We start from the raw sequence: 57,417 nt of genomic DNA, 5'->3' as shown, positions 1-57,417 counted from the left end.
CGGTCGTGGTGGGGCCGGGGCGCGACGTGGCGCCCCGGCCCCACTACCCCCACCGCCTCACAGCGTCACTGCGCGAGGTAGCCGCCGTCGACCGGCAGGATCGCGCCCGTGATGAAGGAGGCCTCCGGGGAGGCGAGGAAGGCGATCGCCGCCGCGACCTCCTCGGGCTCGCCGAGACGGCCCATCGGGTGCATCCGCTCGATCGCGGCCAGATACTCCGTGCCGCCCGGTTCGTCCGGGAGGCGTCGCACCCGTTCGGTCCGGATCGTGCCCGGAGCGACGGCGTTCACCCGGATCCCGCTGTCGGCCCACTCGACGGCCAGATGCATCGTCAGACCCGTCGCGACGAACTTCGCGGGCCCGTACGTCGCCTGGCTCTTCTGCCCGGCCATCCCGGAGATCGACGAGAGGCAGACGATCGCGCCGCCGCCGTCCCCGGCCATCTGCTCGATCGCGTACTTGCAGGTGAGGAACATCCCGCGGCCGTCCACGGCCATGACCTCGTCCCAGTCCTCCGGTTTGGCCTCGGCGATGTCCAGCAGCGGGATCATGCCCGCGTTCGCCACGAGGACGTCGAGGCCGCCGAACGTGTCGACCGCCGACTCGACCATCCGCCGGGCGTCCTCGGCCTGGGACACGTCGCCGACGACGATGTTCGCGACGCCGCCCGCCTCGGTCAGCTCCGCGTGCAACCGCGTCAGCCCGGCCTCGTCGATGTCGGCGAGGGTCACCTTCGCGCCCACCCGGCAGAACAGCGTGGCGGTGGCCCGGCCGATGCCGTTGGCCGCCCCCGTCACCAGGCAGGACAGTCCGGCGAGAGAGTTCACGACCGGCTCCCTTCATCGGGCGGGGTGGTGACGGCGCCGAGCGCCGCCGATCCCACGAGCCCCGCGTACTTGCCCATCACTCCGCCCGTGTAGCGGACCGGCGGTTCCTTCCACGCGGATCGCCGCGCGTCGAGCGTCGCGCGGTCGACCGCCAGGTCCACGCGGCGGGCCGCGACGTCGATCGTGATCACGTCGCCGTCCTCCACGAGCGCGATCGGGCCGCCGAGCGCCGCCTCCGGCGCCACGTGCCCCGCCATCAGGCCGCGAGTCGCCCCGGAGAACCGGCCGTCGGTGAGCAGGGCGACGTCGCCGCCGAGCCCGCGCCCGACCAGCGCCGCGGTGACCCCGAGCATCTCCCGCATCCCGGGGCCGCCTCGTGGTCCCTCGTACCGGATCACCACGACGTCACCGGCCTTGATGTCGCCGGCCTGCGCCGCGGCCATCGCGGACTCCTCGTTGTCGAACACGCGGGCCGGGCCGCGGTGGAACAGGTGCTCGCAGCCGGCCGTCTTCACGACGCAGCCCTCCGGAGCCAGCTCGCCGTGCAGTATGGCCAGGCCACCCGTCGCGGACAGCGGCTCGGCGGCCGTCACGACGACCTCCTGCCCGGGAGTCTCGGCGGCCTCCGCCGCCTCCTCGCCGATGGACCGGCCCGTCACGGTGAGCGCCGCGCCGTCGAGCAGGCCCGCCTCGAGCAGTCGCCGCGCCACCAGCCTGCTCCCGCCCGCCCGGTCGAGGTCGACGGCGGTGAACCGCCCGTGCGGCATCATGTCCGCGACGATCGGCGTCCGCTCGCTGATGGTGTGGAACGCCTCCAGGTCCAGCGGGACACCCGCCTCACGCGCGATCGCCAGCAGGTGCAGCACCAGGTTGGTCGAGCCGCCCGTCGCGACGCCGGCCGCGATGGAGTTCTCGAAGGACGCGCGGCTGAGGAGCCCGCTGGGCGAAAGGCCGGCCTCCAGCAGCCGCATCGCCTGGCGGCCCGCCTCGACCGCGGTCTCCTCACGGGCCCCGCTCACCGCCGGAGGGCCGGCGGAACCCAGCGGCGACAGGCCCAGGAACTCCAGTGCCATCGCCATCGTGTTCGCGGTGTACTGCCCGCCGCACGCGCCCGCCCCGGGGCACGCGCTGCGCTCCAGCTCCAGCAGTTCGTCGTCGCTCATCCGCCCGGCGGCGTTCGCGCCGACCGCCTCGAAGACACTGGCGATCGTGACGCTCCGCCCCTGGAAGGAGCCCGGCATGATCGACCCGGAGTAGAGCACCAGGCCGGGGATGTCGAGCCGTGCGTGCGCCATGGCCGCGGCGGGGATCGTCTTGTCGCATCCGACGATCGTGACCAGCGCGTCGAACATGTGACCGCGCGCCACCAGCTCGATCGAGTCGGCGATCACCTCCCGGCTGACCAGCGACGTCTTCATCCCCTCCGTGCCCATCGTGACAACGTCGGAGATCGCGATCGTGTTGAGCTCCATCGGGGTTCCGCCGGCCTCGCGGACGCCCTGCTTGACCAGTTCGGCGATACGGCGATGCGTGTAGTTGCACGGCATCGTCTCGACCCAGGAATGGGCTACTCCGACCACCGGCTTGCGCAGATCGTCGGTGGAATAACCGATCCCCCGCAGAAACGCTCTCGTCGGGGCTCGATCACGGCCTTCGAACAGCCTCCGACTCCGTAGACCAGACATCCTCGCCTTCCATTTCGTTGCGATCGTCCGTGCGCCGGACGAGTTTCCGGTCAAGCCAGATTCCGGCGGCCTGGGACGTAAGAATCGATAGGAGTACCAAAACCGTGAAGAATTCCTCGTTGATGATTCCGGCGGTGAACGTGACGGTGGCCAGGACGATTCCCGGGCCTCCCCTGGCGTTCATCGCGACCGCCAGGTTCGTCGCCGACCGGTTGTCCTCTCCCGCCAGCCGCGCCCCCACCCACACGCCCGCCAGTTTCACCGCACACGCCACCACGATGAACCACACGAAGAAGAGAACCGGGAAGTGGTGCAGAAGGTCGAGTTGCAGGCCCACGATCGCGAAATAGACGGGCACGAACAGGGCGAGAGAGAAATGTTTTACGGTCTGCGAGACATCGCCGGACGCCGCACCGGCGCCGGGTGCCGGATCCGCGCCGTCGGCCGCCCCGGTGACGCTCACCCCCGCCATGAGCGCGCCGAACACCGCGTTGATACCCAGCGCGATGCAGCACAACACCGCGACGAACAGGAACACGATCCGCAGCGCCGTCGGGTTCCGGCGCTCCAGCGCGCCCAGCCGGCGCGTCGTCAGCAGGCGGAAGAGACGCCTGCCGAAGATCAGGAAGAGCAGCAGGAACAGCAGCGAGACGGCGACGTAGTAGACCGAGGTCAGCGGCACCGACTTGACGCCCGTGAGGTCCCACAGCCCGAAGGCGTCACCCGAGTGCGCCTGGACCAGGCCGAGGACGACGGCCAGCATGACGTACAGCGCCAGGTCCTCCAGCACCGCGACGGACAGCACGATCCGGGCGAACGGCGTACCGAGGATCCCCAGGTCGAGCATGATCCGAGAGATCACCGGAATGCTCGTCACGGCGATCCCGATGCCGAAGACCAGCGCGAACGAGGTGGCCGACCCCTTGGGGCCGGACAGGCTCGCGGGATCCACGAGCTGCTGGAGGAGCAGCCCGGCCCCGAACGGAAGGACCAGCCCGAACACCGTGATGCCGACGACGGTCCGGTTCTCCGCCGCCGACCCGGCCGACTGCAACTCGGTTCCGGCGAGGAACATCAAGAAGATGAGGCCGAGCTGGTAGAACCCGCCCAGCACCGACGCGGTCGGCCCGGACGCCGGGAACAGCGAGTCCTTGACTCCGGGCGCGAACGCACCCAGGACGGTCGGCCCGAGCAGCAGCCCTCCGAGGATCTCACCGATCACGGGCGGCTGCCGCAGGGCGCCGAAGAGGTGGCCGAAGAGATGCGCCATCAGGATGAGAAGCGTTAACGCGATCAGGATGTGCGCGACATCCGCCAGATGGAGGGACATGGTGCCTTCCGATCAGGAGCCCGGCCCGCGGCGCCGATGGTGCCGCGAGCCGGGACCGGGACCGTCGGTCAGGCCTTGACGACGCGGACCGACATGCCTTCCTTGAGGTTGTACGGGTAGGCCAGGCTCGCGGCGTTCCGGGCGACCGCCAGGAAGCCACGGCTGTTGAGGTAGGCCACCGGCTCGCCGATCTCGCCGGCGTCGGCGAAGGTGGGCGACAGCGGCAGCTCGAACGGCAGCACGCCGTCCAGCGTGATCTTCAGCGGGGTGCCGTACGAGACGCCCAGCTTCTCCAGGTCACGACGGTGCACGTTGGTCCACACGTTGCCGAACGGGTGGTCGATCGCGGAGACGACACCGTTGAGGGCGCCCTCGCCGGCGGGCACCGCGACCTTGGTCTCGAACCGCACGATCTCGTCGTCGGAGAGCTTGCGGCCGACCTTCTCCAGCGGGTAGCCGGCGGCCAGGTGCGCGGACGGGACGGCCACCATCTCACGGCTGTAGAACGTCGGCTCGGGGTTCTCGGGGATCACGTCGGTCGAGCTGACCTCGTACGCCTCCAGGTAGCCGTGCTCCTCGATCACCCGGGTGAGCAGGCCGTTGTTGGGCGCGATGTAGATGTAGGAGCCGTCCGCCCGCTCGAAGCCCTTGCCGGAGCCGGCCAGCTGCCCGCGCGCACCGCCCGGCGAGGCGTGCTTGAGCCGGATCGCGACCGACCTGGTCGTGGTGCCCGTCGCCGGGTACGTCGTGGTGGCGAACACGGTGCCCTCGGGGAAGAAGCGGGGCAGGTCGACGATGTACCGCGCGCCCTCGACCACGTCCCACGGCGTCATCGAGTGGCACACGTCCACGATGGTCACGTCGGGGCAGATGCTCAGCATGAGGCCCTTGCACTGCGCGACCGAGTCATCGGTCGTCCCGAGGTCGCTCATGAACGCGATGATCGGCCGTCGGGAATTGTTCTCTGGCATGCGTTCCTCCACTTTTCCGTGCGGACTTGATTCGCATCATAAGTACCGCGCTAAGGCGGGTTGAAGTGCCAATTCATAAGGCCGCATGATGTAGTCGGCATGCGCCGAAGGTCGTAGCCGCACTCATCGCTTGGGGCGATGCTCCCCCTGAACAGGCGCGCAAGGATTGCGGTCGCCACAAGTCGAGAGTGAATGCGAGGCCGGCCGTGAACATTCTGTTCTTCGGTGACGTCGTCGGAGACGTGGCAACAAATCAGATAATTGAAAATCTAGCTAAAATGCGCGAGCAGCACCAGGCGGACCTCGTCATTGTGAATGCCGAGAACTGCGCACCGTCCGGACTCGGGCAGACGACGAAACAGGTCGAGGCGCTGCTCGACGCCGGAGTGGACCTGATCACCGGCGGAAACCACTCGTGGGACAGCCCCGACTCGGTCGACGCGCTCGCGAATCCGAAGGTGATCCGCCCGCTCAACCTCTGCGAGGGCGTCCCCGGGCGCGGCATCGCCTGGCTGGAGCACGCGGGGCAGACCGTGACGGTGCTGAACCTCGCCGACGCGTGCGCGATGAAGAGCGTACGAGCGACCGCCGGCAAGTTCCGGCCGGCCTACACCGCCTGGCACGAGGCCGACCGGCGCGGCACGGTGATCGTCGACTACCACGGCGACCACGTGCTCGAGAAGCAGATCTTCGCCCGGGCGGTCGACGGTCAGGCCGCCGCGGTGCTGGGCACCCACACCCACGAGGCGACCAGTGCGCTGCACATCCTTCCCGGCGGCACCGCGCTGGTGTCCGACGTGGGGATGAACGGCCCGGACGGCGGCGTCCAGGGGTTCGCCTACGACGGCTTCGTCACGGGGCTCACGACGGTGGGCGATCCGTTCGCGCCGCCGCTGCCCGCCCCGCTCGACGGCCCGATCGTCATCGGCGCGGTGCTGCTGGAGATCGAGGGCGGCCGGACGACGCGCATCCGGCGCATCACGGAGTGGCCGTCGGCCTGACGGCTCTACCTCTCACCGTCCATGTGGCCGAGGTAGGAGTCCCAGAGCCACCGTGCAGGCCGGTGGCCGGGTCGGCCGCGCCGATCAGGAGGTCACCGAGGTGGTCGAGGCCGACATCGGCGCCGGCGGGCTGGGGCCGCGGGCACTGCGGTCATTCCATCTTCGGCAGCCGGACACCAACCGCGTCGGGCTGAGCCACCTCGGTCACTCGTACTGGCCGAGAAGTCGATGCAACCCCGCTGCGGCGCGGTTGAGCGCCACGATGTCCTCGAAGATCGACCCGCCCGGCTCCCAGGAGCCGATGATCGCCAGGACCGCCTCACGCCGCACCATCGCGGCGTCGTGATCGGCGAGCGCGAGCGCCTTCCGCAGCTGTTCGGCGTTCAGCTCGGTGCAGTAGGCCGGTGTCGACGCCTGCATGCGCCAGGTGTCCTCGACGGTACCCGCGTCGACCGGATCGAACCCGGTGTCGTCGACCAGGCCCATCACGAGCTGCTTGGCGGCAGGATCGGTTCCGGCGACGGGTACGGCGAGTCGGTCGGCGGCCCCCTTCGGCCTGCCCTTGGCCGCGAGTGTCGTCTGGACGAGCGAGTTCCACGCTCGGACGACCGGGCGACCGAGCTGCTGCTCGATCCAGACGCCTTCGGGCTTGCCGTCGTCGATCTCCTCGATGCGGCCGTCCCGGTGCGGGTAGTAGTTCGACGTGTCGGCGACGGGCACGTCGCCGGGCAGGCGGTCGATGATCGGCTTGAGGTCCGGCATGCGGCCGAACGGGATGGACGTGATGAGCACTTCGACGTCGCGGCCGACCTCGTCGAGGGTGGTCGCGACAGCTCCCGACTCCTCGGCCAGCTTGGTCATGCTTCCCGGCTCGCGCGTGTTCGCGACCTGCACGGCATGTCCAGCCGCGCTGAGCTTGAGCGTGAGACCGGCCCCGATGCTGCCGGTGCCGATGATGCCGATTCTCAAAGCACTGTCCCTTCTGTTCTATGGCAAGGGTGGCAACGGCGGGCAGCCGGGCGCGATGACGAAGAAGACACCGAGCATTACCCTGTGGGTCATGAAACGGATCGAGGTCCGTGAGCTCGAGTACTTCTTGGCCGTGGCCGACACGCTGCACTTCGCCCGCGCGGCCGAACGGCTCGGCATCGCTCCGCCTCCGCTGTCCCGGGCGATCGCACAGCTCGAACGGCGGCTGGGCACCACTCTGTTCGAGCGGACGAGCCGTCGCGTGGAACTGACAGCAGCCGGCCGCGTGTTCAGGACCGAGGCGCGCAACACCCTGCGCTCCCTCGACCGCGCGGTCCGCCGGACGCAGCAGGTCGGCCATGACGCGCTGCGCATCGCGACCGCGCCGGGAACGGGCTCGGGCCTGCTGCGCGAGATACTCCGCGACTACCTCGCCCGCTTCGGCCGCGACACCGTCGAACTCGTTTTCACCAGGGATCAGGCCTCCGCGGTCCGTGACGGCCGGGCCGACGTCGCGCTGGTCTGCTCCGCTGAGGACCTGACCGGGATGGACGTCCAAGACGTCACCACCGAACACCCGGTGGCGCTCGTTCCGATCGACCACCCCTTCGCGGCCCGGCGGACGCTGACCCCGGCCTGCCTGCTCCACGACCGGACCTACGCCGCCGAGCTCCCGCCCGTCGGCCTGGACGCCCTGATCGACCTGGTGGCCACCGGGCAACTGGTCGCGGTCGTCGGCGACAGCGTCATCGACCGGCTCGGACGGCATGTCGCCGCCGTACCGGTGACCGGACTTCCCCCAAGGAATGTCCTGCTGGCCTGGCCGGCCGACTCCCACGACCCTCGAGTCGCAAACCTGCTCGACCTGATCGGGCAGTTCCATGACCACAACAGGGCGGTTGGCTGATCGATGGACCGGCGACTTCCAGCACGGGCCGCCCTGGCGACGCCTGGTCGTGGCCACCGCGACCGAACTCCAGCGCTGGACCGGTGACCACCTGATCGCTGGACGCTCTAGAGCTCCAGCCGCCAGGTCTGCTCGACGAGGTCGTGCCCGAAGCTGTGGTGCGGCCCCTCCTTCACCAGCTCGAAGCCGGCCCGTTCGTAGATCCGGCGGGCCGCGGTGAGCACGTCGTTGGTCCACAGCGTCAGCTCGCGGTAGCCGGCCCGGCGGGCGAAGTCGACGCACTCCCCGACCAGGGCGGCGCCGATCCCCAGGCCACGCGCGGCGGGCTCGACCAGCAGCAGGCGCAGCCGGGCCTCCTGATCGGTCTCGCGCACGCAGAACACGCAGCCGACCGGCTCGCCGTCCAGCTCGGCGATCCACGCGCCGTCACCGGGCCCGCGCTCGTCGACGTAGTCGGCCACGATCCGGGCGACCAGGGCCTCGAAGGTCGCGTCCCACCCGTACTCGGCGGCGTACAGGGCTCCGTGTCGCTGGATCACCCAGCCGAAGTCGCCGGACGCCGGCGCGCGCAGCACGACGTGTCCGGCCGCCGGTGCGGTCTTCATGGGACGCCCCCCGATCATCTGACTACTCTGAGTGATCGACGATAGCCTAGGACGTCTGTCTCAGCTCAGCAGGATGCCCGCGAGGGCCCCGGCGAGCATGAACGGCCCGAACGGGATCTCGGTCTTCCGCGAACCCCGGCGCGTGATCAGCAGCGCCGCCGCGTACAGGCCGCCGAGCACGAATCCGGCGAGCACGCCAAGCCACCACGCCGCCAGGCCGAGCCAGCCGAGGTAGAGGCCGAGCACGCCGGACAGCTTGACGTCACCCCAGCCGATCGCCCCGGGCGCGAACAGGTGCTGCACGGCGTACAGGGCCCACAGCACCGCCAGCCCGACCAGGGCGTGCACCAGGCGTACGGGACGACCGTCGGTGAGCACCGCGACGCCCAGGAGCGCCGGTCCGATGAGGTAGGACGGCAGGGTGTACGGGTCGGGGAGCCGTTTGACCGCGACGTCGACGAAGGCCAGAAGCGCTCCGACGGCGGCGAGGTAGAGGAACGCGGGCAACTCGGCCCGCCCGCCGAGGCGCCAGGCCAGCAGCCCGAACGTCACCGCCATCGTGAGCGAGACACCCGGCCGCGCCCACCGCACCGGACGCTCGAAGTAGCGTTCGGCCAGCGGCGCGGCGAACCAGCCGGCGACCACTCCGCCGAGCGCGCACGACGGCACCAGCCAGATGTCCACGGACCCGCCTCCCCGTCACCGCCCGACCGGAGAATAGCGGCCCCGGCGGTGGAAGGCGGTTGGCCGAGTCCGGCTCGCGCGCGGCACGGCGCACATAGAGTTGCCTCATGGTGGATGCCGGATCAGTCGTTGACCTGCTCAAAGATGCCCGCGATCGGCGCAACGCCCCGCTGATCCTCGAACTGGACCTGACCGACGGGATCGTGGAGGGGCAGCCGGCCGACCCGGTGTCGGCCCTGCTCAGCATGCGCCGTACCCATCTGCGTGACGTCCTCGGAGGCCTGCGCCGGGCCCGTACGGACCCGCGGGTGCGTGCGCTCGTCGTTCGGATCGGGGGGCAGCGGCTCGGGCTGGCGATGGCCCAGGAGCTGCGCGACGCGGTCCGCGGGTTCCGTGACGCGGGCAAGCTCGCGGTGGCGTGGGCGGAGTCGTTCGGCGAGACCGGGCGCGGCACGGTCCCGTACTACCTGGCGACCGCGTTCGAGCGAATCTACCTGCAGCCGTCCGGCGATCTGGCGCTCACCGGCGTCGCGCTGGAGGAGCCGTTCTTCAACGAGGCGCTCGCCAAGATCGGCGTCACGCCGCGCTTCGCGAAGCGCCACGAGTACAAGACGGCCGCCAACACGTTCATGGAGCGCGCCTACACGCCCGAGCACAAGGAGATGTCCGGCCGGTTGGTCGCCTCGGCCGGCGAACAGGTGGTGGCGGGCGTCGCCGAGGGACGCGGGCTCTCTGAGGAGCGCGTGCGCGAACTGATCGACCACGCGCCGCTCCTGGGCGCCGAGGCGCTCGAGGCGGGGCTGGTCGACAAGCTGGCCTACCGCGACGAGGTGTACGCCGACGTGCGCGCGGCCGTGGGCGACGACGACGCGCGGCTGCGGTACGTCGCCCGGTACAACCGCGCCCAGGGGCTGGCCAAGCGGCTGCCGCGGCAGCGGCAGGACGCGGTGGCGCTGATCCAGGGCCAGGGTGCGATCCGGCTCGGCCGCAGCGGGCGCGGCGCCATGCCGGGCCAGGGTTCGTCCATGGGCTCGGACACGATCGCGACGGCCATCCGCGCGGCGGTGCGCGACGACAGGATCAAGGCGATCGTGTTCCGCGTCGACTCCCCCGGCGGCTCGTACGTCGCCTCCGACACGATCTGGCGGGAGATCGTGCTGGCCCGCAAGGCCGGCACGCCGGTGATCGTGTCGATGGGCAACGTGGCCGCGTCGGGCGGGTACTTCGTCGCGGCTCCCGCGACCGTGATCGTCGCCCAGCCGGGCACGCTCACCGGCTCCATCGGCGTGGTGTTCGGCAAACCCGTCGTCGGCGACCTGCTCGGCCGCCTCGGCATCGGCCTGGACAGCGTCGAGCAGGGCGCGCACGCGCGGATGTACGCGCCGACCCGCGACTTCACCGAGGAGGAGTGGGGCCGGGTCAACTCCTTCCTCGACCGCATCTACGACGACTTCGTCGGCAAGGTGGCCGAGGGCCGCGACCTGCCGCGTGAACGCGTCGACTCCCTGGCGCGGGGCCGCGTGTGGACCGGCGCGGACGCCCACGAGCGGGGGCTGGTGGACGAGCTCGGCGGTCTGGCGCGGGCGCTCGAACTGGCCCGCAAGAAGGCGGGTCTGGCGGTGGACGCTCCGGTGCGCCTGTACCCGCACGTGTCTCCGATCGACCGGCTGCGCCCGGCGGAGTCGAGCGAGGACCGCACCGCCGCCACCGCCCGCCTCGACGCGTGGGGCCCGCTGTCCGCCGTCGCGGCGCGCGTGGGCCTGCCGTCCGGGGGCCCGCTGATGCTGCCGGGCACCTGGGAGATCATGTGACGGTGTCCGGTCGCTGACGGCGCCGCGACATCGATTCCAGGCCGGGGCCGTGTGAACGGAGGACTCACCGTGGAGGAGGTCCCGTCGCGGGACTTCACCGACGCGCTCGCGACCTTCGCGACCGGCGTCGTGGTGGTGACCGTACGCGACGGGCGGGACGACATCGGCACCACGCTGACGGCGTTCTCGTCCGTGTCGCTCGACCCGCCGCTGGTCATGATCTCGGTGGCGAACGAGTCGTACCTCGCCGAGGTGCTGCACCGGTGCGATCGCTGGGCGATGACGGTGCTGTCGGCGGCGCAGCGGGCCATCGCCGGCCGGTTCGCGGCAGCCGGGCGCCCGAGCGCCCGGCTGCTCATCGCGAGCGTCCCCCATCACCGGGGACGGCTGTCCGAAGCCCTGATCATGGACGACGGCCTGGCCGCGCTCGAGTGCGAGACCCGGCAACGGGTGCCGGCCGGCGACCATGTGCTCTTCGTCGCCGAGGTCCTCTCGGTCGACCACATCGCCGCGGACCGGCCCCCGTTGATCCGCGTCAACCGCCGATACCGGTGATTGCGCGGGTAGACGGGCGCCCTCATTAGCACAGCCAGTGTCGGCTTCGGCTGATACCACCTCGCGGACCCAAGATGTCCGGTCATTTACGCGCACAGAAGACGGTTTCTGACGTCGACGACAGTGTGACGTAGGGCATATGCAACAGATCGTCCTAGAGATCTAGTTTTTACTTGCTATAGCAAGTCTGAAGGCTAGAAAAGGACGCTATGAAATACTCTAGAGTTATCACTCTGACGTCAATTATCAGCTGCCTCATACTCGCCTGCATCGCGTTTTCGCCCGCAGCACTGTCGGGCACTACCTCAAAGATGGAGCTTAATTGGTCGCGACTGGCGAATGTTGGCCAGACCTACGAAGGCATCGGAAGTCTGCTGACGATTTTTGCACTGACAGGCGTCGTAGCATCGCTGCTCATACAGGTGAGGGAGCACAGGGCCAGCAAGCTTCAGATTCTCAGATCCTACCACTTGGAGCTCATAAAGATATCTCTGACCGATCCCGCCTACCGACAAATATGGACCGGCCTGCCCAACGCATCGGATGAGACACTCAAAGAAACTGCATTCATTAATATGGTTCTCTGGCTCTGGGAATCTCGCTGGGACTTGGGAGACATGGACGAGGATTCGCTCAGGGCAGCACTCAGGATGGAACTTTTTCCCAGCGAAGCATCTCGCCGATTTTGGGAAACGTTCCGAAGCGGTCGCCCACTTACGAAAACAGCATCGAAACATCGAGAGAAGTTTCTTGACATTATCGACAGCGAGTATCAGAAGTCTGTCTCCGTCGGCCCTCCACAGATACCTTCAGCCGACAGAAAAAGGGCGGAAATGCTCAAAAAAAGAATCACATTGGCGTCAGTTCTACTCGGCACTGCCGCCTGTCTTGTAACCACAAAACGACTCACAGCTACCAGACGGCGTCGCCCATGAGACACCCACACAGGTTCAACGCACGGAGTAGAGCGTCCGCCCCAGCGCTGAAGCTCTGGGGCGCAGCTAGAGGCCACACGAGATCACGCCGGCGTTCCGCTCGACGCGCGATCGCCATATTCCCGTCATAAGACGAGCATGGCCTCGACACGGCGATGCTCCTAGATTTGGAACGTCCCAAATACCTCACAACTGCCCTATACAGGAAGAATGACCGTGACTCCTACTCTTACCTAGAGTGACTCACTTAGCACGATGGGATAAGTTCACGGGCCATTAGTGACACTTGTCCCTAGGTTTCCACCACCTCGGGCTGCAAGTCTCTCTTCTCGGAACGAACGGTCGCATCCGACGTTCGCCCCCTCCGGTGTCGAAGAGCAGAGGAAGCAGCGGTGGAAAAGCAGTACGAGGTGTATTGCCTGAAAGACAGGCTCTTCTATGACGTCCTCGACGGACAGGAGAGCCCGGCTTTCTCCATCGTCGACGAACCGCTCCCCGACGGCTGGCAGCGCGTGCCGCGCAGTGAATGGGTCGTTTACGTCCCGCCGGCCCAGGAGATCCCGGCGCAGGGCTGGAAGATCCACATCTCCGCGTCTCACGACAACGCCGCTGACGTGCTCATACGCGTCCGCGACCACTGCGTGCCCCGCGGTGTCTCCTTCAAGCACCTGCGCAGTGTGAACGTGCTGCTCATGCGCAATGCGAAATACTCTCCCCGGGGTGCCAGCGGAAAACTCGTCACCATCTACCCGCGCGACGAGGCGGAGCTCGCCACCCTTCTCACCGAACTCGGCGACATTCTCAAGGGACAGCCCGGACCGTACATTCTCAGCGACCTCCGCATTGGCGAAGGCCCGCTTTATGTCCGGTACGGCGGGTTCATCGAACGCCATTGTGAGGATGAGGACGGCCGGCTGGTGGCCGCGATCGAGGACGGCGAGGGACGCCTCGTTCCCGACCGTCGCAACCCGGTCTTCACCGTGCCGCCCTGGGTCACGCTGCCCGCCTGCCTCGTCCCGCACCTGGAGGCGCGCAACGCCGTCACCATGACCGACGTCCCGTACGAGGTCAAAGAGGCGCTCCACTTCTCCAATGGCGGCGGCGTGTACGCCGGCGAGGACACCAGGACGGGCCGGAGGGTGGTGCTCAAAGAGGGCCGGCCGCATGCCGGGCTCGCGGCCGACGGCGCCGACGCCGTCACGCGGGTCAGGCGCGAGCACGACATCCTCCGGCTCCTCGCCGGCATCGACGGGGTGCCCGCGGCCCTGGACTACTTCGTGGTCGGCGAACACCACTTCCTCGTCGAGGAGTTCGTCGAGGGCCGTCCGCTGAACGGCTTCTTCGCCGAGCGGCATCCTCTCCTGGACCCGGAGCCGGCCCCGGAGGACCTCGCGGCGTACACCGAATGGGCGATGAAGATCTACGCGGGCACCGAACGGATCATCCGGAAGGTGCACGCGCGCGGGGTCGCCTTCAACGACCTGCACATGTTCAACATCATGGTGGGGCCCGACGACACGGTGTCCCTGATCGACTTCGAGGCGGCGGCCCCCGCGGCCGAGCAGCGCCGGCAGACGCTCGCCAACCCCGGCTTCCTGGCGCCGCCCGACCGGCGCGGCACGGACATCGACCTGTACAGCCTCGCCTGCCTGAAGATCGCGCTCTTCATGCCGACCACGAACCTGTTCATGCTCGACCTGGCCAAGGCGGCCCACCTGGCCGAGGTGATCGCCGAGTGGTTCCCCGTCCCCGAGGGGTACCTCCAGCAGGCGGTCGACGAGATCAACCGGGGCGAACCGGGCCGGCGTCCGATCCCCCGGTTCGCCCCGGAGCCAGCCGGCTGGCGAGACGCGCGCGGCGCGCTCGGCACCGCGATCCTCGCCAGCGCGACGCCGGGCCGCGACGACCGGCTGTTCCCCGGCGACATCCAGCAGTTCGGCAGCGGCGGGCTCGGCCTGGCGTACGGCGCGGCCGGGGTCCTGTACGCCCTGGACGTCACCGGCTGCGAGGTATCGCCGCGGCATGTGGAGTGGCTCGCCGACCACGCGACGGATCCGCCGCGCGGCACCGGTCTGGGCCTGTACGACGGGCTGCACGGCGCCGCGTACGGTCTGGCCCACCTCGGGCAGCTCGGCGCCGCGGCCCGGGTCGCCGACATCTGCCTCGGCGACCGCTGGGAGAAGCTCGGCGTCGACCTGCACGGCGGCCTGTCCGGCATCGCCCTCAACCTGGACCACCTGGCCGACGTGCTGGCCTCGCCGACACTGCGTGAGGCGGCGGACCGCGCGACCCGGCTCGTCGCGGACCACGTCGAGACCGCCGACGCCACGCCGGCCCGGCCGGGGCTGATGCGCGGCCTGTCCGGCCCGGCCCTGATGCTGATCCGGCGGTACGAGCGCACGGGCGAGACCCACCTGCTCGATCTCGCGGCCCGCGCCATCGGGCTCGACCTCGACGGGTGCACGACCGACAAGAACGGCGCGCTGCACGTCCAGGACGGCAACCGCGTCCTGCCCTACCTCGCGCGGGGCAGCGTCGGGATCGGCATGGTCATCGACGACTACCTCGCCCACCGCGAGGACCAGCGGTTCCGCGAGGCCTCGGCCCGGATCCGCACGGCCGCGCTGACGCGCTACTACGCGCAGTCGGGGCTGTTCAGCGGGCGCGCCGGGATGCTCCTGCACCTCGCGCGCCGGCGGGACACGCGGGCCGCCACGCACGTACGCGACCTGGCGTGGCACGCGCTCTCGTACGGCGGCGGACTGTCCTTCCCCGGCGAGAACCTGCTGCGGATGTCGATGGACCTGGGCACCGGCACGGCGGGCGTGCTGCTGGCGATGGGCGCCGCGCTGCACGACCGGCCGGTCCACCTGCCCTTCCTCGGGGAACCCAAGCCTCCCGCGAGAACCCTCGCGGGGACCGCGATCACGCAACCGGCGAGGGGGTGACACGACAAATGGCGCTTCTCGACATGCAGGGGATGAGCACGACCCCCGGTGGCGGCGGTGGCGGCGGCGAGGCCAACAGCACGCTGAGCCTGCTCTGCCACAGCTCCAACAGCATCGTTCTCTGCCTCTGATGACCGGTCTTCCCGGTCGAGGCCGTCCTTCATCCGTGAGGAGGTGACACGACGATGGCGCTTCTCGACATGCAGGGGATGAGCACGACCCCCGGTGGCGGCGGTGGCGGCGGCGAGGCCAACAGCACGCTGAGCCTGCTCTGCCACAGCTCGCACAGCATCACGATCTGCCTCTGACGCCTGCCCCGTGGCCCTGGTAGCCATGGCAGGACCACGACAGCAGGGGCTGCCCACCGGCCCCGTCCCGTACGGAACCGTGCGGCAGTCCCCGAGGGAGACCGATGACGGCGAGCAGGCTCGTGATCCGGACCGTCCGCTACGGCGGCGTCTGGGCGAGCCTGCTCGCTGTCACCTCTCTGCTCCAGGCCGGAGCCGCGCTCGTCCTCCCCGCCGTCCTCAGCCGGGCGGTGGACGGGGTGCTCGGCGGCTCCACCTCGCTCACCTGGCCTCTCGTGTACGCGGGCCTGGTGGCGATCTCCATGACCGGCGACGCGCTCACCGAGCTGTCCACCGGGGCCGGCACGGCCGCCGCGACGGCACGGCTGCGGCACCTGTTCACCCGGCACGTCCTCGGCCTCGGCCCGTCCGCGGGCCTGCCTCCCGGCGACCTGACGAGCCGCGCGGTCACCGCGACCGCGGACACCGCGTACGCCCCGTCCGCCGCGATCCTGGCGGCCACCGCGGTCGTCCCGCCGCTCGGCGGGGTGATCGCCCTCGTTCTTCTCGATCCCTGGCTGGCGCTGACGTTCGCGCTCGGCCTGCCCGCGATCGTCGCGCTGCTGCGCTCGTTCGTCCGCGACACCTCGGCGGTCGTCGGCCGGTACCTGGAGGCGCAGAGCCGGATCGCCACCCGGCTGGTGGAGACCCTTGCGGGAAGCCGCACGGTCGCCGCCGCCGGCGCCGCCGAGCGCGAGACCGAGCGGGTGCTCGCCCCGCTGCCCGAGCTGTCCGCGCAGGGCCACGCGACCTGGCGGATCCAGGCGACGACCGCGGGCCGCAGCACGCTGGCCGTGCCGTTCCTCCAGCTCGCGGTGCTCGCCGTCGCCGGGTACGAGCTGGCCCACGGACGGCTCACCGCGGGCGGGCTGCTCGCGGGAGCGCAGTACGCCGGGCTCGGCTCGGACATCGGCCCGGTGATCGCCCAGCTCGGCCGCCTGGCCCGCGCCCGCGCCGGCGCCGCCCGGCTGGCCCCGGTGCTCGACCGGCCTGCGCCCGCGTACGGGCCGGGGTCGTTGCCTGGCGGGCCCGGACGGCTGGAGTTCCGTGGCGTGTCGGCCGCCTCGGTGCTCGACGGCGTGAATCTGGTCGTCCCCGGCGGCGGCGCGGTGGCCGTCGTCGGGCGCTCCGGCGGCGGCAAGTCGCTGCTGGCCGCGCTGGCCGGACGGCTGGCCGACCCCGACGACGGTGAGGTCCTGCTCGACGGCGTGCCTCTGCCGTCGCTGAAGCACGCCGAACTGCGGGAGGCGGTCGGGTACGCCTTCGCGCGGCCCGCGCTGTTCGGCGACACGATCGCCGAGGCGATCGGCGGCGACGCCGAGACGGCCGCCCGCGCGGCGTGCGCGGACGCCTTCATCCGCCGTCTCCCCCTGGGGTACCGCACGCCGCCGTCGGAGGCGCCCCTGTCGGGCGGTGAGCTGCAGCGGCTGGGGCTGGCGCGTGCCTTCGCCCATCCCGGCCGGGTCCTCGTCCTCGACGACGCCACGTCCAGCCTGGACACCGTGACCGAGACGCAGGTCGGCGACGTGCTGACCCGCGACGGCCGCACCCGTCTGATCATCGCTCACCGGGTGGGCACCGCGGCGCGCGCGGACCTGGTCGCCTGGCTCGACGGCGGGACGGTGCGCGCCTGCGCGCCGCACCGGGAGCTGTGGTCGGATCCGGAGTACCGCGAGGTGTTCGGTGAGTGACCACCGGGCCAGGAGCCGCCGCGTCCTCGTGGCCGCGCTACGGCGCCGGCCGCGCGCGCTCGTGGCCTTCGGCCTGTGGTCCGCGCTCGGCGCTGTGCCCGTGCTGGTCTTCGGCCGCTCGGTCGCGGGCGCCACCGACGCGTTCCTCGCGCACCGGGCCGGGCCGGCGCTGGCCTGGCTGGGCGTGCTGGCCGGCGCGGCCGTGGTCGGCGCGGTCGGCGCCGCCCGGGCGTACGGGCCGCTGGCCGCGGTCGTCGAACCGTTCCGCGACGCGCTCGTCCGTCACGTCGTGCGCGGCGCCGTCCACGAGTCGGTCCGCACCGAACGAGCGGACGACGGCGCCGTCGCCCGGCTGACCCAGCAGGTGGAGATCGTCCGGGACACGTTCGCGGGCCTGCTGAACATCGTGCAGGGATTCGTGTTCACGCTGGCCGGCGCGCTGGCCGGGCTACTGACGCTGATGCCGGTGACGCTCCTGCTCGTGGGGCCACCGGTCGTGGCGGGACTCGGGCTGTTCCTCGGTCTCGTCGGGCGGTCGATCCGCCGGCAGCGGGAGCTGATCCTGGCCGAGGAGCGGATCGCCGAGTCGGCCACCGCCCTGGCCGGCGGGCTCCGCGACATCGCGGCGTGCGGCGCGGAGGACGCCGTGGCGGCCTCGGCCGGGCGGCTGATCGACGCCCAGGCCGCGGCGGCCCGGTCGATGGCCCGGCTGGCAGCGGGCCGCACGGTCGCGCTGGCCGTGGGCGGGCGGCTGCCACTCCTGCTGGTGCTGGGCGCGGCGCCGTGGCTCGTGCGGCACGGCGCCACGCCCGGGGTCGTGCTGGGCTCGCTGACGTACGTGCTGCAGGGGCTGTCGCCGGCGCTGGCCACGATCATCCGGGGCGTGGGCGGCAGCGGGCTGCGGCTCGCCGTGACGCTCGACCGCGTGATGTCGGCCGCCGGGACGCCGCCGGCCCCGTACCCGGCGCGTTCGGGCGGGAGCGAGCTCGCGCTGCGGCGGGTGACCTTCGCGTACGGGCCGGAGGCCGAACCGGTGGTCGACGCGCTGTCCCTGCGGGTGCCGGACGGCGACCACCTGGCGATCGTCGGCCCGAGCGGCATCGGCAAGTCCACGCTGTCGCGGCTCGCCGTGGGCCTCCTCACGCCGGCGCACGGGTCGGTCACGCTGGGCGGCGTGCCGGCCGCCGAGGCCGACTCGTCGGTCCGCGCGCTGATCCCGCAGGAGGCGTACGTCTTCGGCGGAACGCTCCGGGAGAACCTGTCCTACCTGCGGCCGGGCGCCTCCGACCACGCGCTGGACCGGGCCGTCGCGGCCGTGGGGGCCGGACCGCTGGCCGAGCGGCTGGGCGGCCTCGACGGCACGGTCGACCCGGCCGCCCTGTCGGCCGGTGAACGCCAGCTCGTCGCGCTGGCCCGCGCGTACGTCTCACCGGCCCGGCTGGTCATCCTGGACGAGGCGACGTGTCACCTGGACGCCGCGGCCGAGGAGCGCGCGGAGCGGGCCTTCGCCGCCCGGCCGGGCGCCCTCATGGTGATCGCGCACCGGATGACGTCGGCCCGGCGCGCGCGCCGCATCCTCGTCCTGGACGGCACCCGTGCCTGGCTCGGCGCGCACGAGGACCTGCTGGAGGACTGCCCCCTCTACCGGGAGCTGCACGGCCACTGGACGACCGAAGGACGCGCGCCGGCGGTGAGATGATCGCCTCGCGTCAGAGCCAGCCGGCGTCGTCGGCGATGCGGATGGCGTCGACGCGGTTGCGGGCGCCGATCTTGCCGATGATCCGCGAGATGTGGTTGCGGACCGTGCGGACCGACAGGAACAGGTGACCCGCGATCTCCGCCGACGACGCGCCCTGGGCGGCCAGCCGCAGCACGTCCACCTCGCGCTCGGTCAGCGGGCTCTCCGGGCGGTGGAGCGCGGCGAACGCCAGCTCCGAGTCGATCACCCGCTCGCCCTGGGCGACGCGGCGGACCGCGTCGGCCAGGTCGGCCGGCGGCGTGTCGATGAGCAGGAAGCCCGTCACGCCCGCGGCGACGGCCCGCCGCAGGTCGCCCGGACGGCGGCGGTTCGCCATGATCACGGTCGCGCAGGACCGCAACTCCTCGTGGAGGGACCGGACCACGGCGAAGCCGTCGTCCATGTCCGCCCCGAGTATGACGACGTCGGGTTCGAGTTCGAGGGCGGTCGGGAGCGCCTTGTCCGCCGACTCCAGCGCGGCCGCCACCTCCATGTCCGGATGTCCGGAAAGTAAGGCGACAAGGCCGCCTCTGACAAGGTTCATATTCTCGACGATGAGAATGCTGATCACTTTTTCGCCTCATGGCATAGTCGTTTCGTCCGGACGAGATCAAGCCTTTCGTCCGGCAGATTTCTACCGGCGGCGTAAGAACGTACGCTCAGGTCGGGAACAACCGATACCGGTCCGCCTGAGGCCGCGAACGATCAAGGTCGCGCATCATGGACTCCCGAGGGGCTAGGGCCAGTGCACTGACAACAGTGGATGACGATTGGTGATCAGTCAACGCCCAACGGTGGCCGAGAAAGGCCCTGACGTCGGCGAATACTTCCCCGAACAGCGGACAGAAAGCCCTATCGATTGTTTTTAGGACAAATTCCCGTGCCGAAATTCCACCGCCCGGCCATTGCGCCATACGCGCGCCACCTGCGGAACCCCCGGCCGATAGGCGAGATGGATGTGTGACGGCGCGTCCAGTATCAGCACGTCCGCACGTGCACCGGGGCGCAGGTGCCCGACGTCCGTCCGGCGCAGCGCCTTCGCCCCGCCCTCGGTCGCCGCGCGCACGGCCTCCTCCGGCGTCATCCGCATCTCCCGTACGGCCAGGGCGACGCAGAAGGCCATGCTGGAGGAGTAGCACGAGCCCGGATTGCAGTCGGTGGCCAGCGCGACGTCCGCCCCGGCGTCGATGAGCGCGCGGGCGTCCGGGTACGGCTGGCGCGTGGAGAACTCCACCGCCGGCAGGAGCGTCGCCACCGTCCGCGAGCCCGCCAGGGCGGCGACGTCCTCTTCGGACAGGAAGGTGCAGTGGTCGGCCGAGGCGGCGTCGAACTCCACCGCGATGGCCACGCCCGGCCCGTGCCCGAGCTGGTTCGCGTGCAGCCGCGGCACCAGCCCGGCCGCGCGCCCGGCGGTCAGGATCTCCCGCGTCTGGTCCGCGTCGAACGCCCCGCGTTCGCAGAAGACGTCGACGAACCGCGCGTACGGCGCGCACGCCGCCAGCATCGGCCCGGTGACGAGCCGCACGTACTCGGCCGGGTCGGTGTCCGCCGGCACCACGTGGGCGCCGAGGAAGGTCACCTCGTCCACCAGCGAGGCCGCGATGCGCACGGCCCGCTCCTCCTGCTCGACGGTGAGGCCGTAGCCGGACTTGCACTCGACCGTCGTCGTGCCCTGCCGGGCCATCTCCGCGACGAGGCGCCGCACGTTGGCCCGCAGCTCGTCGTCGGACGCCGCGCGCGTCCGCTCGACGGTGGTGCGGATGCCTCCGGCGGCGTACGGGCGGCCGCTCATCCGGGCGGCGAACTCCTCGGCCCGCTCCCCCGCGAACACCAGGTGCGCGTGGGAGTCCACGAATCCGGGCAGGACCGCGCGCCCGCCCGCGTCGTACGCCTCGTCGGCGGCGGGCGCCCGCCGCGACGGACCCGCCCAGGCGATGTGCCCGCCGTCGATGACCAGCGCGGCGTCCTCCATCAGCCAGCGGTCCTCGGCCGCCCCGGCCAGTTCGCCGATGTTCGTGATCACGGTGCTCACGCCGCCAGCATTTCACCGGCGGCGCGGGCGGCGGCACCCCCGCGCCGCACGCGCCGTCTCGGATCCGAGACGTCAGGGGCGCAGCAGGACCCGGCCCCGGTTCTCGCGGCGCTCGATGATCCGGTGCGCCTCGGCGGCCTCCTCCAGGGGCAGCGTCCGGTGCACGCCCACGATCAGTCGCTCACGCGCGTACAGGTCCCACAGCTCCTCCCGCTGCCGCGCGTACGCCTCCGGCCGTCCCGCCACGAACGGCCGCATGGCGAAGCCCACGACGGACCGCCCGTGCGCCCGCAGCTCGTTCACGTCCACGGGCCGCCCCGCCCCGCTGTACGCGACGAGCCGGCCGAGCGGGGCCAGCGCTCGCAGCGCCGCCGCCTGCACGTCGCCGCCCACCCCGTCGACCACGACGTCGGCGGGCGCACCCCACTCCTCGTCGTAGGTGACGACCTCGTCGGCCCCGAGGTCGCGGACGAACCCGGCCTTGGCCCGGTCGCCCACGGCCGCCACCACCCGCGCGGCGCCGAGCTCCCGTGCGAGCTGGACCGCGAGGTGCCCCACGCCTCCGGCCGCGCCGGTGACCACCACGGACTCCCCCGCGTGTACCGCGCCGGCGCGCAGGGCGCCCAGCGCGACCTGCCCACCGCGGACGAGCCCGACCGCCCCGGCGTCGTCCACCGCGTCCGGCACCGGGAACGCGAACATCGCCGGAACGACCGCCAGCTCGGCGTACGCCCCGTCGAACGCGAGCGCCGCGACCCGCTCGCCCACCCGCTCGGCCAGCCCCGGCCCGGCCGCCACCACGCGGCCGACGACATCGCCGCCGGGCACGTGCGGCAGCGCGACGTCGGGCCGGCGGGTGAGGCGTACGACCGGGTACGTCACGCCGACCGCGCCGACCTCGACCAGCAGCTCGCCCTCGCCCGGCTCCGGCCGCGGCGCGTCCTCGGTCTTGAGCACCTCCGGCCCGCCGTACGAGCGGAAACAGACCCGGCGCATGTGCCCTCCCCAGATACTTCAACAGTGTTAAACTTCAACGGCGTTGAAGTCTGCGGCATACTGTTCGCGTCTGTCAACGTGAAATCCGAGAGGACGGCGCCATGCGGCTGACCCGCGACCACGTGCTGACGGCCGCCCTGGACCTGCTCGACGAGGTCGGCCTCGACGGCCTGACCATGCGCCGGCTCGCCACCGCGCTGGGCGTCAAGAACGGCGCGACGTACTGGCACTTCCCCAGCAAGCAGGCCCTGCTGGAGGCCATGGCCGAGGCGATGCTCGCCGGTCTGACCGAGGACCTGGACACGCGCCCGCCCTGGCACGAGCGGGCCGCCGAGCTGGCCCGCCGCCTCCGCCGGGCGCTGCTGTCGCGTCGCGACGGCGCCCGGGTGTTCTCCGGCGTGTTCTTTCCGCTCCCGAACGCCCTGGCGTACGGCGAGACCATGGCCGGCCTGTTGCGGGAGGCCGGGCTGAGCGGCCGGGACGCCCTGTGGGCGGTGGACACGCTCAACTACTTCGTCGTCGGCCACGTCATCGAGGAGCAGCTCGCCGCGGGGCTGCCCGACGGCGGCGCCGAGGCCACGGAGCGCCTGACGGCCGCCCTCGACCCGGTGCGGCACCCCAACCTCGTCGCCGCCGCGGACGACCTGACCGCGCCCCATCCGGAGCAGCACTTCGAGCACGGCCTGCGGCTGATACTCGACGGCGTCCGGCTGACAGCGGGATGCCGGTGAGCTGACAGCGGCGCCCGGCACCGTACGGGCCATGAACGAGACACGAGTACTGATCGTCGGCGCCGGGCCGACCGGGCTGACGCTGGCGTGCGACCTCGCGCGGCGGGGCGCCGACTTCCGGATCATCGAGAAGGAGCGGCCCGCCGGGTCGCGCGGCAAGGGCCTGCAGCCCCGCACGCTGGAGGTCTTCGACGACCTCGGCGTGCTGGACGCCGTCCTGACGGCCGGCGCGCCGTACCCGCCGCTGCGCTCGTACGCGGGCGGCGAGGTCGTCTGGGAGGGCCGAATGCACGAACCGAAGGAGCCGACTCCGGAGGTGCCGTATCCCACGGCCCCGATGCTCCCGCAGTGGCGGACGGAGCAGATCCTGCGCGACCGGCTGGCCGAGCTCGGCGGGCGGGTCGAGCGGGGCGAGCTGATCGACTTCGAACAGGACGATGACGGGGTGACGGCCGTGCTCGCCGGCGGCGAACGGATCCGCACGGCCTACCTCGTCGGCGCGGACGGCGGCCGGAGCGTGGTGCGCAAACGGCTCGGCATCGGGTTCGCGGGCGAGACGCACGAGACCGAGCGGATGCTCATCGCCGACGTCCGTACCGACGACGTGGACCGGGACCACTGGCACTTCTGGGGCGACACGGCGAGCCGGACGCCGCACTTCGCTCTCTGCCCGCTGCCGGGCACCGAGGACTTCCAGCTCACCGCCCCGCTCATCGGCACCGACACGCCGGAACTGACGCTCCCGACGTTCCAGAAGATCGTCTCGGAGGTGTCGGACGTCCGGCTGCGCGAGGTCGGGTGGGCGTCGGTCTACCGGGTCAACATCCGGATGGCCGAGCGGTTCCGTGACCGCCGGGTCTTCCTGGCCGGGGACGCCGCGCACGTGCACTCCCCCGCCGGCGGCCAGGGCCTCAACACCGGCGTCCAGGACGCCTACAACCTCGGCTGGAAGCTGGCCGCCGAGCGGGCGCTGGACACCTACGAGGAGGAGCGGCTCCCGGTCGCCGCCGGCGTGCTCGGCCTCAGCACCCGGCTGTACCGGGGAATGGCCGAGCGCCAGGCCGAGGCGTACCGCCGCGGCGGGGAGACCGATCAGCTCGGCATCGGCTATCCCGGCGCCTCGCTGTCGGTGGGCGGCGGGAAGGCCGGGGAGCGGGCGCCGGACGCACCGCTGCGGGAGGGACGCCTGTTCGACGTCTTCCGCGGCCCGCACTTCACGCTGCTGGCCTTCGGGGAGGGGCACGCGGAGACGGTCGCCCGGGTGAACGAGCGATACGGAGCCGCCGTCCGCGCCTACACGGTCGGCGACGACGGCGCCGACCTGGTCGACGCGGCGGGACACGCGCACCGCGCATACGGCACCGACGGCCTGGTGCTCGTACGTCCCGACGGCTACATCGGAGTCTACGACGCGCCGGTCGACGACTACCTGCGGGCACTGGCCTGAGCGGCGAACGCCTCCGGGTCGGCGAGAGCGCGCTCCCAGGCGACGGCGAACGCCTCCTCCCCCAGCTCGGCGCGGCAGCGGGCGAGCAGGGAGCGCACACCGGGGTCGCCGGTGTCCTCGATGCCCCGCAGCTTACGGGCGGCGGCCAGGACCGCCACGGCATCGGCCGGGTCGGCGCACCACGCGGCGGCCTCCTCCAGGACGCTCGCACGGGCCACGTCGTCGCCCGTGTCAGCGATCAGTGTGAGGGCGCGGGCGCGCAGTTCGTCGGCGCGCCCGTGCTCACCGAGGGCGGCCTCGGCGAGCGCCCCCGACATGTGCAGCAGCGCGACGAACTGCGGCGGCGCGTCGCACCCCCCGGCCAGCGCGGCCCTCGTCCAGCTCACGGCCTCGGCGATGTCGCCCTCGGCGTACGCGAGATCGCCGAGGGCGCGCCGCACCCGGGCGAGCGCGATCGGGTCGGCGCCGCGCTCGGCCGCGGTCAGCGCGCGCTCCAGATCGGCCCGCGCGCCGTCCCGGTCGCCGGCCCGCATCCGCGCCTCGCCGAGCCGGACCAGCAATATCATCGGGGCCGGGATCTCCTCCGCGCCGCCCACCTCGGCGGCGCGGGCATGGGCGCGTTCGAGGGCGCGCACGGTCTCCGGCCACGAGCCGCGGTTGGCCAGCACGTTGCCCAGCGCGAACAGCGTGACCGCCTGGCCCCACCGGTCGCCCGCGGCCGTGAAGCCGTCGAGGGCGGCGCGGAGCCGTTCCTCGGCCCTCGCCGCGCCTCCGGCGACGTACTCGAACTCGACCACCCCGTACGCCATGTCGGCCATGGCCCGCAGCCAGGGGTCGATGGCCGCGCCGAACCGCTCGATCGCCTCCTCGGCACGTGCGCGGATCGTCTCCGGCCCGTCCGAGTAGCCGCTCGCCATCGTCCACGCCGCGAGCGCGGCGGGCCGGTCGGAGCGCCGGGTCACCTCCAGCGCGCGCTTCACCCGGGCCGGATCGGGGTGGGGCGCGATGAGCAGGCAGATGGCGTGGTCCGGTTCGTGGCCGGGCGGAGGCTCGTCGCCGACGGCCGCCAGGACCGCCCGCGCCCACTCGCCCGCCTCACGCCGCCGCCCGCGGATGAGCCAGGCCCAGGTGCGCGCGGCCATGAGGCGCAGCGCCCGCCCGTGGTCGCCGCGGCCGATCGCGTGTCCGAGCGCGGCGTCCAGGTCGCCCTGCTCGGCGTCCAGGCGCGCCAGCCAGGCGAGCTGCCCGGGGCCGCGCAACCGGGGTTCGGCGGTCTCGGCGCGGGCCAGGAAGTACGCGGCGTGCGCCTCCCGTACGCGCTCGGCCTCCCCCGACTCCTCCAGCCGTTCCCCGGCGTACTCGCGGACGGTCTCCAGCATCCGGTACCGGACGTCCTGGTCGGTCTCGGCCATGATGAGCAGCGACTTGTCGACCAGTCCGGCGAGCAGGTCGAGAGGCTCGGTCGCGGGCGCGCAGACCTCGGTGACGGCCTCCACCGTGGCGCCGCCGAGGAAGACCGACAGCCGGCGGAGCACCGCGCGCTCGGCGTCGTCGAGCAGGTCCCAGCTCCAGTCCACGACCGCCCGCAGCGTACGGTGGCGCGGCAGCGACGTGCGGCTGCCGCGCTCCAGCAGCCCGAACCGGTCGCCGATCCGCTCGGCGAGCTGCCCGAGCGTCATCGACCGCAGCCGCGCGGCGGCCAGCTCGATCGCCAGCGGGATGCCGTCCAGCTCACGGCAGATCCCGGTCACCGCGTCGTCGGCGGTGAAGCCGGGCCGTACCGCACGGGCACGGTCGGCGAAGAGCGCGACGGCGGGCCCGTCCAGGCCGAGCGGCGCCAGCGGTACCAACGCCTCGCCCGCGATGGCGAGGGGCTCCCGGCTCGTGGCGAGGATCGTGACGCCCGGCGCCGCGGCGAGGAGATGCTCGGCGAGGCGGGCGGCGGCGTCGACGACGTGCTCGCAGTTGTCGAGGACGAGGAGCAGGTCGTGCCCGGCGAGCATGGAACCGAGGCGCTCGAGCGGCGTACGGTCCGCGCCGCTCCCGAACAGGTCGCCGTCGCCGACCGCCGCGGTGACCGCCGGCACGACGCGTGCCGGGTCGGCGACCGACCCGAGTTCGACCAGCCGTACGGACGTCGCCGCCGCGTCGGCCGCCTCCAGGGCCAGGCGGGTCTTGCCCGTGCCGCCGAACCCGGTGATCGTGACGAGCCGGTGCGTGTTCAGCAGGTCACGGACCCGCGCCAGCTCCGTCTCGCGGCCGACGAAGCTGGTCGCCCGCGCGGGCACGCCGCGGCGGTTCTCCTCGCGGAGCGCCGCGAGGTGCGCCTCGCGGAGCTCGGGCCCGGGGTCGACGCCGAGCCGGTCGGCCAGTTCCCGCCGGACGCGCTCGTACGCCTCCAGCGCCTCGGCCCGCCGGTCGGCGGCGCGCAGCGCGTGGATGAGCCGGGCGTGCAGGCGTTCCCGCGTGGGATGCTCACGGGCGAGGGCCTCGATCTCACCGATGGCCGTGGGCGCCCGCCGGGCCAGGTCGGCGGCGAGAAGGTCCTCGACCATGGTGAGACGGGTCTCTTCGAGCCGCGCGGCGGGCGCGAGGGCGAACCGCGCCCCGGCGGCGTCGGCGAGGGGCGTCCCGTGCCACAGGTCCAGGCCGCCACGGAGCAGCTCCGCCGCCTGAGCGTGCTCACCGGCCGCCAGCGCGGCACGGCCGTCCGCCGCGGCCCGCTCGAACGCCAGGACGTCGACGTCCGCGGGCGCGACGTCGAGCAGGTAACCGGCCGGATGCGACACAAGGCGGGCACGCTCGCCTTGAAGGGCCCGCCGCAGCCGCGCGACGAGCGTCTGCAGCGCCCCGGCCGGATCGGCGGGCGCACCGTCTCCCCACAGGTCGTCGGCGAGCCGGTCGGCCGTGACGACGCGCCCGGGATCGAGCGCCAGCCGGATCAGCAACAGCCGCAGCCGAGCCCCACCGATCTCGACCGGCCGGCCGTCCCCGTCGCGGACCCGCAGGGGCCCGAGCATCGCCACACGCATCTCGCGGCGAGCCTATGCCGTGCCACCCCGTTCCCGGGCCCCGCCGGCCGACGACCACACTGCCCGGAGTCGCCGAGGGCACCCGCCGTCCTCGCCCGGAACGCGCACGCCCACCAGCGGAAGTGCCCGGAAGGCACGACGGATCTCGCGGCGCGCCCAGCATCCGCCCCCCACGGCTACCGGACGGCTTCCGCATCACGGCGGCCGCTGCCGGGTGGCGTACGGACCTGACCGCGACCACCGCCGACGGCGCCGTTGATGCCGTCACCGGTCGTACGGCCGTCCACGAACCCGTACGCGCCCGGCCCTCGACACCCCGACACGAGGAGTTCGACGAGTCCGGGTTCGGCGAATGGCGTGGCGGCGGGAGTCGATGCGTGCGGGCGGACCCGCCGCCGGGCTCGTTTCGCTGGCGGCGGCATGGCCGCCGTGAGCACGATCGCCGTCGGCGAACGGGACCGGGCCTCCGAGGGGCCCCAAAGGCCGTATCTTCTGCGAGTGAGATGCACGACACCGGCACGAGAGGGGGCCGCGGATGACCGACGACGCTAGGCGTATGGCCGCCAGACTCGTCGCGGCGGCCCGGCCGCTGCGGCCCTGCGTGCATCTGACCGTCTCACCCTGGTGGGCGCGGCTCCTGATCGCCGCGGGAGCCCAGGCCACGGCCGACGTTCACCTCGGCAGACACCGTACGCCCGACATGCTCCCCCCCGTCCCGGGCGCGAACCTCGTCGGCGTCGACCTGGTCGCCAGGGACCTGACCGGCGCGAACCTCATCGGCGCCGACCTGACCGGACGGGACCTGACCGGCGCGACGCTGACCGACGCCGACCTGATCTCGGCGAACCTCCTCCGGGCGAACCTCGCGGGCGCCCGCCTGACGCGCGCGCAGCTGATGAGCGCGAACCTGACCCGCGCCGACCTGCTGTTCGCCAACCTGGCCCGGGCCAACCTCGCCGGCGCGGACCTCACCGGCGCCGACCTCACCGGGGCCGACCTGTCCGGTGCCGACCTGGCACCGGCCGAGCTGACCGGCGCCGACCTGACGGGCGCCCGCCTCGCCCGCGCGAACCTCGCCGGAGCGCGGCTCGGCCGCGCCCGCCTGGTCCGGGCCGACGCCGTGGGCGCGGACCTGACCGGCGCCGACCTCACCGGAGCGGACCTCACCGAGGCCCGGCTCAGAGCGGTCCGCTGGTCGGCCGACACCCGGTGGCCGCAGGACCTCGGCGACGAGATCCGCACCCGGTCCCGCGAGATCGAGCCCGGAGTCTGGGTCGTGCTGGGCGGCACCGGCCGCCGCACCCGGTCGATCTCACCTGGCGGCGCTCACGAATTCGGCAGCGTGAAACCGCACACGCGATAGCACTCACCTGTCCGTCGGGCCGCCGTAGGCGGAATCGGAGGCCGGAAGCGCGCTCCCTCGGCGACTCCGTTCACCGGCGCCCGCACGGCTCGCCTGGTCAACCCGTCACCGCGGCGATCGACTCGGTCAGGGCGGCGGGTACGTCTTTCACGAGGAGATGGTGACCGTCGCGGACGACCTGGCGGCCGGAGACGACCACATCCCGCACGTCGGCGGGGGACGCGGCGAAGACCACGGACTCGGCCAGGTGGTCCGGGGCCGCGCCCGCCAGGCGGATCGAGTCGCGCGTCACCGTGACCAGGTCCGCGTACGCGCCCGGGGCGAGGCGGCCCGCCTCCGGCCAGCCCAGTGCCGCGTGGCCGTCCGCGGTGGCGGCGGTGAGGAGTTCGGCGGCGGTCCAGTGGCCTCGCTCGCGGGTGCGCAGGCGTTCGTCCAGTTCGACCGCTCGTGCCTCCTCGAACAGGTCGATCATCGCGTGCTGGTCCGAGCCCAGCGACAGCGGCGAACCGGCGTCGGTCAGGGCGCGGGCCGGGCCGATGCCGTCGGCCAGGTCGCGTTCGGTCGTCGGGCACATGCACACACCCGTGCGCGTACCGCCCAGCAGGGTCACGTCCGAGGCGGTCAGGTGGGTCGCGTGCACGGCCACCGTCCGCCGTCCCAGCGCGCCGGTCTCGGCCAGCAGGGCCGCCGGCGTCCGGCCGTAGGCCTCCAGGCACGCGGCGTTCTCGGCCGGTTGTTCCGACAGGTGCACGTGGAGCGGCGCCGCGTGTGAGGCCGCCCACTCGGCGACCTCGCCCAGCTCACGGCGCGGCACGGCCCGTACGGAGTGGATCGCGGCGCCGACGCGGGCGTGCTCGCCCGGCCGCAGCGCCGACACCCGGGAGGCCCACGCCGACGCCGTCCCGTCGCCGAACCGCAGCTGCGGCCCCAGCAGCGGGTCGCCGATGCCGCCGGTCAGGTAGCACGCGTCGAGCAGGGTGATCCGCACGCCCGCTTCCTCGGCGGCCGCCAGCAGCGCCGCGGACATGGCGTTGGCGTCCCGGTACGGCACCCCGCCCGGCCCGTGGTGGAGATAGTGGAACTCCCCCACGCAGCTGATCCCGGCAAGTGCCATCTCCGCGTACACCGCGCGGGCGAGCGCGAAGTAGCTGTCCGGGTCCAGGCGCGCGGCCACCGTGTACATCTGCGAACGCCACGTCCAGAAGGTGCCCCGCGACGCCTGTACGCGCCCCCGCAGGGCCCGGTGGAACGCGTGCGAGTGCGCGTTCGCCAGGCCCGGCAGCGTGAGCCCGGCCAGCCGTACGGCGTCCGGGGGCGCGGGCACGCCGGAGACGACCGACGTGAAGCGCGTTCCTTCGACCTCCAGCAGTACGTCCGCGACGACCGCGCCGTCCAGCCACGCGTGCGCGGCGTGATATCTCACCGGCACGCCAGCTCGTCCAGTACGTCCGCGAGCGCCTCCACGCCCGCCAGGCAGTCGGTGAGTTCGGCGTGTTCGGCCGGCGCGTGGGAGACGCCGGTCGGGTTGCGCACGAACAGCATCGCGGTCGGCAGATGCGCGGAGAGAATGCCGGCGTCGTGGCCGGCGCCGGTCGGCAGCACCGGCGGGTCGCCGAGCGTCTTGGCCAGCCGGTCGCGCAGGTCGGCGTGGAAGTCCACCACCTCGGTGTAGGACTCCTCGCTCAGCGACACGTCGACGCGGTCGCGCCCGGCGGCCTCCCGCGCGGCGGCACGGACGTCCGCCACGGTCGCGCGCACGGCCTCCTCGGACGGTGCGCGGGCGTCGAGCCAGGCCGCCACCGACGACGGGATGGCGTTGACCCCGTTCGGCGTGACCCGCACCTTGCCCACGGTCGCGACGGCGTCGTGCCGAGCCGCGGCCTCGCGGGCGGCGAGCACCGTACGGGCGAACGGCAGCATCGGGTCGCGGCGGTCGGCGAGCCGGGTGGTGCCCGCGTGGTCGGCCTCCCCGGTGAAGTCGAAGCGCCACCGCCCGTGCGGCCAGATCGCGCTCGCCAGCCCGACCGGCGCGGTCAGGGCCCGGCCCTGTTCGACGTGCAGTTCGACGAAGCAGTTGAGCGACAGAAGCTGCGGGTCGGGGCCGATCGCCTCGGGGTCGTACCCTTCGGCGGCCATGGCCTCGCCCCAGGTCACGCCGTCGGCGTCGCGCAGGCCGCGCGCGCGTGCCGGGTCGATCGCCCCGGTGGCGAGCCGTGACCCCAGGCAGGCGACGCCGAAGCGGGCGCCCTCCTCCTCGGCGAAGACGGCCACGCCGATCGGCCGGCGGGGCGTCGCGCCCCGCTCACGCAGCAGGTCGATCGCGGCGAACGCCGAGACGACGCCCAGCGGCCCGTCGTACGCGCCGCCGTCGGGCACGGAGTCCAGGTGGCTGCCGGTCAGCACGGCGTCGCGGCGTCCGGTCACCGGCTCCCCGTGGAAGTCGCCCGTCATGGCGTCCGCGGCGATGCTCGCCACGGACGCGATCAGGCCGCCCATGCTCGCGCCCGTGTTCTTCTCGGCGTCCCACCAGGCGAACAGGTTGCCGTTCGGGTCACGCTCCACCGTCAGCCCACGGGACCGGGCCTCTTCGGTGAACCACGCTCGGCACTCCCGGTCCGCCGCCGTCCAGGAGAACCGCCGGTAGCCACCGCCGTCGGCCCGCCCGATGGGGCGCAACGCCTCCCACATGTCTTCGAACGCCATGGCTCAAGCCTCGCGCATCGGGACCCGTACGGCACGTTCGGCGGCCACCTCGGCCGCGCGGTCGTACCCGGCGTCGACGTGACGGATGACGCCCATGCCGGGGTCGTTGGTGAGGACGCGCTCCAGCTTCTGCGCGGCGAGCGGCGTGCCGTCCGCCACCGAGACCTGGCCCGCGTGGATCGACCGGCCGATGCCGACGCCGCCGCCGTGGTGGATCGACACCCAGGAGGCGCCCGAGGAGGCGTTGACCAGGGCGTTCAGCAGCGGCCAGTCGGCGATCGCGTCGGAGCCGTCGGCCATTCCCTCCGTCTCGCGGTACGGCGAGGCGACGCTGCCCGAGTCGAGGTGGTCGCGGCCGATCACGATCGGGGCGCTGATCTCGCCGCTCTCCACGAGCTTGTTGAACTCCAGCCCGGCCCGGTCCCGTTCGCCGTACCCGAGCCAGCAGATCCGCGCGGGCAGCCCCTGGAAGTGCACCTTCTCCCCCGCCATCCGGATCCAGCGGGCGAGCTGCTCGTTCTCCGGGAACAGGTCGAGGATCGCCTTGTCGGTACGGGCGATGTCCTTCGGGTCGCCGGACAGGGCGGCCCAGCGGAACGGGCCCTTGCCCTCGCAGAAGAGCGGCCGGATGTAGGCCGGCACGAAGCCGGGGAAGTCGAACGCGCGTGTGTAGCCCGCGATCTGCGCCTCACCGCGGATCGAGTTTCCGTAGTCGAAGACCTCCGCGCCGGCGTCCTGGAAGCCGACCATCGCCTCGACGTGTGCGGCCATCGACTCGCGTGCCCTGGCGACGAAGCCGTCGGGGTCCTTCTCGCGCGCGTCGGCCATGTCCTCGAAGGCGATGCCGCGCGGCAGGTACATCTGCGGGTCGTGCGCCGAGGTCTGGTCGGTCACGATGTCGATGGGCGCGCCCGCCGCGAGGAGTTCGGGCACGATGTCGGCGGCGTTGCCGAGCAGGCCGATCGACAGGGGCCGGCGGGCCTCCTTGGCCTCCTGCGCGAGCCGCAGCGCCTCCTCGACGCTGTCGGCGCGCACGTCGCAGTAGCGGTGCTCGACCCGGCGGTCGATGCGCGAGGGGTCGCACTCGACGCAGATCGCGACGCCGCCGTTCATGGTCACCGCGAGGGGCTGGGCGCCGCCCATGCCGCCGAGCCCGGCGGTCAGCGTGATCGTCCCGGCCAGGGTGCCGCCGAACCTCTTGGCCGCCACCGCCGCGAACGTCTCGTACGTGCCCTGGAGGATGCCCTGCGTGCCGATGTAGATCCACGAGCCGGCGGTCATCTGCCCGTACATGGTCAGCCCGAGCGACTCCAGCCGCCGGAACTCCTCCCACGTCGCCCACTGAGGCACGAGGTTGGAGTTGGCGATGAGCACCCGCGGCGCCCACTCGTGCGTACGGAAGACGCCGACCGGCTTGCCCGACTGGACCATGAGGGTCTCGTCGGCCTCCAGGTCGCGCAGCGCGCGGACCATCGCGTCGAAGGCGTCCCACGAGCGCGCGGCGCGGCCCGAGCCGCCGTACACGATCAGCTCGTCGGGGTGCTCGGCGACCTCGGGGTCGAGGTTGTTCATGAGCATCCGCAGGGCGGCCTCCTGCTGCCAGCCCTTGGCGCTCAGTGTCGTGCCGCGCGGCGCGCGTACGGGACGGGGACCCATGGCGTTCTCTCCTTTACGCGAGGGGGCCGACGACGGACTCGGCGGCGGTGACGAGGGAGCCGTCGCGGACCAGGTCGACGGCGGCGGCGATCTCGGGGGCGACGTGACGGTCCGGGCCGGGCCCGGGCACGCCCGTCCGCAGGGCGGCGACGACGGCGGCGGTCGCCGGGCCGGGCCGCAGCGGCGCCCGCAGGTCGAGGGCGCGGGCGGCGGTCATGATCTCGATCGCGACGACCCGCGTGAGGCCGTCGACGGCGCGGCGCAGCTTGCGGGCGCCGCCCCAGCCCATGGAGACGTGGTCCTCCTGCATGGCCGAGCTGGGGATCGAGTCGACGCTGGCGGGCACGGCGAGCCGCTTGAGCTCGTTCACCACGGCGGCCTGGGTGTACTGGGCGATCATGTAGCCGGAGTCGACGCCCGGGTCGTCGGCCAGGAACGCCGGGAGCCCGTGCGAGCGGGCCACGTCCAGCATCCGGTCGGTACGGCGCTCGGCCATGGAGGCGACGTCGGCGACCGGGATGGCGAGGAAGTCCAGCACGTACGCGATGGGCGCGCCGTGGAAGTTGCCGTTGGACTCGACCCGGCCGTCCGGCAGCACGACGGGGTTGTCGACGGCGGAGGCCAGCTCGCGCTCGGCGACGAGAGAGGCGTGGGCGAGAGTGTCGCGGGCCGCGCCGTGCACCTGCGGGGAGCAGCGCAGCGAGTAGGCGTCCTGGACGCGGTTGCAGTGCGGCCCGCGGTGCGACTCCATGATCGCCGAGTCCTTGAGGAGCCGGCGGAGGTTGGCTGCGCTGTCGGCCTGGCCGGGGTGGGGCCGCAGCTCCTGCAGGTCCTGGGCGAAGACCCGGTCGGTGCCGAGCTGGGCCTCGACGCTCATGGCGGCGCCGATGTCGGCGGCGCGCAGCAGGGCGCGCAGGTCCTCGATGGCCAGCACGAGCATGCCGAGCATGCCGTCGGTGCCGTTGAGCAGGGCCAGGCCCTCCTTGGCGACGAGGGTGAGGGGCTGGATGCCCGCCTCGGCCAGGGCCTGAGCCGCGGAGGTCTTGTCACCGTCGGCGTCGCGGACGTCGCCCTCACCGATCAGCGCGAGCGCCACGTGGCTGAGCGGGGCCAGGTCGCCGGAGCAGCCGAGGCTGCCGTACTCGTGCACGACCGGGGTGATGCCGGCGTTGAGCAGCGCGGCGAGGGTCTCGGCGGTGACGGGGCGCACGCCGGTACGGCCGGTGGCGAGCGTGCTGAGGCGCAGGAGCATCATCGCCCGGACGACCTCACGCTCGACCTCGGGCCCGGACCCGGCGGCGTGGGAGCGGACGATGTTCTCCTGGAGCCGTGCCCGCAGTTCCTCGTGGATGTGCCGGGTGGCGAGCGCGCCGAAGCCGGTGGAGATCCCGTACGCGGGCGTGGGCCGGGAGGCGAGGTCGTCCACGTGCGCCCTGGCCTCGGCGATCGCCTTGAGGGCCTCGTCGGTGAGGGTGACCTCGGCGCCGTGGCGGGCGACCGCCACCACGTCGCCGAAGGCGAGCGGGCCGGTGCCGACGGGGATGTTCGTCATACCCCTATTGGACGCGACCGCGTGCCGTGCCCGCACCCCGGGTGGACGGCATGTGTCTCAGATACGAGACACTAGAAGGTATGGCGGGCGAACAGGTGCCGGCGGCACGGCGGGTGATGGCCGTGCTCCGCCTGCTGGCCTCCTCCGCGCGGCCCCTCGCCGCCTCGGCCATCGCCCGCTCGCTGGACCTTCCGCGCTCCAGCACGTACCACCTGCTCACCGCGATGGCCGAGGACGGCTTCGTCACGTACCTGCCCGAAGACCGGTTGTGGGGCCTCGGCGTGACCGCGTTCGAGATCGGCTCGGCGTACCTGCGCCAGGGCCCGCTGGAGCGCCTGGCCCGCCCGCTCCTCGTCCGCCTGGTCGACCGGCTCGGCGAGATCGTCCAGCTCGGCGTGCTGCACGGGGCCGAGACGCTGTACCTGCTGAAGGAGCAGCCCCGCCACCACGCGACCCTGGTCACGGACGTGGGCGTACGGATGCCGGCGTACCTGACCGCGAGCGGCCGCGTGATGCTGGCGCACCTGCCCACCGCGCAGGTGCGGGCCCTGGTTCCCGGAGAGCTGGTCAACCGGACCGGAGCGGGCCCCCGTTCGCTGCGGGAGCTGCGCCGGCTCCTGGCCGAGGACGCCCGGCGCGGCTGGGCGGTCGAGGACGGCCACGTGACGGAGGGCTTCGCGAGCATCGCGGCGTGCAGCTTCGACCACGTCGGCCGCCCGGCCGCCGCGATGACGGTGACGTTCCGCCGCGACGCCCGCGCGGAGGAGGAGTGGCCCGAGATCGCCGCCCGCGTCCGCGAGGCCTCCGCCGAGCTCACCCGTCGCCTGTCCGGCCACGCCCCGCGGAGATGAACGCGGAGCCACCGTCCGGTCAGGTGCCGTCCGTACGGGACAGCAGGTCGCGCAGTCGCTCGTAGGAACGGTCCCAGGTCCACTCCGCACAGGCCCAGGCGCGGCCTTTCTCCCCCATCGCGCCGGGGGCGGTGAGCAGTTCGACCAGCCGGTCGGCGATGGCCGGCACCGAACGCCCGTCCACCACGTACCCGGTCTCGCCGTCCCGGACGGCTTCGGGTACGCCGCCCGAATCCCCCGCCAGGACCGGAAGCCCGGCCGCGGCGGCCTCCAGGAAGACGATTCCCAGCCCCTCGACCTCCAGCCCGCCGAGCCGGCTCCGGCACGGCAGGGCGAACACGTCCGCCGCCGCGTAGAACGGCGGAAGCGCCTCGTGCGGATGCGGCCCGGCGAACACGACCCCCTCCCCCGCGAGCCGGCGCAGCCGGTCCTCGTACGGGCCGGACCCGACGATCAGCAGTGTCGCGTCCGGCACCGCCCGCCGCACCAGCGGCAGCGCCCGGATCAGCCGGTCCTGCCCCTTGCGGGGGACCAGCCGTGACACGCTGAGGATGACGGGCCGGTCCCGCAGGCGGTAGCGCTCCCTGATCCCGGAGGTGTCGGCGTCCGGGCGGAACACCGAGGTGTCCACGCCCGGGACCAGCCGCGTCGTTCGCGTCCGGCGGCCGAAGGCCCGGACGATCCGCCGACGCGTGTACCCGGTCAGGTAGGTGACGGTGCCCACCTGGCCGCCGATCCGGCGCAGCACCTGCCGCGACCCGGGCAAGGACGCCCACCAGACCTCGTGCCCATGCGTGGTGGCCACCGAGGGGAGTCCGAGCCTCCCGGCGAGCAGGCCGAGCGGCGCGGCCGCACCGAACCACACCCGGTCGCATCCGTGTTCGTCCGCGACCGCCGCCGCCGTCGCGGCCACCGCCGGCGTCGGCAGCAGCGTCCGGGCTCGATCCCGTACCACGGGAAACGGCAGTCCGGCGTCGAACCGCTCCCCGCCCGGCTCACGCGACGTGTAGACCACCACCTCGCCGGGCGGGAACCGGCGCGCCAGTTCGTGGACGAACGTCTCGATGCCGCCCATCCGCGGCGGAAAGTCATTGGTGACGATGAGAGTGGCGCCCATCGTTCACACGTCGCGGCGGTGGACGACGGTGATGGCGACGAGCGCCGCGCCGAGCGCCCAGAGGGCCAACGCGATCCACGCCTCGGTGGTCGTCGTCGGCCGGCGCACGGGGAAGCCGAAACGTCCGTAGCCGACGTCGATCAGGCGCTGCCAGGCGCTCGCGGGAAGCACGTGCTCGATGTCGGCCGTCCAGCGGTAGTGGTCGGTGAAGCAGAAGGGCAGCAGCAGGAGCACCGCGGTGGTGATCACCATGGTCGCCGCGCCGTGCCGGATGATCGCGCCGAGGCCCATGCCGATGAGCGCGCACACCGGTGCGAGCACCGCCGACGCCGCGACCGCCTGGAACGCTCCGGGGTAGCCGATCGAGAGGCCTGCGTGGCGGCCGGACAGGATGGCCTGGGTCGCCCAGAAGGAGGCTCCGGCGACGACCGTTCCGTAGCCGAGCATGACCACCGTCACGTCGATCAGCTTCGCCGTCACCAGCGAACGGCGGTCCGGCACGGCCGAGAAGGTCGTGCGGATCAGTCCGGTGCCGTACTCGCCCGTGATCGTGATCGCGCCGACGCTTCCGGCGGCGAGCATGAGCACCAGACCGGCGACCTGCGTGAAAGCGTCCCGCATCGCCCAGATCGGAACGAAGATGGCGCGGATGTCGGCGCCGTACCGCGGCCAGTTGTGGTGGTCGGCGACGGCGGCGTTCACGTTCAGCCCGATGACGGCCAGCCCGCTGAGGAGCAGGGTCCAGTAGGTCGAGCGGAGCGACCAGAGCTTGGTCCACTCGGCGGCGAGGAGGTCGCGGAACCGGGCGCGAGGCTCGGCGACGGCGGGGCGGTCGGTGAGGGCCGGCGCGGTCATCGGACGTCTCCGGCGAGGTACTCGACGCTGCCGGCGGTGAGTTCCATGAACGCCTCCTCCAGCGAGGCGGTGCGGGGGGCGAGTTCGTGCAGCGGCACGCGGTGCCGGAAGGCGAGTTCGCCGACGCGGGCGGCGCTCAGACCGGTGACCGTGAGCGCCTGGTCCCCGTCCGGTCGTACGGACGCTCCCTCGGCGGTCAGGACGGCCGTCAGCGAGGCGACGTCGGGAGTGCGCACGGTCACACTCTGGGGCGTACCGCGGGCCGCGAACGCGGCCAGGCTCTCGTCGGCGATCAGCTCGCCCCGGCCGATGACGATGAGATGGTCGGCCGTGTGCTCCATCTCGCTCATGAGGTGGCTGGAGACGAACACGGTCCGCCCTTCGGCGGCCAGGCGGCGGAACAGCCCGCGCACCCATCGCACGCCCTCGGGGTCCAGCCCGTTGATCGGCTCGTCGAACAACAGCACGGGCGGGTCGCCGAGCAGAGCGGTGGCGATGCCGAGCCGTTGCCTCATGCCCAGTGAGAACCCGCCGACGCGACGGCGCGCCGCCTCGGCCAGGCCCACCTCCCGCAGGACCTCCTCGACCCTGCGCCGTGGGATCCGGTTGCCGCGGGCCAGCGCGGACAGGTGCGCGTACGCGGTGCGGCCGCCGTGCACGTCATGGGCGTCGAGCAGCGCGCCGACGTGCCGGAGTCCGCGCGGGCGGTCCCGGAACGGGCGGCCGGCGACGGCGGCGGTTCCGCTGGTCGGCTCGTTCAGTCCCAGGATCATCCGCAGCGTGGTGCTCTTGCCCGCGCCGTTGGGTCCGAGGAACCCGGTGACGTGTCCCGGACGCACCGTGAAGGTGAGTCCGTTGACGGCCGTCTTCGGGCCATAGCGCTTCGTCAGTCCGCTCACTTCGATCACGCGGCCAACGGTGTCGCGGGCCGGGCCCGCCGCGCATCGGGCCGTCGGCGGTATCCCCGGGGACGGGTATCGCCCGTGGTCGTACGCCCGTGGTCCGATGCGTCCCCAAGATCACCCGAATACGATCGGGTCCATGTCCGCCGCGTCCCCTTCTCCCCTGTTCAGGCGCATTACGCCGGGCGTCTGGACGACCTCGGCCTGGTGCGCCGGCACGGTCTTCACGTTCCTCATCCGGCTGAGGCTGCCCGGTGAGAACGCGGCATCGATGAACACCGGGGTCATCTTCTACCGGTGGGACGGCCTGACGATGCTGATGACGGCCACCGCGCTCACGCTGGCCGGCGGCCGCCTGCTGCTCCGCCGGCCGATCGCGGCCATCGTCCTGGTGCTCGCCGGTTCCGTCATCGGGACGCTTCCGCTGAGCGTCGGCGCGATCCCGGTGCCGCAGTTCCTCTCCGTCGACGTCGCCCTGTGCTTCGTCGCGGCCTCCGGGCGGCGCCGGACGTCTCTCACCGCCGCCGGTCTGGTGGTCGCCACGCTGGCCGGTTATCTGGCCTTCCGGGTCGCGTGCGGATGGTCCATCGGGACCTCGACGGAGCTGGCCGTGACGATGACGGCGCTGATCGCCTGGCTCATCGGGAACTCGGTCCGTCAGGCCCGCGAGCACGCCGACGGCCGGCGCGCGCAGGCGGTGACCGCCGAACGGCTCCGGATCGCCCGCGAGCTGCATGACATGGTCGCGCACAGCATCGGCATCATCGCCCTGCAGGCCGGAGCGGCGCGGAGAGTCATCGACACGCAGCCCGCCCGGGCACGCGACGCCCTGGGCGAGGTGGAGACCGCGAGCCGGGAGACGCTGTCCGGCTTGCGCCGGATGCTCGGCGCGCTCCGGCAGGCCGAGCGGGAAGAGGGAACCGACATCGCACCGCTCGACGAGATGCCCGGTCTAGCGGACGTCGACCGGCTGGCCGAGACGACCACGGCCGCCGGTGTCCACGTCGACGTCCGATGGCACGGGGACCGGCGCCCGCTCCCTCCGGAAGTCGACCTGTCCGCCTTCCGGATCATCCAGGAGGCCGTCACGAACGTGGTGCGGCACGCCGACGCCCGATCGTGCACCGTCTCCATCGACCATCGGGACGGGGCGCTCTTGCTCGAGGTCGTCGACGGCGGGCGCGGACGCGGCGGCACCCCGGACACCGGCTACGGCCTGGCCGGGATGCGCGAACGCGTCGCCCTGCTCCATGGAGACTTCTCCGCCGGGCCGGTGCCCGGAGGCGGCTTCCGTGTGACCGCCGAACTCCCCCTCCCCGCAGGCGTCGCATGACCATCCGCGTCGTTCTCGCCGACGACCAGCCGCTGGTCCGCACCGCCCTGCAGATGGTCATCACCGACGCCCCCGACCTCGAGGTCGCCGGCGAGGCCGGCACCGGCGCCGAGGCGGTGGAGCTGGCACGGGACCTCGACCCGGATGTCGTCGTGATGGACATCCGCATGCCCGGCATGGACGGGATCGAGGCCACCCGGCGGATCGCGGCCGGTCCCTCCTCCGCGCACGTCGTCGTCCTGACCACGTTCGACGACGACGACCACGTCTACGGCGCGCTGCGCGCCGGCGCGGCCGGATTCCTCGTCAAGGACATGGCGCTGGACGACATCCTCGCCGCGATCCGCGTCGTCGCCGCCGGCGACGGCCTGATCGCCCCGAGTGTCACGCGCCGCCTGATCGAGGAGTTCGCCGGCCGTCCGGCGCCCGCTCCCGAACCGCCCACGCTCGACGGCGTCACCGAACGGGAGCACGAGGTGCTGACCCTCGTCGGACGCGGCCTGTCCAACAGCGAGATCGCCGCGGAGCTGGTCATCAGCGTCGCCACCGTAAAGAGCTATGTGAGCCGCCTGCTCACCAAGCTCGACGCCCGCGACCGGGTCCAGCTGGTCATCATCGCCTACGAGACCGGCCTGGTGGCGCCTCCTCGGTAGCTTTCGTCCGGGGACCCCCCTGATGCGCCGAAGCCCATGCGCGCGGGCGCATCGTTGTTGATGATGGTGCGATATGAACGGGGATCGCCGCTCGGGTGGGATATGGGCGTTGGCGTGCGGGCTGCTGCTCGTGCTGGCCGGCGCGGTGGCCGTGGCCGGTCTGCGAAAGGCGACGTGGGGCGGCATCGATCCGTTGAGCGCGACGCTCTCCCTCCTCTCGTTGCTGGTGGCGGTGTGGTCGGGCCGGCAGGCGGCTCGCGCCGAGCGGGCCGGTGACACCGACGTGGACCGGTGGACCAGGGAACTGGCCGTCAGGGTCCTGAGCGACGAGACGGCGCAGCGGACCCAGCTCCTGGGCGGCCAGGACCGGACGATCAACGTGAAGTTCGTCCTCACCCCCGCGCCCGGGCACAACGCCACCGGCGCCGCGGCCAAGGGCACGTTGAAGGGGATCGCCGGATACTTCCGTGCGCTGAGCCCGCAGCGGCTGGTGATCACCGGGGACCCCGGGTCCGGGAAGACGGTGCTGGCGATCGAGCTGATCCTCGGCCTGCTGACCGACCCGGACCGCGCGCTCGACGATCCGGTTCCGGTCCGTGTCCCGGCGGCCGGCTGGGACCCGAAGGTGAGCGTGCCCGACTGGCTGACGACCCACCTGGTCCGGACCTTCCGGCTGCGCCCGGCCACGGCACGGGCGCTGGTGAAGTACGACCGGATCCTGCCGGTCGTCGACGGGCTGGACGAGATGGACGCCGAGCCGGAGCCCGGATACGGTTCACGCGCCGGCAACGCGCTGCGGGCGTTGAACGCCCACCAGCGCGGGAGCGCCAAGGCCCGGCTGGTGATCACCTGCCGCTCGACCGACTACGACGAGCTCATCGCCAGTGAGGCCTGGGCGCACGACGCGGCCCGTATCACCCTCCGGCCGGTCAGGGCGAAGCCCGCGGGGAGGTTCGTCGAGGCGGTGGCCGGCGCACATCAGCGGGCACGCTGGCAGCCGGTCCTGGACGCTCTCGCCCGGCCCGGCCACCCGCTGGCCGACGCCCTGGCCACGCCCTGGCGGCTCACCGTGGCCGTCACCGTCTACCAGCAACGCCACCCCGAGACCGGTGCGTACCTGCGTGATCCCGCCGAACTGACCCGCCTCACCGGCCCGTCCGGCGCCGCGGACCCCGACGAGATCCGCGACCATCTGCTCGGCCTGTACATCCCCGCGGCCGTCGCGGCCACCGCCTCCGGAGGCGGGCGGCCCCGCCATCGGCCCGAGCAGGTCCACGCCTGGCTGGGGGTCCTGGCCCGCCATCTGAACGCCAACGCGACCCGGCCGCCCGTCGCGGGGCGCACCCTGTCCAGCACGGACATCGTTCTGCACGAGCTCTGGCCGCTCGCCGGCAACGGCGCTCGCGTCCTCACCCTGGGACTCATCGCCTTCGTCACGGCGGTCACGGGATCGGTGCTCATGGTGGCGATCCGCTCCGGCACCGCCGGCGGGTACGCGCTCGGCATCGTCGTGGCCGTCGTGATGGCCGGCGGCGTGGGGTTCATCTCATGGGTGGAGGAGTGGCCCCGCCTCACCCACATCGACCTGGGAGAACTGCGATCCGGCGTCACGGTCATCGTGCTCGCGGTCTGTGCCGCGCTCGGGCTCATCGGCGGAGTCCGGTACGGGCCGGTGGGCCTGGTGGCCGGTCCGGCCTGCGGTCTGGTGGCCGGGGCCCTGTTCAGTCTCTGGAACGCGGCGATGACTCCCGGCTCCAAGCCGGTCGCCGCCCCGCGCGACATCGTCCGCGACGACCTCGCCAGCGGGGTGGCGGTCATGCTCGGGCTGGTACTGCCGGCGGCACTCTGCGCCGGGATCATCGCGCAGATCCGGCCCGGCGGGCTCAACGGACTCACGGCGGCCGCGGCGGCCGCCGGCCTCGTGTTCGCGTTCTGGCTCGGAATCCTCCTGCCCGCGGGCGCTGCGGGCCTGGCGGCGCTGCGCTATCTGCTGCTGACGGTCTGCATGGTGGGCCGGCTGCCACGGCGGCCGGGCCGGTTCCTGCAGTGGTGCTACGAGGAGGCCGCGCTGATCCGCGTCGCGGGCATCGCCTACCAGTTCCGCCACCGCGAACTCCAGGACCACCTGGCCCGCCATCCCCGCCCGCCGGCCGAACGCGTTCTTCCGTGACCCCGGGCGTCAGGCGTTGGCGCGCATCCAGAGGTCGACGAGTTCCTGCGTCTCCGCGGTGCGCGGGGTGATGCTCTTCTCCTGGTGGTCCACCTCGATCTCCACTGGCCGCAGGTCGGGCACCTGGCCGCCGGCGAGCGCCTGCGCCTCGGGCAGCTGCTCGTACGCGCCGGGGCGCCACCAGTAGACCTGGGCGGTCAGGGCGTTCTCCCCCTTCTCGACGTGGGTACGGGCGAGAGCCTGCATGGCCTCCATCGCCGCGATCACATGCGTGCCGCCGATCTCGTGGACGATCAGGTACTCCGGGACCGGGAAGGAGACCAGCGCGCCGTACGGGGCGGGTCCGAGGAAGCGCCTGAGCACGTGAACGCGGGAACCGATGTAACGGTGGGTCTCGCCGATGTGCGTGATCGGGACGCCCCAGATCTCGTCGGTCCCGGTGTTGTGCGGCTCCCGGCTCAGGGACGCGTGGAGCGCGGCGCCGAAGACCTGGTCCTCCGGCCGGCCGCCGAGGTCCGCCCGGTTGAGCGGCACGATCGAGTCGGGCCGGTCGACGACCACCGTCTCCACCAGCCCCGGCGCGAGAGTGCGGGTCAGCAGGGCGTCCCGCATGCCGGGCGGTTCGGCCAGCGCCGCCTCGGGGTAGATCCGCACGCGCAGCGCCTCCGCGGCCAGCAGGCTCTCGATGTCGACCGCCGCGGCGGCCTGCGCCCGGTCCAGCTGCTTGCGGATCCCGCGCGCGAAGCCGCGCACGAAGTCCGCGGCGAACGCGGGAAGGTCGGCCGGCGCCACGCGACCGGCGTGGGCGCGCCACTCACCGATGTCGGTACTGAGGTCGCCCACGTCCGGGACGCTGATGCCGATCGTCGTGGGGCCGGTGATCCGGGCCGTGAGGTTCTCGTCCGCGAAGGCCCGGACCAGGGCCTCGCCGATGACGTCCTGAGTCAAACCGGTGTCTCCTCATCATGATCGAAGAATTGGTTCGACTCACCGGACGCCCGCCGGGTTCCCGCGGGGCGCTCAGCCGCCGGAGGAATCCGGCTTCTGGTCGGGCTGCTCGTCGGGCTGCTGGAGCATCGCCCGGGTCAGGACCTGGCCGGCCACTCCCCAGCCGCCGTCGGTGACCTCCTCCACGAGCACCATGGTGTTGGGCCGGGCTCGTTCGCCGAAGGTCTCGACGTACAGCTCGGTGACTCCGGTGACGAGTCTCTGCTTCTCCTCGGCCGACAGCAGGCCCGCCGGCACCTTGAGGTTGGCGAATGGCATGTGTTCCTCCTCGTTTCCCTCCACCGTCGCCGGACGGGACGCGGGTGACCAGAGGGCCCTTTCCCCGGGGACGGCGTCCCCAGGGTGAGACGAGGCTCATCGCGTGTGCCGTGCGAGCCGGCCCGTGCTCGGCAGGCGTGCGCGGGACGGGTGGGCGCCGCGACGTGCTGAAGCCGTCGGCGGTCGCCGTCAGCGACGCGTCAGCCGTTCGGCGGTCATGGTGATGTCGCCCGTTCCTCAGGCGGCCTGGACCGCGGGCCTGAGGACGTCCTCGCACCACCGCCGGAAGGTGGTCGGGGTGTCGACCGCGTGCTGGGGCGTACGGGCGACGCCGTCGTACAGGCCGTTGTTCACCGCGGTCATCATGTCGAGGATCGCCCGGGCCACGGCCTCGGAGACGGAGTGGCCGGTGAGCCGATTCTGGAACGCCTCAGCGGGGATCTGCTCGTACCGCACCGGCTTTCCGAGGACCTCCGAGATGACGGCGGCCATGTCGTTGTTGGACAGGTCCTCCGGGCCGAGCACCGGAACCTCCCGCCGGCCGGTCCACGTGGTGTCGAGCAGCAGGCGGGCGGCGACGGCGGCGATGTCGCGGGTGGCGACGGTGGGCAGTTTCGGCGCCGTCGAAGGCCCGGGTGACGACCCGCCGATCGCCGTGCGAGCCTTGGATGACCTCGACCCGGTCACGGACGTCGGCGGGCAGCTTGGCCGGGTCGCGCACGATGACGCGGACCGGCTGGTCGCCGGCCAGGACCCGGTCGAGGACCCGGTGTCCGATGTTTCCCGTAGGGGTGGTGATGACGATCATGAGTTCTCTCCAAGGGAGCCGGTCCGGGCCTCTGAGTGAAGTAAACTCTACTGTACCGTTTACTTGTGAGGACGCAAGCCGATGAAGGACGAACCGCAGCGGAGCCGGCAGCGGCGCGGCGAGGAGCTGCGCCGTCACATCCTGTTCACGGCCAAGGACGTGTTCCTCGAGACCGGCTATGAACGGGCGTCGATGGACACCGTCGCGACGCGCGCCGAGACGTCCAAGCGGACGCTGTACGCCCACTTCGAGAGCAAGGACAAGCTGTTCCTCGCGGTCCTGGATCTCGTGCGTGAGCTGTACCTCCACCGGCTGGGCACCCCCGGCGCGTACGCCGAGGACCCCCCGGAGGCGGTGACGCGGTTCTGCGGGCGGTTCTTGCAGCTGATGGTGTGGGAGGCCCAGGTGCGGACCTGCCGGCTGATCATCGCCGAGGCCGAGCGGCTGCCCGGCAGTTCGAGCACGTACTTCGACGCCATCTTCGCCAGCACGTACGAACGCCTGAGCGCCTACCTCGCCGAGCGGTACGCGATGGACCACGCGGACAGCGCGGCGCTCGCCGAGGACCTGCTCGCCCGCACCGTGCTGCCGCGGCTGTTCCGTACGTTGCTCAACGTCGAAGAGGTGATCAAGGACATGCCCGAGGAGTCGGCGCTGGCCGAGGACGTGGACCTGGACGCGATCCGCCGGCTGGTCGCGGCGACCCTGCCGGGCTGACCCGGGAGCTCAGGCCTGGGCGAAGAGCCGGTCATAACCCTCGGAGTGGTGGCGGCCGGCCATGAAGTTCAGGAACTCGCGGACGAACGCGGCGCGGGTCAGGCGGTCCGGCGTGCCGGTGTCGCCGGGGTCGTGCTCGAACGCCACGCGGAAGAGCGTGCGGTGTTCTTCGGCGTCGATGGCCTGGTCGTCGTCGGTGTCGGTGGCGTCGAAGAGCACCTCGGCGACCCGGACGAGGGCGGGGCTGGTCATGGTGGCGGCCGCCGCGGCGTACTCGTGCCCGCTGATGCGCCCGTCGTGGTCGGTGTCGAGCGCGGCCTGGAGCTCGCGCCACCAGTCGGCGAAGGCGGTGAACAGGCGGTCTTCGCCGCGTTCGTCCAGGTCGAGGCGGGTGGCGATCTCCCGGGCCATCGCGGCGAGGTCGGGCCAGTCGAGGGAGCCGTTGCCGGTCTGGTCCAGCACCTCGGCGAAGAAACGCATGGCCGACGGCGGCGCCTCGGCGGCCGTCTCGCGGTCGGGCGTGAGCAGGCGCAGGAGCGCCCCGGCCTTGGCCGTGCCGCGCCGCAGCCCCGCGAACGGGTCGGTGCCCGGCCGTGGCGTGAAGGTCGGATCGAACATCGCCATGACCGTCTCCAGCCGCGTCCACGCGTCCGGCAGCAGGCGCGACGCGAGCCCGGTGGACAGGTACGCGGCGTGCGTCAGCGTCCGCGCGCCGGGGATCTCGGCGAGCCCCAGCCGTTCGCGCAGCGGGGCCGGCAGCGAGCCCACGGTGACCGCCGTGGCGAGCGGGGCGGCCAGCGCCCGTCCCGCCGCCCACACCGCCGGGCGGTCGCGCAGCACGGGCGGCGCGGGCACCTCCGCGAACAGCCGGTGCAGGATGAGGGCGGCCGCCTCGGTGTTCTCCAGGCGCTCCTCGACCATCAGGTCGTAGTAGCGCCAGAACTCCCGCAGCGTCGGCGGCAGCTCGCCCTCACCGCCCTCCATCTGGGCGAGGAACGCCCGGAACTCGGCGTACAGGCGGTCGAGGGACGCGCCGTCGAGGGACCGGCCGCCCAGCCGGTACATCGTGACCGTGGACTCGAACAGCGTCGCCACCACCCAGGCGCGCGCCCCGGGATCGAGCGCGGTGTACGGGCGGCCCTCGGCGTCGGTGCCGGCCATGCGGGCGTGCAGCCGGTTGAGCCGGGCGGCCTCCCGCCGCCGTACCCGCTCGTCGGGGTCGACCAGCCGCTGGGCGCTGAGGACGGTGTTGCGCAGCCGCCGCCAGGGATGGGCGACGAAGGTGGAGTTGGCGATCAGCGCGGCGCCGATCTGCGGGTGCGCGGCCTCCAGGACGGTGGCGCGGGCGACCGCCAGCCCCCAGCGCGCCTCGTGGCACAACCGCCGCAGCATCGAGTCCGGGCCGTACAGGTCGGCGGTGTCGAGCGAAGCCGGTGCGGTCGTCGTCTCGCTGGTCACGATGCGTCTCCTGTCGTGGTGGGTACCCGTACGTCGCCGAAGCGGCGTTCGCGTCGCCGGTAGAGGTCCAGGCACTCGCGGAAGTGCCCGGCGCGGAAGTCCGGCCAGAGCACGAGCGGGAAGACCCATTCGGCGTAGGCCACGTGCCAGAGCATGAAGTTGGAGATGCGCTGCTCGCCGGAGGTGCGGATGACCAGGTCCACCTCGGGCGTGTCGGGGTGGGGCAGATGGCGGGCGAACGTCTCCTCGGTGATCTCCTCCGCCGGCACCCGGTCGCGGACGAGCGACCGCGCGGCCTCCACGATGTCGCGGCGCCCGCCGTGGTCGAAGGCCACCGTCAGCGTCATCCGCCGGTTGTCGCGGGTGAGCATCATCAGGTCGGCGATGTCGCGGGCCAGCGGCGGCGGGATGCGGGGATCGGTGACTCCGAGGAAGCGGCACCGGATGCCGCGCGCGTGTAACGACAGGGCGTGCTTGCGGATGGCGCGCCGTACGAGCCGCATCAGGAAGGCGACCTCGGCCGGGGGCCGCCGCCAGTTCTCCGTGGAGAAGGCGTACAGGCTCAGCCACTCGACTCCGGCCGCGTGCGCCGCCTCGATCACGTCGATCACCGCGGCCTCCGCCGCCCGATGCCCGGCCGTGCGCGGCAGCGACCTCAGTGCCGCCCACCGGCCGTTGCCGTCCATCACGCACGCCACGTGACGGGGCACGATCCGCTCGTTCAACGCACCTCCCCGGCGGCGTGAAGGACACACCAAGAGGAATCAGGTAATCGGTCAACTACCCAGAGATACCATCGATCGCCGGGCGCGGTAACCCCTGGACGCCGTTCCTGGGGACGACGTCCCCACGATGAGCGGGCCGCCTCTGGCCATACTGGGCTGATGGACCTCTCCGAGCTCGGCGCGTTCCTGCGCTCCCGGCGGTCGCGGATCAGGCCGGCCGACGTCGGCCTGCCCACCGGGCCGCGGCGGCGGGTGCCGGGGCTGCGGCGCGACGAGATCGCCACGCTGGCCGGGGCCTCGGTGGACTACTACACCGAACTCGAACGCGGCCGCGGCGCGCAGCCGTCGGCGCAGATGCTCTCGGCGCTGGCCCGGGCGCTGCGGCTCGACCACGACGAGCGCGACCACCTGTTCAACCTGGGCGGACGTCCCGTTCCTCCGCCGCACGGCGCACTGGCGCACGTCCAGCCGGCCATGCTGGACCTGCTGGGCCGGCTCACGGGTACGCCCGCGCAGATCATCACCGACCTCCACGAGACCCTCGTGCAGAACCCCCTGGCCGTGGCGCTGCTCGGCCGGCACCCGACGTCGGGCGGCTTCGAGACGAGCTTCGCCTACCGCTGGTTCACCGACCCGGCCGCCCGCGCGATCTATCCGCCGGAGGACCACGCGCACCAGTCGGCGGCGTTCGCGGCGGACCTGCGCGCCGCCGTGGGCCGCCGCGGGAGGGACCGTCACTCCGACGCGATGGTGGCCGCGCTCCGCCGCGAGAGCCCGGAGTTCGCCGGGCTGTGGGACACCGGCGACGTCGCCGTACGCCGCCGGGACAGCAAGCGGATCATCCACCGGGAGCTCGGCGTCATCGAGATCGACTGCCTGACCCTGCTGAGCGAGGACGGCCGCCAGCGCCTGCTGTGGTTCGCCCCGCGCCCCGGCACCCGGGCCGTGGAGCAGCTGCGCCTGCTGGACGTCATCGGCACCCAGGACCTGACGGCCACGTCATGAGCCTGTCGGGATAATCAGTCGATCGGGCGCCCGACGGGGGCGAGGACGAGGGAATGGGATGCGTCAGATGCCGCGGACAACGCAACTCCGGGTCTACACGGTTCGCGCCAGCCTGCTGGACGAGTGGGCGGATAAGTGGCGGAGCCTGATCGTGCCCCTACGGCTGGAGTTCGGTTTTGAGATCGGCGGTGGATGGCTGGACCGGGAGCGCAACCAGTTCGTGTGGTTGGTCTCCTATGAGGGGGACGAGACGTTCGCGGACCGGAACGCCGCCTATTGGGCGTCTCCCAAACGCGAGCAAATGAACCTCGATCCGGCCGACTACCTGCTCGACACGGACGTACGGACCGTTGAGACGGTTCTTTAGCGGTCAAGGTTGTGACGGAAGAAGGTGGTTGCGGCGTTCTTCGGCGCTGAGTGAGCGAAACACTCGATTTCGCGCCCTGGCCTGGAGGACATCGAAGTCCGGCTCCGCGCGCCAGATCCGGGCCGTCCCGTCGAACGAAGCCGTCAGCAGCCGCCCGTCGGCGGACCAGTCCACCGACGTCACCTTGTCCTGATGGACTCCGGCTACCACGACTTCCTCTTGGCTCGCGGCATCCCACACGCGCACGGTGTGGTCATCGGAACCGGTCGCGATGCGAGTTCCATCAGGAGACCACGCGACCGTGCGCACCCGGCCCTGGTGGCCTCTGAGAATCGCCACCTCCCGCCCCGTCGCGACCTCCCAGATGCGGGCCGTCCAGTCCGCAGACGAGGTGACGACGTGACGTTCGTCCGGTGACCAGGAGACGTCATCCACCCAGTTATCGTGTCCACGCAGGACGGTGAGCTGATCCGAGGAGCCGACCTCCCAAATTCGGCAGGTCCGATCGTCCGAGGTAGAGGCGATCATGCGTGAGCTTGGTGACCAGGCTGCGCTGATCACCCAGTCCTGGTGGCCGCTAAGGGTGGCGGTGCACACCCGCTCGGACACTTCCCAGACACGTAGCAGAGCGTCGTGTCCGCCAGTGACCAGCCGGGTTCCGTCCGGCGACCAGTGGACGGCCTCGACGGTCACGCCTTCCGCCAGGACGACGGCCGAGCCGTCCTGCCACAGCCGCACGGTGTCGTCACTCGAACCGGTCGCGATCGTGGATCCGCTCGGCGACCACGCGACCGCCCAGACGCGATCCGTGTGGGAGCCGGCACCACCGCTCAGAACTGAGGTCCGCCGGCCGGTGCGAGCATCCCAGACGCCCACCGACGCGTCATCGGATGCCGTCGCCACCTGCGATCCGTCGGGGGACCACGTGGCCTGGTTCACGCGTTCGTCGTGCCCATGAACGAGGACGTCTTCGGCTCCCTGGGGGACGATGTTCCAGATGCGGGCGGTGCTGTCCTCGGAGCCCGTCGCGATCGCGGTACCGTCGGGTGACCAAGCGACGCCCCATACGGTGTCATCGTGACCGCGCAGCACGGCGACGAGCCTGGCGTCACGGGTGTCGAAGACCCTGGCCGTTCGGTCCGTGGACACCGACGCAATCCGAGTGCCGTCGGGCGACCACGCCACGTTCCAGACCTGGTCTGCGTGGCCGCGAATCAACAGCCGTTCCCGGCCATCGTCGGGGTCCCAGATCCGGATGGTGTGGTCGCCGGACGACGTGGCCAGCTCGGCACCGTCGGGCGACCACGCCAGTCCCTCGACGAAGTCCGTGTGCCCGCTCAGCGTTCGCGTGGGCGTCGAGCCGTCGAGATCCCAAATTATCGCCGTTCGATCGTGTGAGGCGGTGGCCAGACGCCTCCCGTCAGGAGACCAGCCGATACCGAGCACGTTGTCCCGGTGTCCGTGCAATGCCTGTTCGAGCCGTCCGGTGTAGGCGTCCCAGATCCGTACGACCAGGTCCCGGGACGCCGAGGCGATCCAGCGACCGTCGGGAGACCAGGCGACGGCTCGCACGACGTCCCCAGCTCCGCTGAGGACGTCGAGCTGGGCGCCGGTGTGGGCGTCCCACACTCGTACGGTGCGGTCGCGGGACGCGGTCGCGACCCGATTCGAACGCGGGGACCAGGCGACCATCTCCACCATTGACGTATGACCGGTCAACGTCAGAAGACCGCGCCCGGAAACCGCGTCGAAGATCCGCGCGGTCCCATCCCGTGATGCCGTGGCGATTTTGGAGCCGTCCGGCGACCAGGCAAGGTTGCGGACCGTGTCGGTGTGGCCGACCAGCACGGTGCGCAGATGGCTAAAGGCCAACGCGGTCATTAGGGCGCGCTGCGCCGCCGGAGTGGCCGCACACTCCCCTAACGCTGCCAGCGACAGCAGGATAGACAGCTCTGGATACCGCTCGACGTTCGCCAGGACGTGCTCGCCGATGCCGTCAGAGACCCTGCGTAGGAAGGCCAGGTCGCGTCTCTTGGAGACGTCGACGAGCTGCCGTACCGGATCCGATGCCTGACCGGTCTCTTCCAGCCCGGCAAGCCAGCGTTCGGCCAGAACCAGCCGATCCCCTGTGAGCAGATAGTCACCGCTCCGGTCGGAGCGGAACCAGTCGGCCGCCCAACGTTCCAGCTCGGCACGCTGGCGTAGTTGTTCGGCTCGCGCCTCCACCTCTTGACGCAGCGGAGGCCACTGACGGAACAACGCCTCATGGGCGACGTGCACCGACGGCCGGTTCTCCTCTACATCAGTGACGAGAAGACGCGCGTCCACGAAGGCGTCTACGACTCGGCGCTCCTCGGCCGACAGGCCGGTCAGGAAGACCTTACGGCGGGCGACCTCCTGACCTTCCACCGCCACGAACTTCAACAAGACCTTGAGCACGTCGTCGATCCCTTTGTCGCCCCGGAGCTCGACTACGACCTGATCGGCCTGGCGCGCCAGTGCGCCCGCGACTCCCCCCAGGGCCCTGTAGTGCTCCTCCGTCGCGACGGCGGCTGGACTGACCGTGTAGTAGAGCTCCTGCAGGAGGTAAGCCAGCAGGGGAAGGGCATCGACGGTGCCGGTCTCTTTAATGATCTCCTCGACCAGGCCGGACGCGAATGACATTCCGGCGAGTTCGCCAGGCCGCTCGATGACCTGTACCAGCTGGGTACGGCCCAACGTGCCGATCGCCATCGGCGACTGGAACAATTCCGGGTGAGATGTCTCCAGAAAGTCCCGCAGGAATTCCACTCGTACCGTCGTCAGCACCCACAGGCGTGAATCGCGCCGTAGAGCATCGGCCAGGATGTTCAGAAAGAGCGTGCGTTCGCTTCGTCCGCTGAGCGTGATCAGCTCTTCCATCTGATCGATCACGATGAGCAGCCGCCGAAACCTCTGACCGCCCCGGCGTAGCCGCCGCAGTTCGGCACCGAGCGCCTGCGGTGAGCGGCGTAGCCGTTGCTGGAGGTCCGTCACATCGACGTCGGGTAGGACGCTGCTCAGCGCCTTCGCCAGTGCGCTCATCGGGTCCGCTCCAGGGACGATCACCGGGAACACCGTCCATCGACGCTCCCGAAGCCGCGGGACGAGCCCGGCGCGGATGAGGGACGACTTGCCGCTGCCCGAGGCGCCGACCAGGGGAATGAAGCGGTCCGCAAAGCGGGCCGGCGCTTCATGCGACCGACGGACCAACTCTGCGATCTGGATGTCTCGGCCGAAGAAGATCGGTGCGTCGTCTTCCGAGTAGGCGTCCAGCCCCGGATAGGGGGTGCGCCGGGAATCCCAGACCCGCTTGGGCGCCGTGGGGCTCTCCAGGCGATAGACGATGACGTTCCCGACGATCAGCGCGAGGATGAAGACCCCGATGGCGGGAGTGGCAACCCCTTGCAGGACCTTGAGGACGTACGGCGCTCGCTGACTGTTCGTGGCATAGTTGGTGACAATTCCCAACAGGCTTGCCGTGATGACGAGCGTCACCTGCAGCATTAACTCGAGTCGCTGCCGACGTCTCATCGCGATCCACCGATCGTGTCGCCCCGCAAGACCAGCCGTCCCCACTCAGACCGAAACCGATACTCGAAGCCGCCTTACGCACGGTATCTCGCCTTCCGCCGGGCCACACGGCGGAAGGCGAACTGTGGAGCAGCTGCGCCTGCTGGACGTCATCGGCACCCAGGACCTGACCGCCGACCACGCGCTGGACGGATGGCCGCCGAGGTCAACGATGGGAGCCGCGAGGCCGCTCGGTAAGATCGACTTCGGCATTCACCGCTTGACGCCGGGCACCGGCGGGATCGTCTTGAGGGACGGCGTATGGACGGATACATCGCCTCCGCCGGTGCCGTCGGAAGCGCCGCGCGCGGCGTCGAGACACTGGCGACCCGGGTGGAGACCTTTCACCGCGCCACCGGCGATGCGACGCGTGCCCTGTCGCCCGAGCACGTGTGGGGGCTGCTCCGGTCCTTGAGACAGGATTTCCTGTCGCTCGCCGCCGAGTTCGAACAGCATCTGGACCACATGTCCGGCGCCATCGACGGCGCGAAGAAACGTCTCCACGCGACGGGCACCCACTATTCTTCCGCTGAGACGGCGTGTCTGCGGGTATTGGCGAAAGTCGGCGACGAATACGGCGACGGCCGGCGACTCCGCCAGTTGAATCCGGCCTCACGGTTCTACCAGGACCACCGCGCCTGGAACGGCGTCATCACTTCTCTGCCCATGGCCGCCGGCACGCTGGGATCGGCGGCCCTTCATACCTGGCGGTTCTTCGGCGACCTGGACAGCGACGACAAGTACAACATCGGCACTGATATCGCACTGCTGGTCACCGACGCCTCTGCCGCTTTCCTAGCGGTGCGTTCCAATTACGCCAACATCATCGCCGACCCGATCGGTTTTCTGGCCCGGGGCGGCGTCTCCTTCCTGCTGAACGCGTTCTACTGGACGAAGACCGTCGCGGACCGGCTGACGGGTGACCCGATCGCCACCGGACAGGCGGCGTACAACTTCGACAGCATCGCCCAGGGCTGCCGCAAGCTCGCGACCGACCTCGACGAGACCATGCACCGGACTCTCGGCGAGACGTGGCAGGGGATCGCCGCGGACACCGCGCGGCAGCGCCTGACGGAGATGCGAGACGGGATCGCGGACACCGCGGGCAGCGCCGACCGGACGGCGGCGCTGCTGCAGCTGGTCAGCTCGCTCATCACCGACGTGGAGGCGATCATCCGCGGGATGATCAGCGAGGTGGTGGTGTGGGCGGTTGTGGCCTGGCTCAGCGCCCAGCTGGCCGCGGCCGAGACGTTGGGAGCCTCGGAGCTTGCCGCCGCGCAGCGGATCACCGCGGAGTCGAGCAGGACCGCCGGCGACGTCGGGCGGGTGATGACGGTGCTGGCAGGAATGCTCCGGCGCGTCAGCGGCCTGGTGCGCCGGTTGCGCGCCGAGCTCCGGCAGATCAAGGCGAAGTCCTTCACGGCGCTGCTGCGTTCGACGCCCGGACGGAAATTCATGGAGTCCGGGTACGGCGGCGGCCGCCAGACCCTTTCTCGCGTCAGGGCCGACGCCACCGGGAAACACGCGAGAATCAACGACTTTCACGTCTTCGTCAGCACGGGAAAGCAGACCGGGCGATCGGCCAAGAACGGCGTTCTTCGCAACTTCGGCTTCAACCAGTACTGGACCGATCCATCCGGGAAGCCGTACCCGTTCGACCAACGCAAGATACGGGTCCTCTCCTACCAGGTACCAGACGGTCAAGGCGGGACACGCGCGTTGAACAACTACGTCGGCGTCGCCGGCAGCGCGGCGTCGACCGTCCTGCCGTTCGGCCGGGCGGCGCAGTACTGGGCACGGGGCGGCGACACGGCGCCCGGCAGCGACATCGACCGGGAACTCGACCTCTGGGAGACCCCGGCGTAGGACCCCGCCGAGCCGTCGTTCCGCACGCACCAGGTCCTGGCACCACCGGGGAAAGAGTGGTGCCAGGTCCACCCTTACTCGGCGTCCACGCCCACCGACGCACTGTGGCCTTCCCCAGCAGGATTGCCGACATCAGCAAGAAACGCTCGGAAAGGCCCCAGCCGCAATGAACGAGAAACTCGCCCGCAAGTTCACTGGATTCTCCTGCCTCACCGCCGCCGTGGCGTTCATCGTCGAAGTGCCGCTCTACTTCGTCTACGACGGCGCGCCGCCGGACTGGAACGTTCTGGCCCGCCTCCTGATCGGCATTCTCGCCCTCGGCGCCCTCCTGCTCTTCGTCACCGGCTTCCGTGAACTGATCAAGTCGGTCGGCCCCCAGCACGAGTGGATCGGCGGGATAGCCTCCGCGGCCGGGCTCGCGTACGTGGTGGTCACCCTGATCTCCAGCGGCCTGGAGGCCGGCTCCGTCATCGCGACGGACCACCCGATCGACCCGACCATCACCGTCAGCGGCACCTACATCCTGTACGGCTCGATCGGGCGCATGCTGCTCGGCATCTTCCTCGCCGCCCTCGGGTACGCGATCGGCCGTACGCGGGCGCTCCCCCGCTGGACCGGCCGCTCGGCGTACGTCCTCGCGGCGATCAACTTCGCCTTCATCCCCTCGATGTTCTTCGGCAACAAGCCCTCGTTCTTCTACGCCGCCAACGGCTGGGGCACGACCGCCTCCATAGGCGCGATCCTCAGCTACTGGCTGCTCGCGATGAGCGTCAGCACGCTCCGCAGCGCCCGCCGGGCCCCGCTCACCGCCCCGGTCGCGGCGATGCGGACCCGGTAACCGAGAGAACCGACGAAATCCCGTTGCGGCCGCCCCGGCCCGGCGGGATATCGTCATTTCACCTCGCGGCTGCTGAACCCGGGGAATACCGGCGATCCGCCGCGCACCGAAAACGCGGCGCATTTCTTCATGCCCTCATCCGCAGCCGTCAGGAAGGCCTCATGCCCAGCTCTCCCACGCAGGATCCACGACTCGTCCGCGTCGACGACGACTGGCTGCGCCTGCCCAACCCCTGGCACGTCCCGGTCGACATCTGCGCCGCCGAGGACGTGCCGATCGAATCCAGCGCCATCGACGAGATCCTCACCGTCCTCCAGACCGCCGGCACCCTCGAACGACTCGGCGGGGACGCCGCGATCACCCGGGTGGTCCTCACCCCCGACCTCCACAAGGGCGCCGGCATCCCGATCGGCACGGTCCTGCGCACCCGCGGCGCGCTGATCCCCCAGGCCGTCGGCAACGACATCAACTGCGGCATGCGCGTGGAGACGACCTCGCTGACCGCCGACGACGTACGGCCCCGGCTCGACGCGCTCGAACGCCGCATGCGCCACCTGTTCTTCGAGGGCGGCCGCCGCATCGCCCTGACCGCCGCGCAGCGCGAGGGCCTGCTCCGCGACGGCCTGCCCGGCCTCCTCGACGCCGGTCCGCCGCCGAACGACGGCGTCTGGGCCGCGCTGCGCGAGGACGAGAGGCACGACCGTATCCACCGCGCCCGCTACCCCACCACGACCGCGGAGCCGTTCCGCGACTGGATCACGAGCGCGGGCGGGACGAGCTACGACAGCATCATCGGCAGCGTCGGCGGCGGCAACCACTTCGCCGAGCTGCAGTACGTCGCCGCCGTCCACGACCGGCAGGCCGCGTACGCCTGGGGCTTCGAGCTCGGCCAGGTCGTCTCGATGGTGCACAGCGGCTCGCTGTCCCTCGGCCACCAGGCGAACGCCGACGGCATGGACCAGGCCCGCGCCGCCTGGCCGCAGGAGCTCCCCGTGCCCGACAACAAGATCATCCCGATGTCGCTCGACGAGCGCTCCGCGACGCGGCGCGGGCGCTACCTCGACGCCCTCGGCAACGCGGCGAACTTCGCGGTCGGCAACCGGTTCTTCCTGTCCCTCATGCTGCGCACCGGGCTGGCCGCCGAGTGCGGCGACCTCACCGCCGACCTCGTGTACGACGCGCCGCACAACCTGCTCTGGCGGGACGGCGACACCGTCACCCACCGCAAGGGCGCCACCCCGGCCGGGGGCTACGAGGAGACGGCCGGCGGCCCGTACGCGCTGTGGGGCGAACCCGTCATCGTGCCGGGCTCGATGGGCGCGGCGAGCTACATCCTGCGCGGGCACGGCAACCCGCGGTCGCTGGCGAGCGCCTGCCACGGCGCGGGCCGCCGGGTGCCGCGCGGCGCCGCCTCACGGGCGAACGACAAGGAGCTCGACGCGTTCCTGCGGGAGTTCCGCGTGGTCACGCCGCTGGACCACCGCGACCCGAAGGTCACCCACCGCGCCGACGTCCTGGCCGCCTGGCGCCGTGACCTCAAGCAGGAGGCGCCCTGGGTCTACAAGGACATCGGCCCGGTCGTCTCCAGCCTGCACGACGCGGGCGTCGCCGACCCGGTCGTCGAACTCCGCCCCCTGCTGACCGTCAAGGGGTGACGACGCGGGCGACCGCCCGCCCCCCATACGGGTGAGGGCTTTTTCCGTACGGGGGGCGGGCGGCGCTCCGCCGAAAATTTCGTCGGCTAATTGCCTCGCTCCGGCGAATCCCGAACGCGATGCCAAAACGTGATCTTGGTCGTGATCCGCTCCCCTCGCGGCACGCGCCGGCCGTCATCGCGCGGCCGCGCCCGCACTCGACACTCGGAGGCGTTTTCGCAGGCCGGCCACGTGTTCCGCGGCGACGATCCACGCCTCTCGCCCTCGGCTCGCCGTCGGCGCGCCACGTACCCGCGCGCGGCGCGCGAACACGACCGTCGCCGTCGTGACTGAGGGTCCCTACATGGTTTCGGACCGTTTCATGCCGTAAGATTCCACCCTCCAAGCGCTAGATCCCGACAATTAGGTATAAAACATGGCTATTCAAAGAGTGCGATGACGTTCACGGAGTACGTCCAGACGAGGTCGGATGAGCTCACGCGTGCGTTCGGACAGCACGCACTCGTCGTGGCGTTGTCCATCGCCATCGCCACCGTGCTCGGTGTCGGCATCGGGGTGCTCACCTGGCGGCACCGGCGGCTGAGCGGCTTCGCCATCGGTGTCTCCAGCGGGTTCCTCACGATCCCGTCGTTCGCGCTGCTCGGCCTGCTGATCCCGGTACTGGGCCTCGGTTGGTCACCGACCGTGTTCGCGCTCACCCTCTACTCGCTGCTGCCCATCATCC

Annotated in this window: 49 protein-coding genes (1 of these 49 only partly in view); 24 read left to right on the top strand and 25 right to left on the bottom strand. The window is 71.8% G+C overall.

Annotated features, from left to right (window positions below; translation table 11 throughout):
- Positions 1-65 precede the first annotated feature (65 nt).
- From ACQEV1_RS14765 to ACQEV1_RS14750, 4 genes are all read right to left on the bottom strand, one after another.
- Positions 66-827 (bottom strand): SDR family NAD(P)-dependent oxidoreductase, encoded by a 762-nt coding sequence (locus ACQEV1_RS14765; protein ID WP_285618062.1) that lies wholly within the window; start codon positions 825-827, stop codon positions 66-68.
- Positions 824-2,512, bottom strand: coding sequence for a dihydroxy-acid dehydratase (gene ilvD, locus ACQEV1_RS14760; RefSeq protein ID WP_285618064.1), 1,689 nt, complete (start codon positions 2,510-2,512; stop codon positions 824-826). The genes ACQEV1_RS14765 and ilvD overlap by 4 nt, the downstream gene beginning before the upstream one ends.
- On the bottom strand, positions 2,472-3,842 hold the full coding sequence (locus tag ACQEV1_RS14755; protein ID WP_285618066.1) for a cation:proton antiporter: 1,371 nt from the start codon (positions 3,840-3,842) through the stop codon (positions 2,472-2,474). Before ACQEV1_RS14755 ends, ilvD begins: the two co-directional genes overlap by 41 nt.
- A 68-nt stretch (positions 3,843-3,910) precedes the next feature.
- Positions 3,911-4,813 (bottom strand): adenosyl-fluoride synthase, encoded by a 903-nt coding sequence (locus ACQEV1_RS14750; RefSeq protein WP_433394364.1) that lies wholly within the window; start codon positions 4,811-4,813, stop codon positions 3,911-3,913.
- Positions 4,814-5,001: 188 nt separating this feature from the next.
- Between ACQEV1_RS14750 and ACQEV1_RS14745 the strand changes: the two genes are divergently transcribed.
- Positions 5,002-5,814, top strand: coding sequence for a YmdB family metallophosphoesterase (locus ACQEV1_RS14745; protein ID WP_433394362.1), 813 nt, complete (start codon positions 5,002-5,004; stop codon positions 5,812-5,814).
- Between the two features lie 204 nt (positions 5,815-6,018).
- On the opposite strand, the gene ACQEV1_RS14740 is transcribed toward ACQEV1_RS14745, so the two are convergent.
- Entirely contained in the window at positions 6,019-6,783 is a 765-nt protein-coding gene (locus ACQEV1_RS14740) for an NADPH-dependent F420 reductase (RefSeq protein WP_285618073.1), read from the bottom strand.
- A gap of 91 nt (positions 6,784-6,874) precedes the next feature.
- Here ACQEV1_RS14740 and ACQEV1_RS14735 point away from each other — a divergent pair, with 91 nt between their 5' ends.
- Positions 6,875-7,690 carry a LysR family transcriptional regulator gene (locus ACQEV1_RS14735; protein WP_433394360.1) on the top strand — a complete coding sequence of 272 codons (816 nt, stop codon included), beginning with the start codon at positions 6,875-6,877 and terminating at the stop codon, positions 7,688-7,690.
- A 107-nt stretch (positions 7,691-7,797) separates the two neighbouring features.
- Here the strand turns inward: ACQEV1_RS14735 and ACQEV1_RS14730 are convergent, their stop codons facing one another.
- Complete coding sequence (locus ACQEV1_RS14730; protein WP_285618077.1) at positions 7,798-8,295, bottom strand: GNAT family N-acetyltransferase; 498 nt, start codon at positions 8,293-8,295, stop codon at positions 7,798-7,800.
- A gap of 60 nt (positions 8,296-8,355) precedes the next feature.
- The gene (locus ACQEV1_RS14725; RefSeq protein ID WP_285618079.1) at positions 8,356-8,979 is read right to left on the bottom strand and encodes a prepilin peptidase; all 624 of its coding nucleotides are present in this window, start codon (positions 8,977-8,979) and stop codon (positions 8,356-8,358) included.
- 107 nt (positions 8,980-9,086) lie between these two features.
- On the opposite strand from ACQEV1_RS14725, the gene sppA reads away from it, so the two are divergent.
- The 8 genes from sppA to ACQEV1_RS14685 all read left to right on the top strand — a co-directional run bounded on the left by sppA (position 9,087) and on the right by ACQEV1_RS14685 (position 18,965).
- Positions 9,087-10,790, top strand: coding sequence for a signal peptide peptidase SppA (sppA, locus tag ACQEV1_RS14720; protein WP_285618080.1), 1,704 nt, complete (start codon positions 9,087-9,089; stop codon positions 10,788-10,790).
- 69 nt (positions 10,791-10,859) lie between these two features.
- On the top strand, positions 10,860-11,345 hold the full coding sequence (locus ACQEV1_RS14715) for a flavin reductase family protein (RefSeq protein ID WP_285569841.1): 486 nt from the start codon (positions 10,860-10,862) through the stop codon (positions 11,343-11,345).
- Between the two features lie 209 nt (positions 11,346-11,554).
- A complete protein-coding gene (locus ACQEV1_RS14710) occupies positions 11,555-12,280 on the top strand; it encodes a DUF6082 family protein (protein WP_433394356.1) in 726 nt (241 codons plus the stop codon).
- A 392-nt stretch (positions 12,281-12,672) separates the two neighbouring features.
- The gene (gene lanKC / locus ACQEV1_RS14705) at positions 12,673-15,228 is read left to right on the top strand and encodes a class III lanthionine synthetase LanKC (protein ID WP_433394354.1); all 2,556 of its coding nucleotides are present in this window, start codon (positions 12,673-12,675) and stop codon (positions 15,226-15,228) included.
- 8 nt (positions 15,229-15,236) lie between these two features.
- Complete coding sequence (locus ACQEV1_RS14700; RefSeq protein ID WP_285571344.1) at positions 15,237-15,359, top strand: SapB/AmfS family lanthipeptide; 123 nt, start codon at positions 15,237-15,239, stop codon at positions 15,357-15,359.
- Between the two features lie 54 nt (positions 15,360-15,413).
- A complete protein-coding gene (locus tag ACQEV1_RS14695; protein ID WP_285618086.1) occupies positions 15,414-15,536 on the top strand; it encodes a SapB/AmfS family lanthipeptide in 123 nt (40 codons plus the stop codon).
- Between the two features lie 104 nt (positions 15,537-15,640).
- Positions 15,641-17,266, top strand: coding sequence for an ATP-binding cassette domain-containing protein (locus ACQEV1_RS14690; protein WP_433394351.1), 1,626 nt, complete (start codon positions 15,641-15,643; stop codon positions 17,264-17,266).
- Positions 17,259-18,965 (top strand): ATP-binding cassette domain-containing protein, encoded by a 1,707-nt coding sequence (locus ACQEV1_RS14685; protein ID WP_433394349.1) that lies wholly within the window; start codon positions 17,259-17,261, stop codon positions 18,963-18,965. The genes ACQEV1_RS14690 and ACQEV1_RS14685 overlap by 8 nt, the downstream gene beginning before the upstream one ends.
- A 10-nt stretch (positions 18,966-18,975) precedes the next feature.
- Here ACQEV1_RS14685 and ACQEV1_RS14680 read toward each other — a convergent pair whose 3' ends face one another.
- The 3 genes from ACQEV1_RS14680 to ACQEV1_RS14670 all read right to left on the bottom strand — a co-directional run bounded on the left by ACQEV1_RS14680 (position 18,976) and on the right by ACQEV1_RS14670 (position 22,032).
- Positions 18,976-19,575 carry a response regulator transcription factor gene (locus ACQEV1_RS14680; RefSeq protein ID WP_285569857.1) on the bottom strand — a complete coding sequence of 200 codons (600 nt, stop codon included), beginning with the start codon at positions 19,573-19,575 and terminating at the stop codon, positions 18,976-18,978.
- Positions 19,576-19,869: 294 nt separating this feature from the next.
- The gene (gene hutI, locus ACQEV1_RS14675) at positions 19,870-21,036 is read right to left on the bottom strand and encodes an imidazolonepropionase (RefSeq protein ID WP_285569860.1); all 1,167 of its coding nucleotides are present in this window, start codon (positions 21,034-21,036) and stop codon (positions 19,870-19,872) included.
- Positions 21,037-21,108: 72 nt separating this feature from the next.
- Positions 21,109-22,032 (bottom strand): quinone oxidoreductase family protein, encoded by a 924-nt coding sequence (locus ACQEV1_RS14670; protein WP_433394346.1) that lies wholly within the window; start codon positions 22,030-22,032, stop codon positions 21,109-21,111.
- A 101-nt stretch (positions 22,033-22,133) separates the two neighbouring features.
- Between ACQEV1_RS14670 and ACQEV1_RS14665 the strand changes: the two genes are divergently transcribed.
- Both ACQEV1_RS14665 and ACQEV1_RS14660 read left to right on the top strand, forming a co-directional pair.
- Positions 22,134-22,763 (top strand): TetR/AcrR family transcriptional regulator C-terminal domain-containing protein, encoded by a 630-nt coding sequence (locus ACQEV1_RS14665; protein ID WP_433394344.1) that lies wholly within the window; start codon positions 22,134-22,136, stop codon positions 22,761-22,763.
- Between the two features lie 31 nt (positions 22,764-22,794).
- Complete coding sequence (locus ACQEV1_RS14660; RefSeq protein ID WP_433394342.1) at positions 22,795-24,210, top strand: FAD-dependent monooxygenase; 1,416 nt, start codon at positions 22,795-22,797, stop codon at positions 24,208-24,210.
- On the opposite strand, the gene ACQEV1_RS14655 is transcribed toward ACQEV1_RS14660, so the two are convergent.
- On the bottom strand, positions 24,189-27,242 hold the full coding sequence (locus tag ACQEV1_RS14655; RefSeq protein WP_433394340.1) for a BTAD domain-containing putative transcriptional regulator: 3,054 nt from the start codon (positions 27,240-27,242) through the stop codon (positions 24,189-24,191). The genes ACQEV1_RS14660 and ACQEV1_RS14655 overlap by 22 nt on opposite strands.
- Before the next feature lie 556 nt (positions 27,243-27,798).
- Between ACQEV1_RS14655 and ACQEV1_RS14650 the strand changes: the two genes are divergently transcribed.
- Positions 27,799-28,605 carry a pentapeptide repeat-containing protein gene (locus ACQEV1_RS14650; protein ID WP_433394338.1) on the top strand — a complete coding sequence of 269 codons (807 nt, stop codon included), beginning with the start codon at positions 27,799-27,801 and terminating at the stop codon, positions 28,603-28,605.
- Between the two features lie 97 nt (positions 28,606-28,702).
- Here ACQEV1_RS14650 and ACQEV1_RS14645 read toward each other — a convergent pair whose 3' ends face one another.
- From ACQEV1_RS14645 to hutH, 4 genes are read right to left on the bottom strand one after another with little or no spacing between them, the layout of a single operon-like run.
- Positions 28,703-30,028: a formimidoylglutamate deiminase gene (locus ACQEV1_RS14645; protein WP_433405903.1), complete on the bottom strand. Its 1,326-nt coding sequence runs from the start codon at positions 30,026-30,028 to the stop codon at positions 28,703-28,705.
- Positions 30,025-31,308, bottom strand: coding sequence for an allantoate amidohydrolase (locus ACQEV1_RS14640; RefSeq protein ID WP_433394336.1), 1,284 nt, complete (start codon positions 31,306-31,308; stop codon positions 30,025-30,027). The genes ACQEV1_RS14645 and ACQEV1_RS14640 overlap by 4 nt, the downstream gene beginning before the upstream one ends.
- Positions 31,309-31,311: 3 nt before the next feature.
- On the bottom strand, positions 31,312-32,964 hold the full coding sequence (gene hutU / locus ACQEV1_RS14635; protein ID WP_285618101.1) for a urocanate hydratase: 1,653 nt from the start codon (positions 32,962-32,964) through the stop codon (positions 31,312-31,314).
- Positions 32,965-32,977: 13 nt separating this feature from the next.
- Positions 32,978-34,516, bottom strand: a complete 1,539-nt coding sequence (hutH, locus tag ACQEV1_RS14630) for a histidine ammonia-lyase (RefSeq protein ID WP_433394334.1) — start codon at positions 34,514-34,516, stop codon at positions 32,978-32,980.
- Between the two features lie 80 nt (positions 34,517-34,596).
- Between hutH and ACQEV1_RS14625 the strand changes: the two genes are divergently transcribed.
- Positions 34,597-35,367, top strand: a complete 771-nt coding sequence (locus ACQEV1_RS14625; RefSeq protein WP_285569889.1) for an IclR family transcriptional regulator — start codon at positions 34,597-34,599, stop codon at positions 35,365-35,367.
- 19 nt (positions 35,368-35,386) lie between these two features.
- On the opposite strand, the gene ACQEV1_RS14620 is transcribed toward ACQEV1_RS14625, so the two are convergent.
- From ACQEV1_RS14620 to ACQEV1_RS14610, 3 genes are read right to left on the bottom strand one after another with little or no spacing between them, the layout of a single operon-like run.
- A complete protein-coding gene (locus tag ACQEV1_RS14620; RefSeq protein WP_433394331.1) occupies positions 35,387-36,484 on the bottom strand; it encodes a glycosyltransferase family 4 protein in 1,098 nt (365 codons plus the stop codon).
- A 3-nt stretch (positions 36,485-36,487) separates the two neighbouring features.
- Entirely contained in the window at positions 36,488-37,339 is an 852-nt protein-coding gene (locus ACQEV1_RS14615) for a hypothetical protein (RefSeq protein ID WP_433394329.1), read from the bottom strand.
- Positions 37,336-38,247, bottom strand: coding sequence for an ABC transporter ATP-binding protein (locus tag ACQEV1_RS14610; RefSeq protein ID WP_433394327.1), 912 nt, complete (start codon positions 38,245-38,247; stop codon positions 37,336-37,338). The genes ACQEV1_RS14615 and ACQEV1_RS14610 overlap by 4 nt, the downstream gene beginning before the upstream one ends.
- 133 nt (positions 38,248-38,380) lie before the next feature.
- Here ACQEV1_RS14610 and ACQEV1_RS14605 point away from each other — a divergent pair, with 133 nt between their 5' ends.
- The 3 genes from ACQEV1_RS14605 to ACQEV1_RS14595 all read left to right on the top strand — a co-directional run bounded on the left by ACQEV1_RS14605 (position 38,381) and on the right by ACQEV1_RS14595 (position 42,397).
- The gene (locus ACQEV1_RS14605; protein WP_433394325.1) at positions 38,381-39,574 is read left to right on the top strand and encodes a sensor histidine kinase; all 1,194 of its coding nucleotides are present in this window, start codon (positions 38,381-38,383) and stop codon (positions 39,572-39,574) included.
- On the top strand, positions 39,571-40,227 hold the full coding sequence (locus tag ACQEV1_RS14600; RefSeq protein WP_285618109.1) for a response regulator: 657 nt from the start codon (positions 39,571-39,573) through the stop codon (positions 40,225-40,227). The genes ACQEV1_RS14605 and ACQEV1_RS14600 overlap by 4 nt, the downstream gene beginning before the upstream one ends.
- A gap of 73 nt (positions 40,228-40,300) precedes the next feature.
- Positions 40,301-42,397 carry an NACHT domain-containing protein gene (locus ACQEV1_RS14595; RefSeq protein WP_433394323.1) on the top strand — a complete coding sequence of 699 codons (2,097 nt, stop codon included), beginning with the start codon at positions 40,301-40,303 and terminating at the stop codon, positions 42,395-42,397.
- A gap of 9 nt (positions 42,398-42,406) precedes the next feature.
- On the opposite strand, the gene ACQEV1_RS14590 is transcribed toward ACQEV1_RS14595, so the two are convergent.
- The 4 genes from ACQEV1_RS14590 to ACQEV1_RS14575 form a co-directional block, all read right to left on the bottom strand.
- Positions 42,407-43,345: a hypothetical protein gene (locus tag ACQEV1_RS14590; RefSeq protein WP_285618113.1), complete on the bottom strand. Its 939-nt coding sequence runs from the start codon at positions 43,343-43,345 to the stop codon at positions 42,407-42,409.
- Between the two features lie 72 nt (positions 43,346-43,417).
- Positions 43,418-43,663 carry a tautomerase family protein gene (locus ACQEV1_RS14585; protein WP_433394321.1) on the bottom strand — a complete coding sequence of 82 codons (246 nt, stop codon included), beginning with the start codon at positions 43,661-43,663 and terminating at the stop codon, positions 43,418-43,420.
- A gap of 237 nt (positions 43,664-43,900) precedes the next feature.
- Positions 43,901-44,119: a hypothetical protein gene (locus tag ACQEV1_RS14580; RefSeq protein WP_433394319.1), complete on the bottom strand. Its 219-nt coding sequence runs from the start codon at positions 44,117-44,119 to the stop codon at positions 43,901-43,903.
- Entirely contained in the window at positions 44,094-44,471 is a 378-nt protein-coding gene (locus tag ACQEV1_RS14575; protein WP_433394317.1) for an NAD(P)H-binding protein, read from the bottom strand. The genes ACQEV1_RS14580 and ACQEV1_RS14575 overlap by 26 nt, the downstream gene beginning before the upstream one ends.
- Positions 44,472-44,552: 81 nt before the next feature.
- On the opposite strand from ACQEV1_RS14575, the gene ACQEV1_RS14570 reads away from it, so the two are divergent.
- Positions 44,553-45,188 carry a TetR/AcrR family transcriptional regulator gene (locus ACQEV1_RS14570; RefSeq protein WP_433394315.1) on the top strand — a complete coding sequence of 212 codons (636 nt, stop codon included), beginning with the start codon at positions 44,553-44,555 and terminating at the stop codon, positions 45,186-45,188.
- A gap of 9 nt (positions 45,189-45,197) precedes the next feature.
- Here ACQEV1_RS14570 and ACQEV1_RS14565 read toward each other — a convergent pair whose 3' ends face one another.
- The gene (locus ACQEV1_RS14565) at positions 45,198-46,646 is read right to left on the bottom strand and encodes an oxygenase MpaB family protein (RefSeq protein ID WP_285618118.1); all 1,449 of its coding nucleotides are present in this window, start codon (positions 46,644-46,646) and stop codon (positions 45,198-45,200) included.
- A complete protein-coding gene (uppS, locus tag ACQEV1_RS14560; RefSeq protein WP_285618120.1) occupies positions 46,643-47,371 on the bottom strand; it encodes a polyprenyl diphosphate synthase in 729 nt (242 codons plus the stop codon). Before uppS ends, ACQEV1_RS14565 begins: the two co-directional genes overlap by 4 nt.
- 159 nt (positions 47,372-47,530) lie before the next feature.
- Here uppS and ACQEV1_RS14555 point away from each other — a divergent pair, with 159 nt between their 5' ends.
- Together ACQEV1_RS14555 and ACQEV1_RS14550 are read left to right on the top strand one after the other, a co-directional pair.
- The gene (locus tag ACQEV1_RS14555; protein ID WP_285618121.1) at positions 47,531-48,376 is read left to right on the top strand and encodes a helix-turn-helix transcriptional regulator; all 846 of its coding nucleotides are present in this window, start codon (positions 47,531-47,533) and stop codon (positions 48,374-48,376) included.
- A gap of 67 nt (positions 48,377-48,443) precedes the next feature.
- Positions 48,444-48,743 carry an NIPSNAP family protein gene (locus ACQEV1_RS14550; RefSeq protein WP_285618122.1) on the top strand — a complete coding sequence of 100 codons (300 nt, stop codon included), beginning with the start codon at positions 48,444-48,446 and terminating at the stop codon, positions 48,741-48,743.
- Between the two features lie 3 nt (positions 48,744-48,746).
- Here the strand turns inward: ACQEV1_RS14550 and ACQEV1_RS14545 are convergent, their stop codons facing one another.
- Complete coding sequence (locus tag ACQEV1_RS14545) at positions 48,747-52,268, bottom strand: WD40 repeat domain-containing protein (protein WP_285618123.1); 3,522 nt, start codon at positions 52,266-52,268, stop codon at positions 48,747-48,749.
- 327 nt (positions 52,269-52,595) lie between these two features.
- Between ACQEV1_RS14545 and ACQEV1_RS14540 the strand changes: the two genes are divergently transcribed.
- The 4 genes from ACQEV1_RS14540 to ACQEV1_RS14525 form a co-directional block, all read left to right on the top strand.
- The gene (locus ACQEV1_RS14540; protein WP_433394311.1) at positions 52,596-54,200 is read left to right on the top strand and encodes a hypothetical protein; all 1,605 of its coding nucleotides are present in this window, start codon (positions 52,596-52,598) and stop codon (positions 54,198-54,200) included.
- Positions 54,201-54,366: 166 nt separating this feature from the next.
- Positions 54,367-55,038 (top strand): hypothetical protein, encoded by a 672-nt coding sequence (locus ACQEV1_RS14535; RefSeq protein WP_433394309.1) that lies wholly within the window; start codon positions 54,367-54,369, stop codon positions 55,036-55,038.
- 161 nt (positions 55,039-55,199) lie between these two features.
- Positions 55,200-56,693: an RtcB family protein gene (locus ACQEV1_RS14530; RefSeq protein ID WP_433394307.1), complete on the top strand. Its 1,494-nt coding sequence runs from the start codon at positions 55,200-55,202 to the stop codon at positions 56,691-56,693.
- A 435-nt stretch (positions 56,694-57,128) separates the two neighbouring features.
- Positions 57,129-57,417, top strand: the start of a protein-coding gene (locus ACQEV1_RS14525) for an ABC transporter permease (protein ID WP_285618129.1). 368 nt of this gene lie beyond the right edge of the window; only the first 289 of its 657 coding nucleotides appear in the window; it begins with the start codon at positions 57,129-57,131; the stop codon falls past the right edge of the window.

The organism is Actinoallomurus sp. CA-142502 (genome assembly GCF_050936355.1).
In the GTDB taxonomy this organism is placed as follows: Bacteria; Actinomycetota; Actinomycetes; order Streptosporangiales; family Streptosporangiaceae; genus Actinoallomurus; species Actinoallomurus iriomotensis.
This window is presented reverse-complemented; position numbering and strand designations above follow the sequence as displayed.

Bases quoted from the DNA above. Each gene is read 5' to 3' on its own strand.
- ACQEV1_RS14670 (WP_433394346.1), bottom strand. From the start codon at position 22,032: ATGCGCCGGGTCTGTTTCCGCTCGTACGGCGGGCCGGAGGTGCTCAAG.
- ACQEV1_RS14530 (WP_433394307.1), top strand. From the start codon at position 55,200: ATGCCCAGCTCTCCCACGCAGGATCCACGACTCGTCCGCGTCGACGAC.
- ACQEV1_RS14655 (WP_433394340.1), bottom strand. From the start codon at position 27,242: ATGCGTGTGGCGATGCTCGGGCCCCTGCGGGTCCGCGACGGGGACGGC.
- ACQEV1_RS14710 (WP_433394356.1), top strand. From the start codon at position 11,555: ATGAAATACTCTAGAGTTATCACTCTGACGTCAATTATCAGCTGCCTC.
- ACQEV1_RS14665 (WP_433394344.1), top strand. From the start codon at position 22,134: ATGCGGCTGACCCGCGACCACGTGCTGACGGCCGCCCTGGACCTGCTC.
- ACQEV1_RS14540 (WP_433394311.1), top strand. From the start codon at position 52,596: ATGGACGGATACATCGCCTCCGCCGGTGCCGTCGGAAGCGCCGCGCGC.
- hutH (WP_433394334.1), bottom strand. From the start codon at position 34,516: ATGACGAACATCCCCGTCGGCACCGGCCCGCTCGCCTTCGGCGACGTG.
- ilvD (WP_285618064.1), bottom strand. From the start codon at position 2,512: ATGTCTGGTCTACGGAGTCGGAGGCTGTTCGAAGGCCGTGATCGAGCC.
- ACQEV1_RS14625 (WP_285569889.1), top strand. From the start codon at position 34,597: ATGGCGGGCGAACAGGTGCCGGCGGCACGGCGGGTGATGGCCGTGCTC.
- ACQEV1_RS14730 (WP_285618077.1), bottom strand. From the start codon at position 8,295: ATGAAGACCGCACCGGCGGCCGGACACGTCGTGCTGCGCGCGCCGGCG.
- ACQEV1_RS14585 (WP_433394321.1), bottom strand. From the start codon at position 43,663: ATGCCATTCGCCAACCTCAAGGTGCCGGCGGGCCTGCTGTCGGCCGAG.
- ACQEV1_RS14555 (WP_285618121.1), top strand. From the start codon at position 47,531: ATGGACCTCTCCGAGCTCGGCGCGTTCCTGCGCTCCCGGCGGTCGCGG.
- ACQEV1_RS14570 (WP_433394315.1), top strand. From the start codon at position 44,553: ATGAAGGACGAACCGCAGCGGAGCCGGCAGCGGCGCGGCGAGGAGCTG.
- ACQEV1_RS14550 (WP_285618122.1), top strand. From the start codon at position 48,444: ATGCCGCGGACAACGCAACTCCGGGTCTACACGGTTCGCGCCAGCCTG.
- ACQEV1_RS14595 (WP_433394323.1), top strand. From the start codon at position 40,301: ATGAACGGGGATCGCCGCTCGGGTGGGATATGGGCGTTGGCGTGCGGG.
- ACQEV1_RS14600 (WP_285618109.1), top strand. From the start codon at position 39,571: ATGACCATCCGCGTCGTTCTCGCCGACGACCAGCCGCTGGTCCGCACC.
- ACQEV1_RS14650 (WP_433394338.1), top strand. From the start codon at position 27,799: ATGGCCGCCAGACTCGTCGCGGCGGCCCGGCCGCTGCGGCCCTGCGTG.
- ACQEV1_RS14735 (WP_433394360.1), top strand. From the start codon at position 6,875: ATGAAACGGATCGAGGTCCGTGAGCTCGAGTACTTCTTGGCCGTGGCC.
- ACQEV1_RS14755 (WP_285618066.1), bottom strand. From the start codon at position 3,842: ATGTCCCTCCATCTGGCGGATGTCGCGCACATCCTGATCGCGTTAACG.
- ACQEV1_RS14605 (WP_433394325.1), top strand. From the start codon at position 38,381: ATGTCCGCCGCGTCCCCTTCTCCCCTGTTCAGGCGCATTACGCCGGGC.
- ACQEV1_RS14535 (WP_433394309.1), top strand. From the start codon at position 54,367: ATGAACGAGAAACTCGCCCGCAAGTTCACTGGATTCTCCTGCCTCACC.
- ACQEV1_RS14640 (WP_433394336.1), bottom strand. From the start codon at position 31,308: ATGGCGTTCGAAGACATGTGGGAGGCGTTGCGCCCCATCGGGCGGGCC.
- ACQEV1_RS14575 (WP_433394317.1), bottom strand. From the start codon at position 44,471: ATGATCGTCATCACCACCCCTACGGGAAACATCGGACACCGGGTCCTC.
- ACQEV1_RS14695 (WP_285618086.1), top strand. From the start codon at position 15,414: ATGGCGCTTCTCGACATGCAGGGGATGAGCACGACCCCCGGTGGCGGC.
- sppA (WP_285618080.1), top strand. From the start codon at position 9,087: ATGGTGGATGCCGGATCAGTCGTTGACCTGCTCAAAGATGCCCGCGAT.
- ACQEV1_RS14620 (WP_433394331.1), bottom strand. From the start codon at position 36,484: ATGGGCGCCACTCTCATCGTCACCAATGACTTTCCGCCGCGGATGGGC.
- ACQEV1_RS14690 (WP_433394351.1), top strand. From the start codon at position 15,641: ATGACGGCGAGCAGGCTCGTGATCCGGACCGTCCGCTACGGCGGCGTC.
- ACQEV1_RS14615 (WP_433394329.1), bottom strand. From the start codon at position 37,339: ATGACCGCGCCGGCCCTCACCGACCGCCCCGCCGTCGCCGAGCCTCGC.
- hutU (WP_285618101.1), bottom strand. From the start codon at position 32,964: ATGGGTCCCCGTCCCGTACGCGCGCCGCGCGGCACGACACTGAGCGCC.
- ACQEV1_RS14660 (WP_433394342.1), top strand. From the start codon at position 22,795: ATGAACGAGACACGAGTACTGATCGTCGGCGCCGGGCCGACCGGGCTG.
- ACQEV1_RS14750 (WP_433394364.1), bottom strand. From the start codon at position 4,813: ATGCCAGAGAACAATTCCCGACGGCCGATCATCGCGTTCATGAGCGAC.
- ACQEV1_RS14545 (WP_285618123.1), bottom strand. From the start codon at position 52,268: ATGCTGCAGGTGACGCTCGTCATCACGGCAAGCCTGTTGGGAATTGTC.
- ACQEV1_RS14700 (WP_285571344.1), top strand. From the start codon at position 15,237: ATGGCGCTTCTCGACATGCAGGGGATGAGCACGACCCCCGGTGGCGGC.